The sequence below is a fragment of the Paenibacillus sp. JSM ZJ436 genome, assembly GCF_044383795.1.
GTDB classification, from domain to species: domain Bacteria; phylum Bacillota; class Bacilli; order Paenibacillales; family Paenibacillaceae; genus Paenibacillus_AQ; species Paenibacillus_AQ algicola.
The window spans coordinates 1-57,671 of the sequence record NZ_JBISEO010000004.1 but is presented as its reverse complement, the minus strand read 5'-3'; the positions used below and the strand labels follow the sequence as shown (position 1 = coordinate 57,671).

The 57,671-nt window shown below is 52.9% G+C and carries 59 protein-coding genes (1 of these 59 running past the window's edge); 11 read left to right on the top strand and 48 right to left on the bottom strand.

The window, feature by feature from the left end; genetic code table 11:
- From rnc to ACH6EH_RS06335, 10 genes are all read right to left on the bottom strand, one after another.
- Positions 1-363: the 5' portion of a ribonuclease III gene (gene rnc / locus ACH6EH_RS06380; protein ID WP_138226158.1), read on the bottom strand. 336 nt of this gene lie to the left of the window's left edge; 363 of the gene's 699 nt are visible here — the first part of the coding sequence; its start codon is at positions 361-363; its stop codon lies off the left edge, out of view.
- Between the two features lie 12 nt (positions 364-375).
- Complete coding sequence (gene fabF, locus ACH6EH_RS06375; RefSeq protein ID WP_138226159.1) at positions 376-1,614, bottom strand: beta-ketoacyl-ACP synthase II; 1,239 nt, start codon at positions 1,612-1,614, stop codon at positions 376-378.
- A 160-nt stretch (positions 1,615-1,774) separates the two neighbouring features.
- A complete protein-coding gene (acpP, locus tag ACH6EH_RS06370) occupies positions 1,775-2,008 on the bottom strand; it encodes an acyl carrier protein (RefSeq protein ID WP_046677908.1) in 234 nt (77 codons plus the stop codon).
- A gap of 114 nt (positions 2,009-2,122) precedes the next feature.
- Entirely contained in the window at positions 2,123-2,872 is a 750-nt protein-coding gene (gene fabG, locus ACH6EH_RS06365; protein WP_397331599.1) for a 3-oxoacyl-[acyl-carrier-protein] reductase, read from the bottom strand.
- A gap of 69 nt (positions 2,873-2,941) precedes the next feature.
- Positions 2,942-3,874 carry an ACP S-malonyltransferase gene (gene fabD, locus ACH6EH_RS06360; protein WP_397331597.1) on the bottom strand — a complete coding sequence of 311 codons (933 nt, stop codon included), beginning with the start codon at positions 3,872-3,874 and terminating at the stop codon, positions 2,942-2,944.
- Positions 3,875-3,924: 50 nt separating this feature from the next.
- Positions 3,925-4,917, bottom strand: coding sequence for a beta-ketoacyl-ACP synthase III (locus tag ACH6EH_RS06355; protein WP_138226162.1), 993 nt, complete (start codon positions 4,915-4,917; stop codon positions 3,925-3,927).
- Positions 4,918-4,925: 8 nt separating this feature from the next.
- Positions 4,926-5,912, bottom strand: coding sequence for a phosphate acyltransferase PlsX (gene plsX, locus ACH6EH_RS06350; protein ID WP_397331596.1), 987 nt, complete (start codon positions 5,910-5,912; stop codon positions 4,926-4,928).
- Between the two features lie 25 nt (positions 5,913-5,937).
- A complete protein-coding gene (gene fapR, locus ACH6EH_RS06345) occupies positions 5,938-6,498 on the bottom strand; it encodes a transcription factor FapR (protein ID WP_138226164.1) in 561 nt (186 codons plus the stop codon).
- Between the two features lie 190 nt (positions 6,499-6,688).
- Positions 6,689-6,862, bottom strand: coding sequence for a 50S ribosomal protein L32 (rpmF, locus tag ACH6EH_RS06340; RefSeq protein ID WP_006211382.1), 174 nt, complete (start codon positions 6,860-6,862; stop codon positions 6,689-6,691).
- 53 nt (positions 6,863-6,915) lie between these two features.
- Positions 6,916-7,425: a YceD family protein gene (locus ACH6EH_RS06335; protein ID WP_138226165.1), complete on the bottom strand. Its 510-nt coding sequence runs from the start codon at positions 7,423-7,425 to the stop codon at positions 6,916-6,918.
- Between the two features lie 187 nt (positions 7,426-7,612).
- Between ACH6EH_RS06335 and ACH6EH_RS06330 the strand changes: the two genes are divergently transcribed.
- A complete protein-coding gene (locus ACH6EH_RS06330) occupies positions 7,613-8,848 on the top strand; it encodes a nucleotidyltransferase (protein WP_397331595.1) in 1,236 nt (411 codons plus the stop codon).
- On the opposite strand, the gene ACH6EH_RS06325 is transcribed toward ACH6EH_RS06330, so the two are convergent.
- A complete protein-coding gene (locus ACH6EH_RS06325; RefSeq protein WP_397331594.1) occupies positions 8,826-9,878 on the bottom strand; it encodes a SepM family pheromone-processing serine protease in 1,053 nt (350 codons plus the stop codon). The two genes, ACH6EH_RS06330 and ACH6EH_RS06325, sit on opposite strands and share 23 nt — an antisense overlap.
- Before the next feature lie 123 nt (positions 9,879-10,001).
- Here ACH6EH_RS06325 and ACH6EH_RS06320 point away from each other — a divergent pair, with 123 nt between their 5' ends.
- Complete coding sequence (locus ACH6EH_RS06320) at positions 10,002-11,201, top strand: nucleoside recognition domain-containing protein (RefSeq protein ID WP_397331593.1); 1,200 nt, start codon at positions 10,002-10,004, stop codon at positions 11,199-11,201.
- On the opposite strand, the gene coaD is transcribed toward ACH6EH_RS06320, so the two are convergent.
- The 20 genes from coaD to ACH6EH_RS06220 all read right to left on the bottom strand — a co-directional run bounded on the left by coaD (position 11,182) and on the right by ACH6EH_RS06220 (position 31,358).
- A complete protein-coding gene (coaD, locus tag ACH6EH_RS06315; RefSeq protein WP_138226169.1) occupies positions 11,182-11,694 on the bottom strand; it encodes a pantetheine-phosphate adenylyltransferase in 513 nt (170 codons plus the stop codon). The two genes, ACH6EH_RS06320 and coaD, sit on opposite strands and share 20 nt — an antisense overlap.
- Positions 11,695-11,696: 2 nt before the next feature.
- The gene (gene rsmD, locus ACH6EH_RS06310) at positions 11,697-12,290 is read right to left on the bottom strand and encodes a 16S rRNA (guanine(966)-N(2))-methyltransferase RsmD (RefSeq protein ID WP_397331592.1); all 594 of its coding nucleotides are present in this window, start codon (positions 12,288-12,290) and stop codon (positions 11,697-11,699) included.
- Positions 12,291-12,760: 470 nt separating this feature from the next.
- Positions 12,761-12,868, bottom strand: a complete 108-nt coding sequence (locus ACH6EH_RS06305) for a sporulation protein YjcZ (RefSeq protein WP_138226218.1) — start codon at positions 12,866-12,868, stop codon at positions 12,761-12,763.
- A 139-nt stretch (positions 12,869-13,007) separates the two neighbouring features.
- Positions 13,008-13,205: a helix-turn-helix domain-containing protein gene (locus ACH6EH_RS06300; protein WP_233280999.1), complete on the bottom strand. Its 198-nt coding sequence runs from the start codon at positions 13,203-13,205 to the stop codon at positions 13,008-13,010.
- An 85-nt stretch (positions 13,206-13,290) separates the two neighbouring features.
- Positions 13,291-13,911 (bottom strand): GDSL-type esterase/lipase family protein, encoded by a 621-nt coding sequence (locus ACH6EH_RS06295; RefSeq protein WP_397331591.1) that lies wholly within the window; start codon positions 13,909-13,911, stop codon positions 13,291-13,293.
- A gap of 86 nt (positions 13,912-13,997) precedes the next feature.
- On the bottom strand, positions 13,998-17,159 hold the full coding sequence (locus ACH6EH_RS06290) for an MMPL family transporter (RefSeq protein WP_397331590.1): 3,162 nt from the start codon (positions 17,157-17,159) through the stop codon (positions 13,998-14,000).
- Positions 17,160-17,175: 16 nt separating this feature from the next.
- A complete protein-coding gene (locus ACH6EH_RS06285; protein ID WP_397331589.1) occupies positions 17,176-17,664 on the bottom strand; it encodes a MarR family winged helix-turn-helix transcriptional regulator in 489 nt (162 codons plus the stop codon).
- A 125-nt stretch (positions 17,665-17,789) separates the two neighbouring features.
- Entirely contained in the window at positions 17,790-18,194 is a 405-nt protein-coding gene (locus tag ACH6EH_RS06280) for a GNAT family N-acetyltransferase (protein ID WP_397331588.1), read from the bottom strand.
- Between the two features lie 103 nt (positions 18,195-18,297).
- Positions 18,298-18,753: a MarR family winged helix-turn-helix transcriptional regulator gene (locus ACH6EH_RS06275; RefSeq protein WP_397331587.1), complete on the bottom strand. Its 456-nt coding sequence runs from the start codon at positions 18,751-18,753 to the stop codon at positions 18,298-18,300.
- A gap of 32 nt (positions 18,754-18,785) precedes the next feature.
- Complete coding sequence (locus tag ACH6EH_RS06270) at positions 18,786-19,340, bottom strand: macro domain-containing protein (RefSeq protein ID WP_208202537.1); 555 nt, start codon at positions 19,338-19,340, stop codon at positions 18,786-18,788.
- An 80-nt stretch (positions 19,341-19,420) separates the two neighbouring features.
- Positions 19,421-19,840 (bottom strand): hypothetical protein, encoded by a 420-nt coding sequence (locus ACH6EH_RS06265; protein WP_397331586.1) that lies wholly within the window; start codon positions 19,838-19,840, stop codon positions 19,421-19,423.
- 72 nt (positions 19,841-19,912) lie between these two features.
- Positions 19,913-20,536 carry a TraX family protein gene (locus tag ACH6EH_RS06260; RefSeq protein ID WP_397331585.1) on the bottom strand — a complete coding sequence of 208 codons (624 nt, stop codon included), beginning with the start codon at positions 20,534-20,536 and terminating at the stop codon, positions 19,913-19,915.
- 243 nt (positions 20,537-20,779) lie between these two features.
- On the bottom strand, positions 20,780-21,757 hold the full coding sequence (locus tag ACH6EH_RS06255) for a diaminopimelate dehydrogenase (protein ID WP_397331584.1): 978 nt from the start codon (positions 21,755-21,757) through the stop codon (positions 20,780-20,782).
- A 124-nt stretch (positions 21,758-21,881) separates the two neighbouring features.
- Positions 21,882-23,093, bottom strand: coding sequence for an SLC45 family MFS transporter (locus tag ACH6EH_RS06250; protein WP_397331583.1), 1,212 nt, complete (start codon positions 23,091-23,093; stop codon positions 21,882-21,884).
- A 4-nt stretch (positions 23,094-23,097) separates the two neighbouring features.
- The gene (locus tag ACH6EH_RS06245; protein ID WP_397331582.1) at positions 23,098-23,835 is read right to left on the bottom strand and encodes a glycerophosphodiester phosphodiesterase; all 738 of its coding nucleotides are present in this window, start codon (positions 23,833-23,835) and stop codon (positions 23,098-23,100) included.
- Between the two features lie 95 nt (positions 23,836-23,930).
- On the bottom strand, positions 23,931-25,202 hold the full coding sequence (gene bcbE, locus ACH6EH_RS06240) for a bacillibactin exporter BcbE (protein ID WP_397331581.1): 1,272 nt from the start codon (positions 25,200-25,202) through the stop codon (positions 23,931-23,933).
- 111 nt (positions 25,203-25,313) lie between these two features.
- Complete coding sequence (locus ACH6EH_RS06235) at positions 25,314-27,017, bottom strand: methyl-accepting chemotaxis protein (protein ID WP_397331580.1); 1,704 nt, start codon at positions 27,015-27,017, stop codon at positions 25,314-25,316.
- Between the two features lie 162 nt (positions 27,018-27,179).
- A complete protein-coding gene (gene helD / locus ACH6EH_RS06230; protein ID WP_397331579.1) occupies positions 27,180-29,504 on the bottom strand; it encodes an RNA polymerase recycling motor HelD in 2,325 nt (774 codons plus the stop codon).
- Positions 29,505-29,531: 27 nt separating this feature from the next.
- The gene (locus tag ACH6EH_RS06225) at positions 29,532-30,590 is read right to left on the bottom strand and encodes an FUSC family protein (protein WP_397331900.1); all 1,059 of its coding nucleotides are present in this window, start codon (positions 30,588-30,590) and stop codon (positions 29,532-29,534) included.
- Between the two features lie 114 nt (positions 30,591-30,704).
- Positions 30,705-31,358, bottom strand: a complete 654-nt coding sequence (locus ACH6EH_RS06220) for a phosphatase PAP2 family protein (protein ID WP_397331578.1) — start codon at positions 31,356-31,358, stop codon at positions 30,705-30,707.
- Positions 31,359-31,461: 103 nt separating this feature from the next.
- On the opposite strand from ACH6EH_RS06220, the gene ACH6EH_RS06215 reads away from it, so the two are divergent.
- The gene (locus ACH6EH_RS06215; protein ID WP_397331577.1) at positions 31,462-33,750 is read left to right on the top strand and encodes a glycosyl hydrolase; all 2,289 of its coding nucleotides are present in this window, start codon (positions 31,462-31,464) and stop codon (positions 33,748-33,750) included.
- A 64-nt stretch (positions 33,751-33,814) separates the two neighbouring features.
- Here ACH6EH_RS06215 and mnmH read toward each other — a convergent pair whose 3' ends face one another.
- Together mnmH and selD are read right to left on the bottom strand one after the other, a co-directional pair.
- Entirely contained in the window at positions 33,815-34,864 is a 1,050-nt protein-coding gene (gene mnmH, locus ACH6EH_RS06210; RefSeq protein WP_397331576.1) for a tRNA 2-selenouridine(34) synthase MnmH, read from the bottom strand.
- Between the two features lie 39 nt (positions 34,865-34,903).
- Positions 34,904-35,953, bottom strand: coding sequence for a selenide, water dikinase SelD (gene selD, locus ACH6EH_RS06205; RefSeq protein WP_397331575.1), 1,050 nt, complete (start codon positions 35,951-35,953; stop codon positions 34,904-34,906).
- Between the two features lie 206 nt (positions 35,954-36,159).
- Between selD and ACH6EH_RS06200 the strand changes: the two genes are divergently transcribed.
- The 3 genes from ACH6EH_RS06200 to ACH6EH_RS06190 all read left to right on the top strand — a co-directional run bounded on the left by ACH6EH_RS06200 (position 36,160) and on the right by ACH6EH_RS06190 (position 38,994).
- Positions 36,160-37,230 (top strand): permease, encoded by a 1,071-nt coding sequence (locus tag ACH6EH_RS06200; protein ID WP_397331574.1) that lies wholly within the window; start codon positions 36,160-36,162, stop codon positions 37,228-37,230.
- 101 nt (positions 37,231-37,331) lie between these two features.
- Positions 37,332-38,468 (top strand): peptidylprolyl isomerase, encoded by a 1,137-nt coding sequence (locus ACH6EH_RS06195; RefSeq protein ID WP_397331573.1) that lies wholly within the window; start codon positions 37,332-37,334, stop codon positions 38,466-38,468.
- 178 nt (positions 38,469-38,646) lie between these two features.
- A complete protein-coding gene (locus tag ACH6EH_RS06190) occupies positions 38,647-38,994 on the top strand; it encodes a LytTR family transcriptional regulator DNA-binding domain-containing protein (protein WP_397331572.1) in 348 nt (115 codons plus the stop codon).
- A gap of 67 nt (positions 38,995-39,061) precedes the next feature.
- Here the strand turns inward: ACH6EH_RS06190 and ACH6EH_RS06185 are convergent, their stop codons facing one another.
- The 6 genes from ACH6EH_RS06185 to ACH6EH_RS06160 form a co-directional block, all read right to left on the bottom strand.
- Positions 39,062-40,051 (bottom strand): aldose 1-epimerase, encoded by a 990-nt coding sequence (locus tag ACH6EH_RS06185; protein WP_397331571.1) that lies wholly within the window; start codon positions 40,049-40,051, stop codon positions 39,062-39,064.
- 59 nt (positions 40,052-40,110) lie between these two features.
- Entirely contained in the window at positions 40,111-41,775 is a 1,665-nt protein-coding gene (locus ACH6EH_RS06180) for a glycerol-3-phosphate dehydrogenase/oxidase (RefSeq protein WP_397331570.1), read from the bottom strand.
- Positions 41,776-41,954: 179 nt separating this feature from the next.
- Entirely contained in the window at positions 41,955-43,445 is a 1,491-nt protein-coding gene (gene glpK, locus ACH6EH_RS06175; protein ID WP_397331569.1) for a glycerol kinase GlpK, read from the bottom strand.
- Positions 43,446-43,496: 51 nt separating this feature from the next.
- Positions 43,497-44,057, bottom strand: coding sequence for a glycerol-3-phosphate responsive antiterminator (locus ACH6EH_RS06170; RefSeq protein WP_208202521.1), 561 nt, complete (start codon positions 44,055-44,057; stop codon positions 43,497-43,499).
- 39 nt (positions 44,058-44,096) lie between these two features.
- The gene (locus tag ACH6EH_RS06165; protein ID WP_397331568.1) at positions 44,097-45,518 is read right to left on the bottom strand and encodes an NAD-dependent succinate-semialdehyde dehydrogenase; all 1,422 of its coding nucleotides are present in this window, start codon (positions 45,516-45,518) and stop codon (positions 44,097-44,099) included.
- Positions 45,519-45,574: 56 nt separating this feature from the next.
- Positions 45,575-46,228, bottom strand: coding sequence for an ATP-binding cassette domain-containing protein (locus tag ACH6EH_RS06160; RefSeq protein WP_397331567.1), 654 nt, complete (start codon positions 46,226-46,228; stop codon positions 45,575-45,577).
- A 298-nt stretch (positions 46,229-46,526) separates the two neighbouring features.
- Between ACH6EH_RS06160 and ACH6EH_RS06155 the strand changes: the two genes are divergently transcribed.
- Positions 46,527-47,132 (top strand): nitroreductase family protein, encoded by a 606-nt coding sequence (locus ACH6EH_RS06155; protein WP_397331566.1) that lies wholly within the window; start codon positions 46,527-46,529, stop codon positions 47,130-47,132.
- 69 nt (positions 47,133-47,201) lie between these two features.
- Here ACH6EH_RS06155 and ACH6EH_RS06150 read toward each other — a convergent pair whose 3' ends face one another.
- Positions 47,202-47,303 (bottom strand): sporulation protein YjcZ, encoded by a 102-nt coding sequence (locus ACH6EH_RS06150; protein WP_138226247.1) that lies wholly within the window; start codon positions 47,301-47,303, stop codon positions 47,202-47,204.
- A gap of 111 nt (positions 47,304-47,414) precedes the next feature.
- Positions 47,415-48,119, bottom strand: coding sequence for a nucleotidyltransferase domain-containing protein (locus ACH6EH_RS06145; RefSeq protein WP_397331564.1), 705 nt, complete (start codon positions 48,117-48,119; stop codon positions 47,415-47,417).
- A gap of 143 nt (positions 48,120-48,262) precedes the next feature.
- Here ACH6EH_RS06145 and ACH6EH_RS06140 point away from each other — a divergent pair, with 143 nt between their 5' ends.
- Positions 48,263-48,985 carry a class I SAM-dependent methyltransferase gene (locus tag ACH6EH_RS06140; RefSeq protein WP_397331563.1) on the top strand — a complete coding sequence of 241 codons (723 nt, stop codon included), beginning with the start codon at positions 48,263-48,265 and terminating at the stop codon, positions 48,983-48,985.
- 171 nt (positions 48,986-49,156) lie between these two features.
- Entirely contained in the window at positions 49,157-50,407 is a 1,251-nt protein-coding gene (locus ACH6EH_RS06135) for a methyl-accepting chemotaxis protein (protein WP_138226250.1), read from the top strand.
- Between the two features lie 83 nt (positions 50,408-50,490).
- Here ACH6EH_RS06135 and ACH6EH_RS06130 read toward each other — a convergent pair whose 3' ends face one another.
- The 4 genes from ACH6EH_RS06130 to ACH6EH_RS06115 form a co-directional block, all read right to left on the bottom strand.
- Positions 50,491-51,297, bottom strand: coding sequence for a PhzF family phenazine biosynthesis protein (locus tag ACH6EH_RS06130; RefSeq protein ID WP_397331899.1), 807 nt, complete (start codon positions 51,295-51,297; stop codon positions 50,491-50,493).
- A 69-nt stretch (positions 51,298-51,366) separates the two neighbouring features.
- On the bottom strand, positions 51,367-51,687 hold the full coding sequence (locus tag ACH6EH_RS06125) for a hypothetical protein (protein ID WP_397331562.1): 321 nt from the start codon (positions 51,685-51,687) through the stop codon (positions 51,367-51,369).
- A gap of 102 nt (positions 51,688-51,789) precedes the next feature.
- Positions 51,790-52,602, bottom strand: a complete 813-nt coding sequence (locus tag ACH6EH_RS06120; protein WP_397331561.1) for an ABC transporter permease subunit — start codon at positions 52,600-52,602, stop codon at positions 51,790-51,792.
- The gene (locus ACH6EH_RS06115) at positions 52,592-53,494 is read right to left on the bottom strand and encodes an ABC transporter ATP-binding protein (protein ID WP_397331560.1); all 903 of its coding nucleotides are present in this window, start codon (positions 53,492-53,494) and stop codon (positions 52,592-52,594) included. The genes ACH6EH_RS06120 and ACH6EH_RS06115 overlap by 11 nt, the downstream gene beginning before the upstream one ends.
- Before the next feature lie 215 nt (positions 53,495-53,709).
- On the opposite strand from ACH6EH_RS06115, the gene ACH6EH_RS06110 reads away from it, so the two are divergent.
- Complete coding sequence (locus ACH6EH_RS06110; RefSeq protein WP_138226254.1) at positions 53,710-54,777, top strand: Gfo/Idh/MocA family protein; 1,068 nt, start codon at positions 53,710-53,712, stop codon at positions 54,775-54,777.
- Positions 54,778-54,916: 139 nt separating this feature from the next.
- Entirely contained in the window at positions 54,917-55,042 is a 126-nt protein-coding gene (locus ACH6EH_RS06105; protein WP_397331559.1) for a hypothetical protein, read from the top strand.
- A 176-nt stretch (positions 55,043-55,218) separates the two neighbouring features.
- On the opposite strand, the gene ACH6EH_RS06100 is transcribed toward ACH6EH_RS06105, so the two are convergent.
- The 3 genes from ACH6EH_RS06100 to ACH6EH_RS06090 form a co-directional block, all read right to left on the bottom strand.
- Complete coding sequence (locus ACH6EH_RS06100) at positions 55,219-55,785, bottom strand: STM3941 family protein (protein ID WP_397331558.1); 567 nt, start codon at positions 55,783-55,785, stop codon at positions 55,219-55,221.
- Between the two features lie 51 nt (positions 55,786-55,836).
- Positions 55,837-56,742, bottom strand: a complete 906-nt coding sequence (locus ACH6EH_RS06095; protein ID WP_397331557.1) for a TIGR01777 family oxidoreductase — start codon at positions 56,740-56,742, stop codon at positions 55,837-55,839.
- 67 nt (positions 56,743-56,809) lie between these two features.
- Positions 56,810-57,430, bottom strand: a complete 621-nt coding sequence (locus ACH6EH_RS06090; protein ID WP_397331556.1) for an FMN-binding negative transcriptional regulator — start codon at positions 57,428-57,430, stop codon at positions 56,810-56,812.
- Positions 57,431-57,671 lie beyond the last annotated feature (241 nt).

Here is a 57,671-nt window from a genome sequence, read left to right as displayed (position 1 = left end):
CACATCCGCGAGCAGAGCCGGGCGGGTTCTGCCGCCCGTCATTTCCTCGCCTTTGCCCAGCAGTACGTACCGGCCGAAATCCAGCTTCTCGGCAAATTTGACCAGCGAAGGCTCACATACAATAGCTGCCCTCAGCTTGGTTAATTCGCCCTCCGGCCGATCCGGATACTGATTGTACAAAAATTCACTGACCGTGAGCTCAAGCACGGCATCACCCAGAAATTCAAGCCGTTCATTGTCCTGATTCTGGGTGAACCGGTGTTCATTGACATACGAGGCGTGGGTAAAGGCTTGCTTCAGCAGCGTGCCGTTACGAAACCGGATCTGGAGTTTATGCTGTAACTGCTTCAGATCTCCACTCAACGCACTGTCCCCTTACTTACTGAATTTTTTAAGAATAATAGTGGCGTTATGGCCCCCGAATCCAAAGGAGTTGGACATGACTACGTCCAGGTCGCTTGGTCTTGGATGGTTTGGAACATAATCCAGATCACATTCCGGATCCTGATCCTCCAGATTGATCGTCGGCGCAATGGTCTGATGAGTCAGGCTCAGTGCACAAATGACCGCTTCCACACCGCCGGCTGCGCCCAGCAGATGCCCGGTCATGGACTTTGTAGAGCTGACCGCCAGCTTGTACGCATGATCACCAAACGCCTTCTTAACCGCCAGCGTTTCCGAGCGGTCACCGACCGGCGTAGACGTTCCATGTGCATTGATGTAATCCACCTGCTCTGGCGCAATGCCTGCGTCACGGATCGCCATGTTCATACAGCGTGCCGCACCTTCCGGATTCGGCTCCGTGATATGGTGAGCATCAGCGCTCAAGCCATAGCCAATCACTTCTGCATAAATCTTGGCGCCGCGCTTCTCCGCATGCTCCAGCGATTCCAGAATCAGCACACCGGCTCCTTCGCCCATAACAAAGCCGTCACGGCCCGTATCAAACGGTCGGCTGGCTTTCTCCGGCTCCTCATTGCGTGTCGACATCGCTCTCATGGAGCAGAAGCCTGCCATGCCGGTAGGACGGATCGTCGCTTCAGCACCGCCGCACACCATGACATCTGCGTCTCCCCGCTGGATCATACGCATAGAGTCCCCGATAGAGTGCGTGCCTGTAGCGCAGGCCGTAACCTGCGTCGTATTCGGCCCCTTGGCACCCAGGTTGATTGACATCTGGCCGGACGCCATATTAGCGATCATCATCGGGATAAAGAACGGGCTAACCCGCTTCGGACCCTTCTCCAGCAGGACATTATGCTGATCCTCCCAGGTGCCCAGGCCGCCAATGCCGGAGCCGATCGATACGCCTACGCGCTCCGCTTCTGCATTCTCGCCGATCACAATGCCGCTGTCCTCCAGCGCCTTGGAGCCGGCAGCTACCGCAAACTGCACGAACCGGTCCATCTTCCGCGCTTCCTTCCGGTCCATATAATCCTCAGGGTTGAAATCCTTCACCGACGCCGCAATCTGCGTTGGATAGTCGCTGACATCAAAAGCCTCTACCACCGAAATACCGGATTTCCCTTCCATCAGGCTGTTCCAGAAGGTATCCAGGTCCTGACCCAATGAGGTCATAACGCCCATACCTGTAATTACTACTCTCTGTTTCAAAACAGATCACCTCTATATAGACTGCACTTCCGCAATCGGAAGGGCTGCAGTAATAATCTTTCATGTGCTGCATGCATCAAGCATGAGTGGAGTTTTAAAAAGTCTGAGAATGAGGAGAAGTCCCGCCTTTCATCCAAAAGAACGGGACCCAATTGATTCCTTAGGTATGAGATTGTATGTACTTCACAACTTCACCTACGGTTGTAATTTTCTCCGCATCTTCATCAGAGATCTCCATATCAAACTCATCTTCCAATTCCATAACCAATTCTACTACGTCGAGAGAATCAGCTCCAAGGTCATCTTTGAAAGATGCTTCTAGTGTAACGTCGGCTTCGTCAGCACCCAGGCGGTCGACAACGATGCGTTTCACGCGTTCTAATACATCGGACATCCGGCTCACCTCCTCTTTGGACATTATACGAGATATGACTTCAAATTACCATAGAAGCCCTGTGAATTCATGGGCTGTCCAAGCCCCCGCTATTCATCATAGCTGACAGGGTCGTTACATATACATTCCGCCGTCCACATGAAGGGTCTGTCCCGTCATGTAGGAAGCACCGGCAGAAGCCAGGAACACTACGATCGAAGCGATCTCTTCCGGCTGTCCCAAGCGAGCCAGCGGAATATCGTTCAACAGCTTCTGGCGCATCTCCTCCGGCAGCTCCCGCGTCATATCGGTATCGATAAAGCCGGGGGCTACCGCATTGACCGTAATACCGCGGGATGCCAATTCCCTAGCCGCAGACTTGGTCAGACCGATCACACCGGCCTTGGCTGCAACATAGTTCGACTGCCCCGGATTTCCTAAGGCACCTACTATAGAGGAGATGTTGATAATTCTTCCGGAGCGCTGTTTCATCATAGGACGAGTGACAGCCTTCAGACAATTGAATACCCCCTTCAGGTTCGTTTCAATGACCTGATCAAACTCCTCTTCCTTCATACGCATGATGAGGTTGTCTCTCGTGATGCCTGCATTGTTGACGAGGATATCTATCCTCCCCCAGGCAGACAGCACCTGCTTCACAAGCTCTTCCGCTTCGCCGCTGACGCCGACATTGCCCTTCAGCACGAGCGCCTCCACGCCTTTGGCGCGAATTTCCTCGGCGACCTGCTCCGCTGCAGCCTGGTTACCGGAATAGTTTACCGCTACATTCACGCCCTGTTCGGCAAGCGCAAGTGCAATACTGCGGCCGATTCCACGGGAACCGCCGGTGACCAGTGACGTTTGCCCTTCTAACATTCGTTCCATCCTAACACCTCCTTTTCTCAAATACAGAGCCACTAGAGCCTGTCTAAAGCTACAAGCCAACCGACATCCCTAAACCTTCGCTTCAAGCTCCTGCAGGCTAGCCAAGCTGTTAATATTTATCAGCTTGACATTCTTGTCAATCTTCTTAATCAGACCGCTCAGCACATTGCCCGGACCGATCTCGATAAATGTATCCACACCCTGCGAGATCATCCACTCCACGCTGTCATGCCAGAGCACAGGAGAGTATACCTGCTCAACCAGCAGACTGCGGATTTGAGAGGCGCTGTCCGCCGGCCGTGCTGTAACATTGGCCACGACAGGGATTTCCGGCTCCGCTAGCGTGATGTCTGCCAGCTTGCCAGCCAGACGCTCTGACGCCTCCTTCATCATAGAGGAGTGAAACGGTCCGCTGACCTCCAGCGGGATGGCGCGCTTGGCTCCAGCTTCCTTGATTCGGGCAGATGCAGCGGCTACGCCCTCGGCAGTACCGGAGATGACGATCTGTCCCGGGCAGTTCACGTTGGCCAGCTCTACAGAAAAGCCTTCCGCCGTAATGCTGCTGCACAGAGAGGAGAGACCTTCTCGCTCTGCACCCAGCACGGCAGCCATAGCTCCCTGTCCCCCAGGTACAGCCGCTTCCATATATTCTCCCCGGGCTCTTACCACCTTGACGGCATCCTGCAGGGTCATAACCCCGGCCGCAACGAGGGCACTGTATTCGCCCAAGCTGTGCCCAGCCACATAATGAGGCACAATGCCATGCTCGCGCAGTCCCTCCAGATAAGCAATGCTTGCTGTAAGAAGTGCCGGCTGTGTGTTCGCGGTTTGCTTCAGCTGTTCCTCCGGACCGTTAAACATGAGTGAGCTGAGGCTCCATCCGAGCTCCTGGTCCGCACTGTCCACAATCGCTTTTGAAGCCGGAATGGCATCATAAACATCCTTCGCCATTCCGACGGATTGGGCTCCCTGCCCGGGAAATACAAATGCAATCTTATTCAAGTGTTAAGCTCCTCTCCTTGATATGTGGTGTAACTGCCCGCGACAGGGGATCACCATTTCAGGACAGCTGCTCCCCAGGTCAGGCCGCCACCGAAGCCGACCATAAGCACAGTATCGCCTTCCTGGATCCGTCCCTCCTCCAGCGCTTCAACAAGCGCGAGCGGAACAGAAGCGGCAGAGGTATTCGCATATTTGTCCACGTTGATCACTACTTTTTCCGGTGGTAATGACAAACGCTCCATCGCTGACTGAATAATCCGGATGTTTGCCTGATGCGGGATAAAGAGATCCACATCCTCTTTGGACGCACCGGCTTTCTCCAGCACCTTCTCCGTTGCTGTGCCCATCACACGGACAGCAAACTTGAACACTTCCCGGCCATTCATGAAGATGGAATGCTTCTTGGCCTCAATGCTTTCCAATGAAGCCGGCACGCGTGAGCCGCCGCCTTCAAGGTACAGGTGAGATCCCCCGGCACCTTCCGCTCCAAGATCAAAGGCCTTGAAGCCTCGTCCCTCCGGTACCTCGCCCAGGACAACTGCACCCGCGCCGTCGCCGAACAGGACGCAGGTGTTCCGGTCGGTATAATCTGTGATCCGCGACAGGCAGTCTGCGCCAATAACGAGGGCGTTCTTGTACATGCCGGTCTGCAAAAAGTTTACTGCTGTCGCCAGGCCATAGACAAAGCCCGAACAGGCTGCCGACAGATCAAAGGCCGCAGCTTTCTTCGCGCCAAGACGCTCCTGCAGCAGACAAGCTGTAGAAGGGAAGAACATATCCGGCGTTATGGTCGCCACAATGATCAGGTCCAGCTCCTCACCGGACATGCCTGCAGCCTCCAGCGCTTTGACCGCAGCATGGTAAGACAGATCTGACGTAGCCTCCTCCGGAGCAGCGATATGGCGTTCGCGGATTCCGGTACGGGACACAATCCACTCATCCGACGTATCGACCATCTTCTCCAGATCCTGATTGGTCAGGACTTTCTCCGGTACGTATTTACCGGCCCCGATAATGCCAACCGGACGTAATTGGTTATTCATACTCTCACTCACTTCCTGCTGATTTCACTTGAGATACTCTGAACGAGATGATTCTGAACGGCAAACCTGGCCTGCCGGACAGCATTCTTGATAGCATTGGCATCAGAAGATCCATGGGCCTTCACGACAAGCCCCTTCAAACCGAGCAGCGGTGCGCCTCCATGCTCCTTGTAATCCATCATAGATTTCAGATTCCGCAATTGCGGCATCATCAGAGCAGCGGCCAGCTTAGTCTTCAGCGACTGCCCAAACTGCTCCTTCAGCAGCGAGAACAGCGTGCCTGCTGTGCCTTCGATGGATTTCAGCATAATATTACCGGCGAAGCCATCGCACACAATGACATCACAGACGCCATTCATAATATCCCGTGATTCCACATTGCCTACAAAATGAATCGAAAGCGACTCCAGCAGCGGATACGCATGCTTGGTCAGCTCATTGCCTTTTCCCGCCTCGGTGCCGATGTTCAGCAGTCCGACCCGGGGACGGGACAATCCGTGTACCTTTTCCCGATACAGGCTTCCCATCAAGGCATATTGCTGCAAATGCTCCGGCTTGGCATCCATATTGGCTCCCAGATCCAGAGCAAGCACTCCCTTGCCGTCCACGGTCGGGATCATCGGTGCGAGCGCAGGGCGCTCGATGCCCTCCATCCGGCCGACAACCAGCAGGCCGGTTGTCATCAGGGCTCCTGTATTGCCGGCAGAAATCATCGCATCCGCTTGTCCCTCATGGACCATCCGCCCTGCAACGACCATCGAGGCATCCTTCTTGCGGCGGACGGCGCGAACCGGCTCATCCTCCGCCTCGATCACCTCGCTGGCAGGCTGGAGAAGCAAATTTGAAGGGCGGTCTTTCAGCAGCGGCGTCAAGGCCGCCTCATTACCGACCAGAACAATTTCAGTATCCTTCCATTCCCGGGCAGCAGCCAGCGCTCCTTCTACATTACTGTGCGGGGCGTGGTCTCCTCCCATGGCATCAATTGCAATTCTCACTTGCGGTTTCCTCCTTCGAAAAGTGTCACTCGGCTGCCGAACGGTAGACGACAAAATTCCCTTGAAAGACCATTTCGTCACCGACGTAGGTGAACACCTCAACCTTCGCCTTTTGGGCAGCATGGGTTCGTACGTATGCCTTGGCAATACATTTCTCCCCCAGACGCACCTGTCTCAGAAATCGGATATCCGCAGAGGACGTCAGGGCAATCTCATCATTAATCACAGCCACCGCCAGCGAGTTCGCCTGAGCGAATACATTGTGTCCCCGGGCAATCTTCGTTCTGCTGAATACGTGCTCCTCCCGAATCTCAAAAATCGAAATCCCGCTCTTGTCCAGCTGCAAATCGACAATGTCTCCGATGACCTCCTCCAGCGACAGGGACTTGACCTGGTCGTAGGAGTGCTCGGCCATCTGCTTCATCCGTTCACGCAGCTCCGGAATCCCCAGCTCCATCCGATCAAGCCGTATCGTCTGAATGCTCACCTTCAGCTGCCGTGTCAGCTCCCGATCGGTGACAAAAGGGTTCTCCTCGATCATTCTCATCAGCGACTGGTGGCGTTCCTTCTTCGGAAGACGTTCCATGGTGCTTCGGCCTCCTTCTGCCGCAATAGCGCCGTCCATATAGTATATTTCAGCGGATGCTGCATGCATTCCGCTATATTTAGAACCTGGTACTAAGATTAAGTATAAAGGATGTCCCCCTAAAAAGAAAGAGAACACCGGACAAAAAAAATAGCACCTCACCATAGATGAAGTACTACTTGTAATAAAACTATTGTTTGATAATCTCTCTAGCTTTGTACGTTCCGCACACTTTGCATACGCGGTGAGCCAATTTCAATTCTCCGCACTGCTCGCATTTCACCATGCCTGGCACAGCCAGCTTAAAGTGAGTACGACGCTTGTCACGACGTGTTTTGGACGTTCTACGTTGAGGTACTGCCATGTTCCCACCTCCTTATCCGTTCAGCCCGCCAAGACGGGATGTTAAATCCATCATCATTTAAAAAAGTCCTTCAGCCCGGCCAGCCTCGGGTCGATCACTTCCGTGTCGCAGCCGCAGGAGCCTTCATTCAAATCTCTGCCGCATTTCGGGCAAAGACCGCTGCAGTCCTTCCTGCACACCGGGGCCAGCGGTAAATAGAGCAGCAATGCTTCCTTCACATAGTCGGCAAGATCCACACTCTCACCTTCTACATACGTGATATCATCATTTTCATCCTGGAGGTTGTCCAGGCTGTCTACCGGCTGGAATACTTCATGAAAAGGGATGTCTACATGTTCGTTCACCGGATCCAGGCATCTGGAGCAGTGCATAACCAAATCGCCTTGCAGGCGCCCGGTTACAACTATCGAGCCGTCAACGGAGGATCTTGCAGCCAAATCCGCTTGAAGCGGCTTCACCTCAATAATATCCTTCCGGCCCTTCACCGTCTGACTGACATCCACGGTTTGATGGAATTGTAACGGTTGATCGCTGGTTGTCAATTTACGAAATTGAATAAGCATATCCATCACTCCAAACAAACAAAATTTATTATACCGATTCTTTGCGCCTTTTGTCAACAGGGTATGCATGAAGATCAGGGCAATTTCCGTTTGAAAATGAGTATAGCACGGCGCTTCAGGTCATTTCTATGATTATCGAGAAAAGCGGAATGTGTTTATGATATATTTTGTTCAAGGAGCTGATCTCGTGAAAACCGTTGGAATCATCGTGGAATACAACCCGCTTCATAATGGACATGTCCTGCACTATAAGAAATCCAAGGCCATCGCCCAGGCAGAGCGTACAGTCGCTGTCATGAGCGGGAATTTCCTGCAGCGCGGAGAGCCTGCTCTGGCCGGCAAACGGGCGCGGACCGAAATGGCGCTGTCCATGGGAGCTGACCTTGTCATCGAGCTTCCTGCTGCCTATGCGATACAGCCTGCCGAATGGTTCGCTTACGGCGCTGTTTCGCTGCTGCACGCTACCGGTGTTGTAGACAGCCTCTGCTTCGGCTCAGAGAGCGGCACACTGGGGGAGCTGACCCCTCTCGCGGCGCTGCTGTCTGCCGAGGACAGCCCGTTCAAGGAAGAGCTGCACCGCCAGATGAGCCTCGGGCACAGCTATCCTGCAGCCTATGCGGCCGCTGCCGGAGCGGCTCAAGGCTCATCTCCGGCTGAAGCCGCCGAGATTACCTCGCTGCTGGGCAAGCCGAACAACACATTAGGACTGCACTATTTGATGGCATTGCGGAGACTAAACAGTCCCATTCAGGCATATACAATTCCCCGGGAAGCGGCACAGTACCATGATCCGCTGCCAGCCGGGCCGACGATCGCCAGCGCCACCTCGATCCGGCGCATCATTCGGGAGCAGGGCCTGGAAGCGGCAGCACCGTATATGCCCCGCTATACCCTGGATATTTTGAGAAGAGAGACCGCACTAGGGCGGGGTCCTGTGGATTGGGAGGCTTTCAAACAACCGCTCTTTCTGCTGCTCCAAACCTTAAGCACTCGTGGACTTAGCCGTATGCTGGAGGTCAGCGAAGGCCTGGAGCACCGGATCAAGAGACTGCTGCCGCTCCTCCCCCAGCCATCCGTTGAAGAGCTGATTAGCGCCCTGAAAACGAAACGCTATACGCGAACCAAGCTGCAGCGGATGCTGCTGCATATTTTGCTTCAGCACAGCAAGGAGGAGCTGAGCCGGGAGCGTCTTGCCCATGGACCCGGCTATATCAGGGTGCTCGGCTTCAGCTCTCGCGGTCAGGAGCTGCTGAAGGCCATGAAAAAAAGTGCTGCCCTTCCGGTCATTATGCAGGCCTCGGACCTGGAGCATCCTCAGCTGGAGCTCGATGTACAAGCTTCCGCAGCTTATGCCGGAGCCTACCCTGATCCGCACACGTCCTGGATGTACGAGGACTACCTTATGCCCCCGCTGCGGCTTTAAGCGGGAGGCTTTCCATATAATCCAGCGCATCCTGCAATTTCTCTACCGGCACCAGCTTCATGCCCGTGCCGATCTGGTCTGCACGGGACTTGGCGTCCTCGAAATTTTGGCGCGGCACGAAGAATATCTCTGCCCCTTCACGATCGGCAGCCACAATCTTGTGCACAATTCCGCCAATGGGGCCCACCGTCCCCTCCTTCGTTATCGTCCCCGTACCGGCTGCAACATATCCTTTGGTCAAATCTCCGGGAGTCAGCTGATTGTAAATTTCCATCGTAAACATTAATCCCGCGGAGGGCCCTCCAATATTCGTAGCCGAGAAGGCTACCTTATGGTCCGGATGATCCGGCTGGATCGTCTGCATGGTTGCAATGAGTACGCCGAGGCCCGGCCTTTTTTCCCCAGTTGCGCTGTCTGTAATTTCGACCAGCGGGAGAGTCACTTCAAGCGGCTTGCCACTGCGCTCCAGCTGTACCTGAATGCGGTCACCGGCCTGCAGTGTACGAATGATTTTGGTCAAAGCCTCATGATCGTACACAGCCGTTCCGTTCACCTTCATCAGCTTGTCACCTGGACGGAAATAAGCCTCGCTGCCATACGTGTCCGGGACGGAACGGATAAACATATAATCCGGCACAATGTTGTACGGAATCCCTGCAGCGGTATATGCCGCCTCCACGGCGAGTGACTGTGAGGTATTCATGTAATAGATCTGGGTCGCGCTGTATTCCTCTTTACTCTGGTCACCCAGCTTCTGCTCCTTCTGTACGACCTCGCTGTTAGGATTGACAGCCGACCAGGCGAGAAGCGCAATGTTGGCATAGCTCGCCGACACCGTTGTCAGCATAAATGCCCCCTGCTCCTCGGAATCTCCGCCATTCACCGAAATCATCGGCTTGATTTCCTCCGCGCTGCCCGGCTGATAGATCATGTAGGGAGTCGGCATGTAGACGATAACGTACACCATGACAGCGACCAGCAGCAGATAAGCGGCGACTCTCATTCCACTTGAATTTCTTGTTCTGTTCATTTGATGTCTCCTTCCCCCGGATGCAGCTGTAGTCCAGCTGAAGTCCTTGTACACAAGGTCTAAAGGGCTGTCATCCCTGCATAAAATGGTACTAGCCATGTTTACGCAGGAAGGAGACCCCTTATGAATAAAGACCCTGCCGACGGTCTGAAGGCCGGCCTTTGGATCACGGTCTTGCTGGGAACGGCGGCATTCTTGCTCGTTGCAGCCATTGTCAGCGGACCGGAAACTGCTTTTGAGGCTTCGCTTCATGCGTTACAGCTGTGGTGGCATATCGTCTTCCCGGCGCTGCTGCCCTTCCTCGTACTGACCGAAATCATGCTGGCAAGCGGCGCTTCCCACGGCGCAGGCGTACTGCTGGAGCCGTTGATGCGCCGCGTGCTGAAGCTGCCGGGACAAGCAGGCTGGGTGCTCGTTACCGGCATGACTGCCGGCTTTCCGGCCGGAGCGCAGGCGGCGCAGACGCTGGCCCAGCAGGACCGATTGAGTCCTCAGCTGACCGGCAGACTTGCGTCGTTATCACATTTTTGCAGCCCGATGGCCATTCTGATCGTCGTCGGAGCCGGCATGCTGCAGGACCCTGCCGCTGGCTACGTGCTGCTAATAGCGCATTGGTCAGGAGGACTGCTGGCGGCGTGGACACGCTCACGCAAGCATCAGAGCAGCGATGACATCCCGTCCGTGCCACACCACCAGCATACAAGTCCTCTGCTGCTAAGGGCTGCGCAGGCAGCCGGGCAGGCCAGGGCCCGAGACGGACGCAGCCTGGGCAGGCTGCTCGGCGATTCGGTCAGCCGCTCCGTTCAGACGCTGATGATAACCGGCGGGTACATTATTATTTTTGCTGTGCTGATCTCTCTGCTGCAGCATTACTTCCCTATTGTACCCGGAAGCTTGACCTCCGGGACTCTGGAGCTGTACACCGGCGCGCAGGCATTAAGCCATGCGTTCACCGGGACGACCCCCACTCAGTTAGCACTGCTCTCTTCCCTGTTAGCCTGGGGAGGTCTCAGCGGCCAGCTCCAGAGCTTGTCTATCATTAAGGAGCGCGCGATTTCCTGGCGGGCCTACGCGGGGCATCGACTGCTGCATGCGCTCTACGCCGCCGGAATCACGCTGTTGATATGGAAGCCGCTTCAAGGACTGCTGCCCCCGGCAGCACCGGCGTTCGGCAGCATTCCTGCGGAGTATGCCCATAACGGGCTCAGCTTCAGCGGCTGGGATTCTTTTGTGGACCTTTTTCTTTGGCAGGTCGTACTTGGGCTTGTCCTGGTCCTTGCCTTCAGCCTCACGTCCCGTTTCTTTATTCAGCGGAAGGATTGAGCTTACGGCGGAGGGCAGCATCCACCTCAGGAGACACCAGATCTGTAGTATCTCCATGAAAGTGGGCAATTTCCTTCACCAGACTGGAGCTGAGATAAGAATACTTCGGATTCGTCATCATAAAGATCGTTTCTGCATCCGGGTTAAGCTTGTGGTTCGTGGAAGCCAGCTGCAGCTCGTATTCAAAATCCGTCACCGACCGGATTCCGCGCACAATAACATTGGCGTTCTTTTGCCGGACATAGTTGGCTAACAGATCTCTGAAGCTGTCAATCTGCACATTGGGCAGATGAGCCGTGACCTGGGCGAGCAGATCCTTGCGTTCATCCACCGTAAACAGCGGATTCTTGCTCATGTTGTTCAGGACAGCCACGATGAGCAGGTCAAATTGCCGGGACGCTCTCGTAATAATATCCATATGTCCCATCGTAACGGGATCAAACGTGCCGGGGTAAACGGCAATGCGGTATGATTTCTGCGGTTCTGTGGTCATAGTCAAGCTTCCTCCTCGCCGGATGGCTCCGGCTTGCTGCTGGATCCCGTAAATCTGTAGATGGAAACCGCGGTCTCACCGTATCGTGCACTGCGGAGATGCCGGAAGCCCTCCAGCGTCTCTGGATACGTGTAGGACGATTCATACTCAAGCACGATCAGAGCGTCATCATGGAGCAGTCCCTTATCGCTCAGCTCGGTCATCAGCGCATCGCCGTTCTTCATCCGGTAGGGCGGATCCAGAAACACGAGGTCAAATTTGTAGCCTCTGCGCTCCAGTACCTTCAATGCACGCGCGGCATCATTGCGGAACACCTCCGCCTGGGACGTAAAGCCGGTTGCGGCAAGATTGGCTTTGATCGTGTCCAGGCTCTTGCTGTCTGCGTCAATAAATACAGCCTTGTCCATTCCGCGGCTAATGCTTTCAATGCCCAGTCCGCCAGTGCCCGCAAACAGGTCCAGCGCGGCACCTCCGTCAAAATAAGGCCCGATCATACTAAATAATGCTTCCTTTACTTTATCCGTCGTGGGACGGGTGCCCGTACCCGGAACGCTTTTCAGCGGCCGGCCTTTGGCACGACCCGATATTACTCTCACTAGTATTTCACCCGTTTCCTGTCCTAATGTCGTTTCTTGTATGAAAATGATGGCATTGAATGAGAATATCGTAACATAATCTATGGTCGATGAAAAAGAGATCCCCCTGAAAATGAAATTTGCCAATGGGGTATATTCCTGGCAAGATCCGGGCATTCTAACATTATCGACATCAAAAGTGTCGTAGACAACCGCGAAAGAAGACTTACGTTTCCCCATAAGCTCTTCGTCCGGTTTCTCCTCTCCCATGAGGGCGCTCTGCAAAGGGCGCCCGATTTTTTTTGTCGTTATCTACGGAATCGAGAATCCGAGACCATAAAACAGGCCGCCCGCCAAGATCCAGGATCTTGACGGGCGGCTCAAGTAAAACGAGGACACTTCAGCGGATCACCGAGGTGACCACCTTTCTCTCTGCATGCTGCCGGGATTGCTGCAGGAAAGTAAGGAGTTTGCGGCTAAGAATGCTCCAATTAGATGAACGCGCTAGTGATGATTACCAGCAAAATGAAAAGCACCAGAATTGCGCCGACAGAGTTACCTGCTCCATATGCTCCATATGCTCCAGCTGTTCCGCTCACAAGAATCCCTCCCTTTTGTGAAACATACCACAGTATATGAGGGAGGACTGCAAACGACAGGGCATTCGCCCGGCTGCTGCAAAATAGGTGCATTTGCCTCATGACTCATTTCCGTTCTGGACTGTCGGTACCGGGCAGTCTACTGTGCTTGAAGGGAATCGTCCTCCTCGGATGGAGTGCTTCTCAGGGTCCTGCGGTCAATCAATCCCTCTTCCCCCAGCTCCCTGTATTTACGCATCCAGATTTTCAGCCGTCCAATATCGGATATTTGCAGCTCTTGAGCGACCTCTTTCTTGGTCATGCCGTCCAAGCGCATGGCGATTGCTCTTTTCTTCATATCTAGACTGTAGGATTGGAATGTTTGGCCTTTTTTCGCCATCAATATCACCTCTACCTACTATATCGGAATGAAGCGGCTTTTTTTATAATGGCCTGTACCCCAGACGGTTTAGCTGCTCTGCAATCAGGCGGTACCCCTTGGCATTGGGATGAAGGCCATCGGAAGACAGCAGCTCCTGCTCTCTGCCCGCAAACAAGGAGTAAACCTGCGCCGTCGGAAGCAATCCGGATAGAAATCCATTCAGCCGGTGCACATACGCTGCCGCCTCAATCCGCGAAGGGTAGGGGTTATATAGACCCACCGCCCGGATCAGGTAGGGTGAGGCGGGTCCTCCCTTTTTCAATTTGCAGATTTCGTTCACTATACCCTGCCAGCAGGCCTTGCAGCGGGACAGCGCCTGCTCCAGCAGCTCCGGTCTGAAGTCAGTCTCAGAGTCTTGCGCCGCCCGGATCAGATCATTTCCGCCAGCCGAAATCGTAATAATCGCGGCACCCTTCAGGCTGCTGCGAAACTGCGGATCGCGGCGAATCCGTTCGTACAGCTCACAAGAGGTCAGTCCCGGTATGCCCAGCTGATCATAAGCTACAAATTCCTTAACATATTCCTCCGCCATCCGCCGGTATAGAGGAACAAATCCGCTTCCCGGCAGCGCCCCCAAGCCATACGTCAGGGAATCGCCGACGGCGGTGTAACAATATACCATGAACTCCACCCCCACCAGACTCACTGCGATATGATATGCCGCAGCCGGAGGGGGTGGAAACGGTAATTTGCCTTCAAGCTTTGAAATCAGGCAGCCATCTGGCTGGAGTCTCGCTCCTTATCGCTTCCGGCTTTAAAAGGCCACCAATTGCCCCGGCCGAACAGCTTCACCATCACGGGAACGAAAAATGGAAGAAATACTAGAGCGTATAGCACCAGGCCGGTTAGTACCACGGTGGCAATCTGCATCATAGACAGCACGCCGGACGGGTACATCGCAGCAAAGGTGCCGCCAAGAATGAGAACCGCAGACAAAATGACCGTGCCCATATTTTTCATCGCGTACAAGATGCCGCTCTGAACGTCCAGCTCCTTGTTCTCGTTGAAGCGATCCATGAGGAAGATGCTGTAGTCCACCCCTAGCGCAGTAAGCATCACAAATCCAAAGAATGGCGTTGCCCAGCTGATGCCGGTATAACCTAGCAGGTCCACGAACACAAACTCGGTTACGCCCATGGAGACGTAATAGGTGACGACCAGGGCCACCATCAAGTAAATAGGCATGACCACCGATCTCAAGAGCAGCACCAGCACGAGGAAAATCCCGCCCAGCATCAGAGTAACTGTACGATTGTAATCCTCATCAGAAATTTGCTTCAAATCCGCATAGGTGCTCGTCACGCCGCTCACCGCGGTTTCCGCCTGCTCCAGCTTGGTCCCTTTGACCGCCGTCGCCACTGCATTCTCAATGTCGCCGATACGGGTTAATGTCTCAGCTGCATAAGGATTGCCTGCAAAAACAACGTCCAGCGTCATGAGCTTACGGTCGGGAGACATGTAAGTATCATAGACCCGCGTCATCTCGGGATCAGACAAGGCCTCCTCTGGAACGAGGAACCCGCTGGTTTCCGGATCACCTGCATTCTCGATTTGCGCCAGATAGGTCTGGGCTGTTGTCAATCCATCCTGAATCTGAGAAATCCCTTTGACACTCTCATCTAATCCTCCGGTGAGCGCGCCCAGCTGCCCAGACAGCTCCTTAAAACCATTCTCAATTTGCTGCTGGCCTTCCTCAATCTGGGTCAGACCTGACTGAATATCCGGCAGCTGCTGAATCACTGCACCCTGTCCCTCTGCCGCCTGCTCCAGACCGTCTTCCAACGCTTGAATGCCTTGAAGAATCTGGCTGAGCCCTGAAGTCAGCGCCTCTTGTCCGGATACAGCCGCGGCATAGCCTTGATTCGCCTGCTTCAAGCCCTCCGCCGCCTGCAGAGTGTTCTTTTCCATGTCACGAACGCCTGAAGACAGCTGAGACAGACCTGCTGAGGTCTGGGTTACTGTTTCCCGGATATTCATATAATCCGAATTCTGCTGCAGCTGCGGCTCCGCGGCCTCCAGTGCAGTAAAGGAGGGCTGCAGCCCTGCCAGCATTTGCTCAACGCCCTGCAGGCTGCCGAGCACCTCTCCCATAGATTTGCCTAGAACGGAAATCCCATCCCCGGCCGCCTGGTAACCCGCAAGCAGCTCCTGGTGCGCATTGGCCAGCTGCTGTGCGCTAGCCTTTGCCTGCTGCAATCCTGTACCCAGCTCCCCGGCGCCGGCAGCGCCGCTTGTCATGCCGCCTTGAATTTGCGCCAATGCTGCGCTCAGCTCACCGATGCCCTGATTCAGCTCCGCTGTGCCTTCCGTCAGCTTGCTGCTGCTGACAGCGGCTTCAGCAAGCTGAGGCTCATTTTGACTCAGCAGGCGGCTCGCCTCCGACAGGCCGGAGCCGATCTGGGACAGCCCGTCTGTCGATTGGCCGATCCCTTCTGCCAGCGCAGCCGCCTGGGCTGTAATCCGGAAATCCTCAATTTCGTCACCCGCCGGACGGGAGGCGCTGCGAACCTCTTCTACCCCCTCGACCTTCAAGATGCTGCGGGTTATGGCTTCAGTCAAAGCAAGATATTCTCCCGTATCCAGACGGTCGTCGTTCTTGATCACGACGGTAGCCGGCATGGACTGTCCAGCGCCAAAGGCCGACTCAATCAGGTTAAATCCTTTCACAGACTCATAATCCTCGCTGATTTCCTCCATATTATTGAAGGACAGCTGGCCGCTGTACGTTACCAGAAACGGAACGCAGATGACAGCAACCACGATCAGCGCCGCCAGCGGGCGCTTTAGCGAAAAGGCACCTGCCATCCCCCATAGCCGGCTCTCTTTATGCTCCAGCGAGCCTTTGGACGGCCAGAACAGCTTGCTGCCCAGAACGGCCATGAAGAACGGCACGATCGTGAACAAGGCTGCAAGCATGACCGCGATACCAACAGCTACCGCTACTGCCGAGCGGTACAGAATAAACTGCGACATTCCGATGGATACAAATCCGATCAAGACCGCAAGCCCGGAGAAAAAAACGGTTCGGCCTGCCGTCCTGTAGGTTTCCACAATCGCAGAAGAAATGTCCTCCTGCCGGCTCATTTCCTCCTTAAAGCGGCTGATCAGCAGGATGCAGTAATCTGTTCCGATCCCGAACATAACGGCCACCATGAAAATCTGTGTAAAGGTTGACAGTGGAAAGTTAACACTGTCCACCAGAAAAGCTACAATCGACTGCGACACCAGATAGCTCAGACCCACAGTCAGCAGCGGCACAAAGGGGGCAACCAATGAACGGAACACGGCAAATAAAATGACCAGAATGAAAATGATCGTTATGTATTCCGTTTTCTTCAGTCCGTCCTGTGACCCCTGAATGGTATCTTCATTGACGAGCTCGCTGCCGGTCATGTAGTAATCGACTCCGATGTCTCCCAGCGCTTCATGAATCAGGCTGCGTGTTTCTCCGGGCTCCATCACTTTAGCATCTGAGGAAATCGCAATCATTACCGCCTTGCCGTCCTCGGACACCATCTTGTCCTCCAGCTGCGGCTCATCAAAGGGATTCATCACCGACGTGACGCCCAGAGCTTCCCCTTGAGTCTTTAGGCTCTCTACCGCTGCTTGGGCACGCTCTTTGTCATCCTGACCCAGCCCTTGCTCTTTATAAAAAATCATCGCCGACTGAATCTGCTGCTCCTGCTCCCCTCCGGCATTCATTTCACGCAGCAGTTCCGCCGCCTTGGACGAGGTATAGCCATCTGGTACAGACAGCTGACCTTTCTCGCGAACGAGCTCGCTCATTGGCGGCGCGGCCATCATCAAGGCAACAGCCATAACGAGCCAGATGACCAGCAACGCCCACTTGGACTTCAATATCAATCTCATGCTTCTACTCCCCTTCTTACTCTTGCATTAGCTTCGCCAGCTTCTCAAACAGCGTAATAAATTGCTCGACTTCCTGCGGCTCAAAATGAGTCATATACGATGCGACAACAGACTGCAGCAGCTGCTCCGAGCTTTGCAGAACGTTCTCCCCCTCTGCTGTCAACGACAAATAAACGACTCGGCGGTCCTCATCGTCACGATGCCGCTCAATCCAGCCGCGCTCTTCCATGCGGTTCACATTGGAGCTGATTGAGCTCTTCCCTACGCACAGAAGCTCTGACAAGAGCTTGGAGGTGCATTGCTCGTGGCTGCGGATCATCCGCAGCGTCTGAAACTGCTCCCGGGTCAGATCAATGCCCATCTTGTCTCTGGTATCGGCAATAATCCTGCGACTGACTGCGAGATCCGCTTCAATATAGCGTTCGATGCAATTCTTGGTGTCGTTAATGACGGTTCCTCCTTTACTTCGTAAACTAGTTTTATATTCAAACCGTTTTACCGTCAAACTATATCTCAGGACGAGATTGGATGTCAATGCCTCCCTGGTACCTTTTACATCCCACAAAAAAAAAGACTGCTCAACCACGTCTTGAATGGTTAAGCAGTCCTTGCTTATATTCATACCTGCTGCTATTCTTCGTCTTCCTCTACCTCATAAATACAGCGAAAGCGTTCCGCTCCGGGGTAGCCTTCGCCCAGGCTGTAAATTTGAAAGCCGATGGAGCGGTAAAAGCCCACCGTATCCTCGTCCGCTTCCGCAATCACGCGCTCGGGAGATTTTTGAAGCATGAGCTCCATCAGCATTCCCCGTCCGTAATCCTTGCCCCGATTTTCTGGAAGAACAGCGATATGCTTGATCACCATTTCACTTCCGTTCATTTCTACACCCAGAATTCCCAGAAGCACCCCTTCCTCCTCATACCCGTAAAGCTCCATTCCATGTCCCCTCCGGTATGAATCCACGACCTCATCCAGAAGCTCCGGGTCCGGAAACACAGAGTAGGCCAGCAGCTCTTTAACCTCCAGGTCCTCCAAGCGTGAAATTATATCATGTATCAATTCATCCTCGTCCTTTCTTCAACGGCTGCGACCTGCACTTGCATAGAACCGACGTAACTTTCTTTCCTTCCAACTGGAATTACCGGCGGAAGCTCTCCTCGGCGGTCGTACCCAGCTTGCGCAGCAGCGCCACAGCCTGCAGCTTCTCTTCTTCCGTCAGACCAGAGACGGCGTGCTCGATTTTTTGCTTATGTCCCGGAAACATATCCTCGAAAAGAGCCTTCCCTTCCACCGTAAGCTCAGCAAAAATGACACGCCTGTCTTCCTGGGATGCGCGGCGAATCAGAAGCTTCTTCTTCTGAAGCTTGTCCACGACGTATGTAATATTGCCGCTGGAGATCAGCACCTTTTCTCCGATTTTTTGCAGCGGCTGGGGGCCCTTATGGTATAGCACATCCAGAACGCCAAATTCTGTTGAATTAAGGCCGTGGGCTTGAATGCTTCGAGTCGAATGGGCGAAGACTGAATTGTACGCCCTTGCGAGCACCACCAGCAGGTGCAGAGACAGCTCTTCATGTTCCGATAAATCCGCCATTGACAACCAACCTCCGCGTTCCACGCCTGAGTTTATGCAAATTGCTCCAGACGCTGTACATAGAGCTCCTCGTTTTCCGGATCAAAACAGATCAGATCGATCTCCTCCAGCCGGTTCTCCGGACGCTCTTCTTTTAAATAGTTCGTAATGCTCTTTAAAGCCACATCGCACGCAAATGGCTTCGGATATTCGTAAATGCCCGTGCTAATATTTGGAAAAGCAATCGTTCGGGCTCCGACTTCATTAGCCAGCTGAAGGGAGCTTCTATAGCATTCTGCGAGCGTATGATCCTCTCCTCTACCGCCTCCCTCCCAGATCGGGCCGACGGTATGGATCACATGCTTCGCCTTCAAGAGACCGGCACAGGTCAGCACAGCATGCCCGGGAGGACATCCGCCCTGAAGCTGACGGATCTTCTTGCATTCCTCCATAATCTCGGGGCCTCCAACCGCGTGAATGACTCCATCCACACCCTTGCCTCCCAGTAGTCCGGAATTTGCCGCATTCACTATAATATCACCCGACCAGGCTGTAATATCACCTGTCCGCACAGAAACTGCCGTCCTGCCGATCTGTATCGTCTTCATGCGAAAAACTCCTTTTCAGCCTTTTTTCTTTACATTACCCTGCTGATAGGGAGTTTGACCCGAACCCACAGGATGAATATTCAGACCCTGGCTGCCGCCTGGCTTAAGCGCTTCGCCATGTTCCGCTCTTGTTCATCTTGCAGCCGGTCCTCGAATGTGCGGTGACTTATGTATGTGCCCCCTGTCCTTGCAGTCTTCACATGCGCTGACAGCATTTGCTCTGCCTGCTCCAGCTTTAAATCTCCCGCAGTATCCCCGGGTACCCGGCACAGACCGGCCTTATAGACACCATCTGCAGTCTCATATTCCATCGCCCATAGCGGAATAGCATCCTCTTCTGCTTCCGGCAGCTCACTCCCCATGCATACCGTGTACCATGCAGGGAGAGCATATTTTTGTCCCGACTCCTGCTGCATGGATATCAGCCTAGAGTTTCGATAAGCCAAATAGCCGGCGGCAGCAAACAACAGTACGCCTACGGCGATGGCAAAGTTCATCATTCCAGGTTCCTCCCCTTATTCATGTCCAGCTGTGATTCCCTCATACCTGCAGCAGGCCATCCTGCCCTGCCGTTATAACCTCTGCACAATGGCAAGAATAATCATATGTACGGGATAAAAGGACCGCCATACCCAGGAAGGAACCCGAACCTTCTCGATTTCTTTCCAGACGGCAGGACCATAGACAATGAGGAACGTCGGCAGAACACTCCACATCTGAATTTCCCAGCCGTACAAATACCAGAACACCACGTTCAGTAGTAGATGCCACGCTGCAAGCATCTGACCCTCAGCATAGCGGAAGATCAAGATCAGCAGCAGACCGTAGGACCCATAATCGAAATTCAGCGCCTCCATCAGCACCGCAGCGATCACGGCAATGAGGATGGATGCCGCCGGATCCACCTTCTCCATCACATACAGCACAAGCCCTCCTGCAAGCAGTGTCACAACCACATTCAGCCCTTCGGGATTGAGAGAGAGCTGATAAGGAATTTGGGACACCAACGCAATCACGCCTAATCTTATAAAATAACGCCGTTTCGATGAGGTCCGGCCATATCCCAGCACCAGGGCGTATACGTACAGCGGAAACGCAATTCTGCCGATAATCCTCCATAGTTCTTCACCGGGATAAAAAACAAGCCCGACATGGTCCACCAGCATCGTCAGCATGGCTAGCCATTGCATCATCATCCCCCCCCCGTCCCGCGCAGCTTCCAGGCATTATTCCTGATCTCTACATTATGAAGGGGAAACCGTCCTGCCGCAAGACAGGTCAAGAGCGGGTTGCTGCCCAAGTCTTTTAAACGCCAAAAAAAGCACCCGTTCCCGGAAGAACGGATGCCTGGATTGCCTCAGTCACAGAAGGTCTTGTGCAGCCCTGTGCTTCAATACGCCGTACAATTCAAGCCCGATTCTTGAGGCATGCTGCTGAAATTATAGCAGCTCTTTCCGAAGCTGCGCGGCAGATTTAGGCGACAGCAGGCCGTATGGAATATCGAACACTGTCTTTGCGCCCTGGTCACCGGCTTGAGCCAGACGATATGCAGCACGTGCATAAGCGACCAGCACGCTCGCTGTAAATTCAGGATTGCTGTCCAGCGTCAGACCAAATTCAATGATCTGCTTGCTGTTCTCTCCGGTCAGGCCGCTGCGAAGCACGGTGCCGCCATGAGGCATAGCGGAGTGGTTCGCCTTCAGCTCTTCCTCGGAAATAAAATTCACAACCGTATCATAGTCGGCAAAATAGTTCGGCATTTCCTTGATTTCCTTCTCGATGGCCGCTTGATCTGCACCCTCCTGCGCAACAATGTAGCATTCACGCAGATGCTTCTCCCGGGTGCTGAGCTCTGGATTTTCTCCACTGCGGACACGGTTCAGCGCCTCTTCCTTCGGAATGGTGTACTGAACACCATTCTTGACGCCCTCTACACGGCGAATGGCATCGGAGTGGCCCTGGCTGACGCCCTTGCCCCAGAACGTGTATTCATTGCCTTCTGGCAGAATCGATTCAGCGATCAGACGGCTTAAGGAGAACAGCCCTGGATCCCAGCCCGTGGAAATGACGCTGACCTTGCCGCCCTCGCGCGCAGCCGCATCCACACTGTCGAAATATTCAGGAATCTTAGCGTGCGTGTCAAAGCTGTCTACGGTATGAAATCTTCCGGCCAGCTCAGGTCCCTGCTCCGGCAGATCTGTCGCTGAGCCGCCGCAAAGGATCAAGACATCAATCTCATCTTTATATTGATCCACCTCGGAAATATGTACTGCCTTCACTTCGGAAGCTACTCCGTTCGGATCTCTTCTGGAGAACACGGCAGTTAACTCCATGTCCGGATTCTGCTTGATGGCTTTCTCTACACCTCGGCCCAGATTACCGTAGCCGACGATGCCAATTTTAATGGCTTGTGTCATCGTATCCCTCCTGCGTTATCTTTAAAATGAATCTAACAAAATAACAAAAAAACCAGGCCTTGTCCAAAATGCCTGGTTTTAATATTACATATTGTGTTAGATTTATGCAATGGTTTTTCTAATTCTATTTCACAGAGGGAGCAGCAGGGTTGCCTAAGCCGGCAGAAGGCTTCTCTCCCCTCTCCTGTATTGCCGCCATGCACAGCAATGCAGCCAGCATGCTGATCGATGCCGCAATAAACAGAACCGGGTAGCCCAGCCAATCGATCATCTGACCGAGCAGCGGAGGCGATGCAATGGCAGCCATCGAAGAGACAAGGTAATATAATCCGGTTCGGGTTCCAATGCTCTCTTCGCTCCCGGTAGAAATGATAAAGGGATAGGAATTGATGTTAATGCAGGCCCAGAATATACCTCCTGCAGCGAGAAGCAAGCGCAGCAGAAGCAATGAATGGATGAAGGGCATGACCGCAAACACAGCCATCAAGCCAAGGACGCCAGTCAGGATCATCCTCTTCTTCCCGAAACGCTTGCCCAGCCAGCCGCTGGGAATCGCAAACAATACGAAGAACAGCGAGAAGAACAGAAGGGAGAAGGAAGCCTCCCCCTCGGTCAGGCCTACATGATTTTTGCCATATAGGGTAAAGAGCGTTTCAACCCCCTGATACGCCACGAACCAGAAAAAGATCGCGCATAACAGCAGCACCGTGGTCCGATCAAGCTGCCCTTTGAACGACACCCGTCTTAGGGACTTGTCCGGTGTTGAAATACTTGGCACGTCTCGGTTCTCTTGAATTCGGGTAGACAGAATCAGCAAGGAAATTAGCGTGATGGCGGCAGCCGCGATAAAGGGATAGATCTCGTTCGCCTCATACAGCACGGAGCCGGCACCGAACGCCAGGATCGCCCCCACACCGCCCATGAAGTTAATGACGCCATTGGCCTTGGTCCGCTCCCGCTCCGGCATTACATCCGGCATCAGCGCCACCGTCGGTGAACGGTACAGGCTCATGGCCAGATTCATCAGCATCATGAACAGAATTAGAGTCAGGAGCCCGGTATGAAACGGGATCAGAGCCGTGAATACTGCCGCAAGCGGCATGCCGAGAAGCAGAAAGGGCATTCTCCGCCCGAACCGGGTACGGGTTGCATCGCTCAGGTTACCGACCCAGGGCTGGAGGAACAGCGCGAAGTAATTATCCAGCGTCATAAAAAAAGCAATAAGTGCAACAGAGGAAAGATAGTCCTCCAAAAAATAGGGAACAAAGGCGTTATACAGCGCCCAGGTCATGCTGATACTGAAAAATCCAAAGCCGAGCAGCCATGATTTTTTCAAGCAGCTACACCTCTTCCTGCTGCAGCAACGCGTGGAGAACATCCGGATAATCGGTAATGATGCCGCTCACCCCAGCCTTTAACAGCCCCTTCATTTCGTCGGGAGCATTCACGGTGAAGGGATGATACGCAAGTCCTCTGTCCCGAGCCTCTGCCACAAGCTCCGGAAGGACAGCATACTTGAAGGCATGCAGGGCGTCAGCCCCGACAGTCTGCGCATAGTCACATACCTGGTACAGACCCTCCATATACAGAATGGCCGTCACAATATCCGGCGCAAGTTTCTTACAATGCACAAGAGAATAGTGATTGAAGCTGGAGATGATGACGCGCTCCTCCATACCATACTCCCGGACGGCAGCAATCACTTCCTCTTCCAGCCCGGGATAAGGGATGATTCCATTTTTCAGCTCAATGTTGATGAACGTCCCGCGGGCTTTGCCCAGAGCGAGCAATTGCTTCAGCTCAGGCACCTGCTCTCCCTTGAACGCTTCGCTGAACCATGATCCGGCGTCCAGCTGCTGCAGCTCAGAGAGCGTGTAATCCTTTATGTATCCTTGTCCGTTGGTCGTCCGGTTCACCGCTTCATCATGCATCAGAACGAGCTTGTGGTCCGAGGTCATCTGTACGTCGGTTTCAATACCGTTCGCGCCTTGCTCCAACGCTTTGTGAAAGGCTGCCATTGTATTCTCCGGCGCTGCTCCTGAAGCTCCCCGGTGAGCAAAATTAATAAATGCTGCCATGAATCATACCTCCTTTAAGAACCGATTGATACGCTTATTATAAAGGAATATGATCAGAGCGGTGTTAAATATATCCGCAGCCAAAAAACCTTGCCCTATTTGCGGACAAGGTTTTTCGCAGCACCGGCAGGCGGCTTGAACTGGACACGCTTGACTTCTCCGGTCCCGCCTTCGCCCTCCTCCGGCTTCACCGCGAGCAGCGTCAACAGGGCCCCGGCAGCAGCAACCACAGCCAAGGTCAGGAACAGCACCCAATGATTGGCGCCAAGCAGCAAGGACACAACGGGTGGACCCAGCGATACTCCGATAAAGCGCATGCTGCTATACAAGGAGGTGATCGTTCCTCGCTGTTCCTCCTCTACACCCTCGGTGAGAAGCGTATCCATGCTGGGCAGCACCAGACCGATTCCGATGCTGCCCGCGGTCATAAATCCAATGACAAAATAAATCTGCTCGCTAAAGCCGATGATGACCAGAGAGCCTGTGAGCAGCGCCATGCCGGCGAAGCCCGTCCACTTCATTAGCCCCTTCTTATGCCCTGTGAATTTCCCGGTCAGATACGAAGCCAGACACAAGGCTGCCAGTGGAATCGCCAGCACCAGTCCCTTGACAATGCCGGTCAAGCCATAAGCACTCTCTAGAGTTTCCGATAGATAAAATTGCACGCCAAAAATGCCGAACATGGCAATACCGCCAATTGCAAAAATCGCATACAGCCAGCGACCCTTTTCTTGAAGCACATCCTTGGTCGTACCGAGGAACTCCCGGATCGACTGCTGGGTCTTCTCATGCTCTGGCGATTTCACCAGGAATATGATGAGCAGCAGGGATACCGCGCAGAGAACCGGGATGGCCAGAAAGGGCAGAAACCAGATGAAGCTACCCAGAAACGCTCCCAGAATCGGGCTCAGCACCTTGCCAAAGGTGTTCGACGTTTCAATGACGCCCAGACTTTTACTTACCTTCTCATCCTCGCTAAACATATCTCCAACGAGCGGGATGACGATGGGAAATGCACCGGCTGCGCCAATTCCCTGCAGCAGCCTCCCGGCAAGAATCACGATGTACGCGGCGCTGCCTCCCAGCAGCCACGCTGCACCGGCCGAGATGCCGCTGCCGAGCACCGTAATGATCAGGCTCGGGATAATGACCTTCTTGCGGCCGAACCGGTCAGATAAATATCCGGCGATTGGAATCATCAGAATAGCTGTTACGGCATACACCGTAATCAGCATACTGCCCATCAAGGAGCTGATGCCGAGCGCTTTAGCAATTTGCGGCAGTATGGGAATGAGCATCGAGTTTCCCAAGGTCATGATGAGGGGAACCGAGGCCAGTGCGGCGAGATCCCATTTCTTATTGTCCATGAGAAGACCACCTTTAACATCAGTTGACCCTTCTATAATGTGGGTTTTGCGCCCGCAATATACATGATAAAAATGGCTGCCGCTGCGTCGCTGTGGACGCTGTGGCAGGCCTCACACCTTAAACCCGGACATCTCCCGCTCCAGTCGTGCGGACATTTCATTCAAAGACTCCACCGATTGTGTCATTTCCTCAATGGAAGCCAGCTGCTGAGCGGCAGCGGCACTGACGCTCTGCGTCCCTGCAGCCGCATTTCGATTGCTCTCCAGCATGCTTTCGATGCCATGCATCATTGCGTCCGCCTGCCGTGAAAGCTGGGCACAGGACTGCTGAATATCCTGGATCTGTGTATTAAGTGAAAGGATGGACTGATCAATGTGCTGAAACGCCTCGGCCGCCCCTCGGGCAGCCTGGATGCCCCTGGTTACCGTGAGAACCTCCTCCTCCATGGCATGCTCCAGCGTGTGTATGTCCTTCGTGATTTCTTCAACGAAACGGTTGATCTCTGCGGAGCTGGCATTGGACTGCTCTGACAGCTTTCTGACCTGAGAAGCTACCACAGCAAATCCTGCTCCCTGCTCTCCTGCCCGGGCTGCTTCAATGGACGCGTTCAAAGCCAGCAGTCCGGTTTGCGATGAGAGCGAATTAATCGTCTCTCCCATCAAGCCGATGAGCTCCGCTTTGCTTCCCAACTCCTTGACCGCTTCCGCAGAGCGGTTTGTGCGGCCCCGAATTTCCTCCATTTGCTGCAAAGTCCGCTTGACCGCTTCTTCGCCTTCTGAGGAGAGCACCTGCGCTTCGCCCGACACCTCGGAGGTGTGTGCTGCTGCATGATGAATAACGCCGATTCCGGCAGCCATATCGGTCAGCGAGCCCATCGACGCTTCACTGACTTCAAGCTGATGGTTCGTGCCGTCTGCAAGCCGTTCCATGATCGAGGAAGTATGGCGGGACGCGTCCCGGATCTCAGAAGAGCCGGTGAACAGCTGATCGCTGGTAGCGGCGATTTGGGTGGCGGAGTCTTTAATGTTCACCACCATTGAGCGGAAGGAATCCAGCAGCGCGTTGTACGCACGAGCTACCTCGCCAATCTCATCGCGGCTGCGCACTTGAAGCCTTGAGGCCAGATCTCCGCCCCCGCGGCTTATGTCCTCCAGCTCGCTCTTCATGCGGATTAAGGGCTTGATCGAAGCTATAAGCATCCGGCTTTGAAGCATGTAATAGATGACGGCAATGATCCCGGCGGCAAGCATCGCCTCGTTCCGCAGCAGATTGGCTGAGGAAATATCCGCCATGCGCTGCTCCATTTCTGCCTCTTTTCTTTCTTTGAACTGATCCACCAGCGGAGTGAAGGCTTTACGAATGTCCCGTTCGGCCTCGAATGCCGATTCATACTGGGCAAATGCCGGCGGAGCCGCGCCAGGGCTCGATAGTCCGCCCTTCTCCAGCACCTCCTGAATGGCGGCCTCATAGGCTTTGAAGCCCTGGTCAATTTCGTGGATCACACGAAGATCCTCTGGCGCTTGACTCCGCTGCCTGGTATCGGCTGACAATTCAAGAAAATGCTTCTGCTTCTGCTCCATGGACTGCACATAGCTCTCTAGACCGGTTATCAAAAATCCGCGTTCATCATTCGCGATCCCGGCTAGCAGCCACTGCATTTGCGATAAATTGTAAATCATCGTATGACCTTCTTGAATAAGGTTCTTATACCGTTCCTCTGTCGATTTTGCATTCCAGAATGCAAACAGGATCATGACCACCGTTACAGCACCCACAATGGAGGACGACAGCAGCAATTTCGTCTTGATTTTCATAGACCGACTTCCTTTTCATTCGTTTTTCACAGATTCCCTGTAATGAGACATATTTCGACTTTTTTCTACAAAAAATGAAGGGCTAGTCCCATGTATTTTCTGGAAGACAAAAAAAGCCTGTCTCCAAGGATTCCAGGTCCTTGAATACAGGCCAAGCCGTTTCTATGAAGGAAGGAAGCGACTCCTCGCTCCGAGATGATAAATGTGCAGCTCATGCATAGCACGGGTACAAGCGGTATAAAAGAGCTTGCGCTCCCTCTCGCGGGAGTAGAGCTCATCCGAGCCGTTATAGATCAGCACGGCATCAAATTCAACGCCCTTCGCTAAATAAGCAGGCACAACGAGAATGCCCTGCTCAAATGCCGGTGTTGATTTGGTAATCAATCGAATCGGCATTCGTGGTGATAGGCGGCGGTGCACCCCGCGGCTCTCCTCCTCTGTCTTGCAGATCATCGCCACATAGTGATAGCCCTGGGCTTGCAGCTCCTGCAAATCCTGTGCCACCAGCTCCTCCAGCTGCTTCTCCGACTCCACCGGGATGACCTTTGGCGGGAGACCTGGGCGATGAAAGGGAGTAATATGCTCTCCTCCTGGAATCATTTGGCGAGTAAATTCTACAATTTCGCGAGTAGAGCGATAGCTCTTCGTTAACGAAATGACCTCGGTTTCCGCCTCGCCGTACAGGCTGACCAGGCTCTGGAGCTCTCCCAGTGCTTCTCCATGGGCATAAATGGCCTGGTTCAAGTCGCCCAGCACGGTCATCTTGGCCCGGGGGAACAGCCGCTTTAGAAATTCAAGCTGAAACACGGAATAATCCTGAACCTCGTCCACAATCACGTGACGGATCGAGGTGTTCGTCCGAAATCCCTGAAGCAGCTCTCTTAAATACAAATAGGGCGTGACATCCTCGTAATAAAGCTCCTTGCTGTTCATTTTGGCCAAAGTCTGGCGGCTGATCTCGTCCCACTCCCGGGGCAGCGAGGTTTCTGAATCCAGCAGCTCGGCAGTCATGGAAGCATCCTGGAACAATCGCCGGTACAGCCCCACCACATCAACAAAACGGTAGTTCTTGATCCACTGCCGAAGCGGCTTCAGCCGGGTACTGACCACCATCCGGGCCAGTGCTTCCTTCTCGGCATCAAAATCATCGAAGCTCAGCTCTCCCTTGCGCTGCTTCCTGCGCATGATCTGAAACGCACGCTGATAATCATCCTGGTCCAGCAGCTGGATCTGATCCTCCACCCAATCCGCCTTCCGCTCCTCGGCCGCAAAGGATGATAACGCCTTTAGCAGCCTGTCACGCATGAGATCCAGCCGGTTCGCAAGCTTGATGGCGGGATCAAAGCTGTAAAATTGCCGCACCATCTCTTCTCTGGACACAATAATCCGACCCTGGAATACAATGGGACGAAAGAGCATGTCCCGGGCTTCGAGATGCTCCTTGTAAGTCTGAATCAAGCGCAGATAGCCCATCCCAGATTTGAAGGCAATGCCTTCTCTTCTCGCCTCAAGCCCTGGATCATCATGCTCAGCCAGCAGCTGTTCTGTCTGGGTGAATACATCCTCCAGCTCAAATTCCCGGCCCAAACGATGTTCCAGATAGGCTTGGAATGTGGTCTGCTGCATATTGTCCTCGCCAAGCTCCGGGAGCACCGTCGAAATATAGCTGTTAAACAGCGGGTTCGGCGAGAACAGAATCATCTGGTCGGCCTGCAGCGTATCCCGGTACTTATAGAGCAGATACGCCACCCGCTGCAGCGCTGCCGAGGTCTTGCCGCTCCCCGCGGCGCCCTGGACGATGAGCATTCGCGTTTTGTCGTTACGGATAACCGCATTCTGCTCCTTCTGGATGGTGGCGACGATATTTTTCATCTTGTCGTCAGCACTGTGACTGAGCACCTGCTGCAGCAGCTCATCACCGATCGTTACGCCGGTATCGAACAGCACCTGGATTTGACGGTCCCGGATGACGAATTGGCGCTTGAGGCTCATCTCGCCCTTCACCATGCCGGAAGGCGTCTCATATTGAGCTTCACCCGGTGCTCCGTCATAATAAAGACTTGAAATGGGCGCCCGCCAGTCGTAGACCAGGAAGTTCTCCAGCTTTTCATCCATGACCGACCCGATCCCTAAATAAATGGGCTCCGCTGCGCTCTCTCCCGATTCTCTGAAGTCGATGCGGCCAAAATACGGCGAGTCCACAAGCTTCCGATATTTTTTCAGAGCCTTGCTCGCCTGTAAATGGGTCCGTTCCCGCTCTGAGAGTACCTGGGATTGCTGGCGGAGATTGGTGGATGTTTCTCCAACATCATCGGCTTCGCTGAAATTGATGGTGACCTCGTCCCAGAAGTCCTTTCTCATCTCGATGACGTCACCGCGAACGCCGCCGACCTGCTTCATTAACCGTTGAATATAGTGATCAATGATATCGGTAATCTCGGTAACCCGCTGCTGTTCTTCCTGCCAATCCTGATCCTGGATGGTCAATTGACTCCCCCCTCATTGTTTAGCTCTTTATTTTTTCAGCCACGCCAAAATACTGCGGCCATCCTTCTTCCGGTCAACAAAGCGGGAGATATGATCCGCTACCTGATTCAGCCTTTCCAGCATATGACCGTAATCATACATCGCCGCCGCAACCACCGCGATTCGGAAGCTGGAAGAGGACGCCGGTACAATTCGGGACATATCATCCATAAACCGCTGATTCTCAAAAGCCATATGCTCTGCCTCCTCCGCGTTCGGCTTCAGCTTATCTTCGAATTTCCATAAAATATGCTCGTGGAATTTAATCAGCCGCTCCAGATTCTCGTCCAGCCGCTGATCCAGCTCCAGCGATCGCTGGGCCTGAAAATAATGATTATGCACAGCAGTCAGAATATCATAGCCCTTCTGGAGGGATTCCAGCAAATGCTTGTATACGACCAGCTGACGCGACTGACTGTATTTGGGGCGCTTCAGCTTCTTCTGTTCTTCCTCGAACAGAGCATACTTGTCGCTCAAAGATTTAATGGCTCCGCCCAGCTGCTTCAGCTCTTCCCGGTATACAGAGTCCTTCATTTCATGCGAAATGGCGGAACGAAGCAGCAGCGACATTTTGACAAATACGTGCTGGATTTGCTTGAAATACTGCTCCTTCGGCTTGGGTGGAAAGACGAAGACATTTACGAAAAAGGCAGAAAAAATACCGACCAGCGTCATGATGAACCGGTTGAGCGCAAAATCCCACTGCCCGGAGGCCTCCATCACGGAAATGACGGTGACCAGCGTCAGGCCGATCGTTTCGCCCATATTCAGCCGGATACAAATCATAATAACCAGTGTACATACCAGCCCGACGGAGATCGGCTGATTAGATAAGAACGTTCCCCAGAGCACCGCGATGACCGCACCCAGCGTGCTGGTTTGAAGCTGATCGAGAAAATATCTCCAGGACCGATAAATCGACGGCTGCATGGCAAAAATCGCAGCAATTGCGGCAACAACCGGCGATTGAAGCCCCAGGAGCATCGTTATGTACAGAGCCAGCGTGACCGCCAGGCCTGTTTTCGCCATTCTTGCGCCAAAGGCCATCATTAGCCCCCCCTTTTACGGTATGCATGCTTCATTGTATACCAGGTTACATGCAAATTGCGATGCACCTCTGATCCGGCTGGACAGAATGAAGCCTTCTCTTCAGCAGGAGGATCAGGATGCTTTTGCCGGCGTTCGCTCCAGCCATTTATATTCATAGAACCCGATACAGAAGAGCAGCCAGGACAAGCTTGCAGCATAAGCTCCTGCGACATCACTAGGATAGTGTACGCCCAGGTAGACGCGGCTCATTCCGATTCCCAAAATCATCAGGCTGCTGGCAGCAAGCAGAACCAGCCGCCCCTTCCACCCGCTCCAGCGGCTCCACAGCAAATAACACAGTACTCCATATAAAGAAAAGGCCGCCATGGAATGCCCGCTGGGATAGCTGTAGCCGGTAATTTCGATGAGGCGGTTCACATCGGGCCGGACCCGGTGAAACAGAAGCTTCAGCACCACATTCCAAACCTCTGATCCCAGCAGCACCAGAAGAAACAGCTTGATCTCGCCGTTTCTGCCTGCGGCGGCGTAAAGATACCAGACCACCCACAATGCAATCACAATGATGGGACCCTTGGAGCCGATGAAGGTAAGCAGCCGGGCCCCTAATGTCCACATCGGGGCCTGAAATTCCTGTAACCACCGGTTAATCTGCATCTCCCCCCCAGCAATGACCCAGGACGACAGCAGAACAAAAAGAAGTGCGCTGCACAAAGAGGTGGTCCAAAGAGCTGCAATTCGGGTAGATATATATGGGCTTGGTTGCATGATGTAAGTCTCCCTCCTCTGCAGCCGTTTCATAAAGCCGTGCCGGTCTGACGTTCAGTATTTCTTAAACGAATATGATTTGATTGATTCAGGAGGTTTATGAATGAGAAACAAGTTCTGGTACAAGACCGCCCTTTCAAGTGTGCTGGCTATGGCCGCCGCTGCCTTTTCGGCTGCTCCTTCCAGTGTGCATGCCGCCGACATCATGTCCGGGTCCGGCTCTTATTCCGCAGGCTCGCCTGCCGAAGCCATACCGCTGCAAGCCGAGCAATACATAACCGAGGATCTGCTGAACAAGCCGGTCCCTACGAATCAATGGTGGAGCAGCCTTCTCTGGGATTCCTTCTCCGAAGCACAGTATCCGCATCCGCTGGCTGTCCGGCATGAACAGCAAGGGCTGCGAATCTATCATCCCGGACCCCATCTTCTTCAAGAGCCCACGGTCATTGACGGCACAATGGCGGTTGACGGAGATTTTATTGCCGGACATACCGGCGAGAGCCAGTTTCCCGAGGCCCGGGTGGCCGGCTACAGTGACTGGTTCGTGGACGCCCAATATGAGTCAGGCCAGCATGAGATGAAAGTCAGCTACGGGCACGGATCTCCGTTCACGTATTTCACGTATGCCGGAGGAAATCCCAAGCTGATCTTTCAAGAGACACCCGAGCTTTGGTACGGCGGCCGCAGCAGCTCCGTGCTCGGCATCACGGTCAACGGGTCCCACTATGGCCTGTTCGGACCAACAGGCAGCACCTGGGCCGGTCTAGACCGCCAGGAATGGGTCAACCAATTGAATGGCAAGGATTACTTCTCGATTGCCGTGCTGCCGGACAACCGGCCCGCTACACTGGAGAAGTTCCGGCAATATGCCTACTCCCATATCACAGATACCAAGGTGTCCTGGACATACGATGAAGAGCAGAGTGAGGTTACCTCAACCTACCGCTTCACAACCGTGCCGAAAGAAGGCCTTCGGTCCGGCACCTTGTTCACGATGTATCCTCATCAGTGGAAGTACACAAATACAGATCCCCTTCCCTACCGTTATGCTTCTGTGCGCGGGGATCTGGCCACCGGGGAGGGAGACCGCTTCACGACAGTTATGAAGTATCATGGTATTTTGCCCGCCCTTCCGGCGGTCGGTGAGGATCAGCTCTCCTTGATGAAAGCTTTGCTGGAGGAAGCCCTGAATGAGCCGGAGACCGGCGCCGCCGACTCATACTCGGCAGCCAAGGAGCTTGGCCGACTGACAGCCCTTCTCCCGCTGGCCAAGGACTCCGGGGAGAGTGAAGCCGCCGTTTTTTTTGAGCAGAAGCTTCAGGGTATGCTGGAGGACTGGCTCACATATACCGATGAAGACCGGGATCAGCTGTTCTATCCCTCCAGCTATTTCTATTACGATTTCGCATGGAGCACACTCATCGGCTATCCGGCGAGTCTGGGAAGCGACAGCGAGCTGAATGATCATCACATTGTGAATGGATACTTCATCAAAGCAGCCGCAGAGCTGGCCCGCCATAATCCCGAATGGGCGTCAGACAGCAGCTACGGCGGCATGATAGACCTGCTCATCCGCGATATGGCAAGCCCTGACCGGCAGGATGCACTGTTTCCTTTTCTCCGGGTATTTGATCCCTATGCCGGCCATTCTTGGTCATCCGGAGCTGCTCGTTACGGCAGCGGGAACTACAATGCAGCCTCCGGTGAAGTCATGAATGCCTGGTCTTCGCTGATCCTTTGGGGTGAGGCTACCCGGGATCCAGCGATTCGGAATCTCGGTATTTATTTGTACACGACCGAAATGCAAGCTATTCTTCAATACTGGCTTGATGCCGATCAGACGCATTTTCACGATGACTTTACGCCGGCGGGAGCCGCAGCGATCTGGGGCGGCAAAACCGAAGGTGACTCCACGTTGTGGTCCACCCGCCCGGCAGAGGTCCAGGCTGCGAACTGGCTGCCCTTTAGCGGCTCTTCCTTGTATTTGACCGCTTCCCCTTCGCTCGCGGAGCGCCATTTCACAAAACTGCGTCAAGATGAGCAGGACACGGGGGACGAAGAAGGCTTGCGAGACCTTGTATATATGTATCAGGCGATTTCTCAACCCGAGGAAGCCCTAGAGGCTTTTGAAAATACGGCTCCGTTATTTACAGCCCAGGCCGGCAGCTCCAAAGCTCATGCCTATGCCTGGATTTCCATGCTGAACGAGCGGGGCACGCAGGATAAGGACATCACAGCCGACACCCCTTTATACGCCGTATACAAGCATCCGGAGCATGGCAGCACCTACATTATATATAACATGTCCTCTTCTCCAGTGAATGTAACCTTTTCGGATGGAACGATAATGACTGCTTCACCGTCAGGCTTCACGGAGAAAACCTTACCTTAATATTAGATAATAAAAGCCCGGGGCGCCTTGAGGTTCATTTGAACCATGAGGCGCCCCCGGGCCTTTATGAGGTATGCTGCTGAAATCGTGCATCCAGAATTTCTTTAAGCCGGGTAGCCGCGTCTTCTGCACTGTCTGCTTGTAGCTCCAGCTTACTCCCTTCCCCATACATCTGGGAGGTATGATCATAGCGGGGGTCATAGTAATGAAGCAGCAGCAGACGGACAGCGTCTGCAAATCGGTCTTCTTCCAGAGACTTATGAATTTCCGCTGCAATCGGGGTGTGAATCCGGTCCTTAATCCGCACAAAAGCCTGAATACACTGCTCCTTATATTCCACCGGCCGGTAATCCTTCATGATCTGTGCCACGCGCTGCTCCAACGGCAGCTGCAGCACAATCGCTGTGCCTGCGGCCTTTTTATTCATAAGGAAATCCGGCAGGATGACTTTGCCGATTCGCTTGCTCTCTGCTTCCATAATTATATATGGGCTTGCAGACAGCTGCTGTAAACGCTCAAACAGCTGGGCGTCAAACATCTTCTGATTGTATGACGGGAGCCCGATATGGCCAAAGATCGAGCCCCGGTGCCCCGAGAGCCCTTCAAGATCCAGCACGGGATAGCCTTCGGCTTGCAGCTGCTGCAGCACCTCTGTCTTGCCAGTGCCGGTAAAGCCGTGCAGTACGATGGCCTCTGTATCTAACGAGATGCTTCCCAGTGTGTCTACAACCAGCTTCCGATAGGCCTTGATCCCGCCCTGAATTCGCTTGACGTGAACATCCATTAACGACAGCACCGTAGCTGCCGTACGGCTGCGCATGCCGCCTCTCCAGCAGAATACGGCCTTATCGCCCTCCAGCTCTCTAAATTGACGGATAAAGGAAGGCAGCTTGGCGGACATAATCTCAAGTCCCCGGTCTTTGGCTGCCTCCACACTGACCTGCTTGTACAGGGTGCCGATCTCTGCCCGCTCTTCATCGTTAAACACCGGGATGTTCACACTGCCGGGAATGGTGTATTCTCGGAATTCGGACGGCGACCGCACATCGATCAAGGTCATGCTCTTATGATGCTTCTGCTGGAGCCACTCTTCAACGGTTATGTCTTGAAACATGTCTATGCTCCTTTTCCTGATCCAAGAAAATAAGTAGTCTTATTCAACGGTGATTCTTCCTGGGTGCTCCTCCCCGACACGGCCAATGACAGCGGCCTCCAGGCCTCTCTCTTTCAACTGCTGCAGCAATTGGTCCGCTTCATCGCCCTGTACAGAGATTAGCAATCCGCCAGAGGTTACGGCATCACACAGGATCCAGCGGTCAATCTGATCCATCTCTTCCGGGAAATCGACATCGCCCTTCACATGCTCATGGTTATTCTTTGTTCCTCCCGGAATGACGCCGGCCTCAGCCAGCTCCCTTACTCTTGGCAGGAGGGGCACGTCTGACTTGGTTAACGTAATGCCGGTGCCGCTGCCCTTCGCCATCTCCAGCGCATGACCCATCAAGCCGAAGCCTGTCACGTCAGTGCAGGCATGTACGGTGAAATGAGCCATCACCTCGGCAGCTGTTTTGTTCAGCTGTGACATGACTGCGGTCAGGCGTTCCACCTCTTCCTTGCTCAGCAGATCCTTCTTGATGGAGCTGGATAAAATACCGACCCCAATCGGCTTCGTGAGTACCAGCTTGTCTCCAGGCTTGGCTCCGGCATTGGTGCGGACCTTGCCGGGATGAATGGTTCCGGTAACGGCCAGACCGAATTTCGGCTCTTTATCATCAATGGAATGCCCTCCGACGAGCGTGATTCCTGCCTCCTTCAGCTTGTCCCCGGCCCCTCTTAGGATGTCAGACAGGATGCTCTTGTCCAGCGTTGAAATCGGAAACGCCACAATATTCAGAGCCGTTAACGGCGTGCCTCCCATGGCATAAATGTCACTGATTGCGTTGGCGGCCGCAATCTGGCCGAAGGAATATGGATCATCGACAATCGGGGTGAAGAAATCAACGGTCTGCACGATCGCCAGCTCGTCACTCAGGCGGTATACGCCGGCATCGTCGCTCGTATCAAGTCCGACCAGCAGGTCCGGATTCGGCTCGGCGGGCGGCAATGTGCGAATGACCTCTGCCAGATCGGCAGGGCCAATCTTACAGCCGCAGCCTCCTTTAGACGAAAGCGAGGTTAGCTTAATGTTGTTGGATGGATTCATATGGGATACTTCCTTTCATCAACGAAAATCAGACTTCTATTATTATATGTAAATCCTTATGTGAAGTCCATGTTACTCCCGGGATGGCCCTTGAAGCTGCTGCTTTCATACCATGATAACCGTTTACCGCGACTGTGATGTGATATAATGAGTCATTCCTGTTTTATTTTTATTGAAGCATCTCAGATTTGGAGGATTGATAGGAAGTGTCAGGTTCAAAAGCCTTGATCCCAATCGGTCAACAGCACCGTCGTAAGACGGTCTGGCTGGCCGTTTTATTTGTTTTGATTACCATTGCCGGGCTGACCTACGTCAAATGGTGGCCCTACTATGGAAAAGCCTTGTCTGCCGCAGCAGAACGCAGCATCGGCACATCGATCCTGGATGCCGGGCGGAGCGCGGGCACGCCTTCCTTGCAGGCGGCCTGGGAGTATGCCCTTCTGTATTTCAAAGCGGTCTGGAAAGCGGCGGTGCTCGGAATTCTTCTCGGGACACTGCTCCAAAGCATGCTGCCTTCCCAATGGCTGCTCAAGGTGCTCGGGAAGACCACCTTTGGAAGCACCGCGGCGGGCGGCCTCGCTGCTTTGCCCGGCATGATGTGCTCCTGCTGCGCGGCACCCGTTGCGATCGGAATGCGCAAACAGAAGGTGTCCACGGGCGCTGCGCTCGCCTTTTGGATCGGCAACCCCACGCTGAATCCGGCCGTGCTTGTTTTTATGACATTTGTGCTATCATGGAAGTTTACGCTGCTGCGGCTGTTCTTCGGAATTCTGCTTACCTTCGGTGTGAGCTATCTGGCTAACCGTTTCGCGGACCCCAAGGCGGTCGCGGACCTTCACAGCGTTGAAGCCAAAGAAAGAGATCAGGCAGCGGAGCCTTGGTGGAAGCGCTGGGTGTCCAACATGGCGAGTATGCTTCTCAAGGTGATTCCCGCTTACGTGCTGGCTGTATTGATCCTAGGTGCCCTGCAGGTCTGGATGTTCCCGCATCTTGGAGAGACGGCAGGCAATGACCTCATCATGATCTTCTTCTTTGCTGTTATGGGAATGCTGTTTGTAATTCCAACAGCCGCTGAGATCCCGATCATTCAATCCTTTATGGCGTTCGGTTTAGGAACCGGGCCTGCTGCTGCCCTGCTTCTTACACTCCCGGCGATCAGCCTTCCCTCTCTCCTGATGCTGCAGAAATCTTTTCCAGCAAAAGTCTTAGGGTTTGTCATTCTCTCCGTAGTGGCCCTCGGGATTTTGTGCGGGATCGCCGGAATGCTGGTGCTGTAATTTTTATGAATTCTTAAGGTAAGTTCTCTTTAAATCTGGTAAAGTGATACAAAAGATCAATAAAACCTATCATTTTAAGTCTCGAAGGGAGTCCATGGTACATGAAAGAGAACGAATCACAGTCCAGCTTAGGCGGACAGAATGAGGAAAGCCTGGAGCAGGAGCAGAAGCCTGTTTCCTCTGTAGAGGAGCAGGAGGTTCATGAGGTCCGCAGAGCTGAAGCAGACGGGAGTCAGGAAGCCATTTCGGGTCAGCCTGTTCAGGAAGAATCACGCGCCGGGGGGAACGGCGGAGGCGGCAAAGGCTGGATGGTGGCATCCATTGTGCTTGCTGCAGCGCTCATCGTGGTATTAATTGTCCGCCCGTTTGAGAAAGATACCAGCAGCGAGCCGGTGGCATCCGTGAATAACGTCGCCATCACGAAGCAGGATCTGTACGATTCTCTCGTTGAAGCCGGCGGAGAGATGACCCTGGATAGCCTCATTACAGAAGAGATTATCAACCAAGAGGTAGCCAAGCAGTCCATTGAGGTTACCGATGCCGAGGTAACCGCAGAGATTGAATCCTTGAAGAGTATGTTCAAGTCCGAGGAAGAGTTTAATAATGTGCTGATGCAGAATGGCCTGACTCTGGACATTTTGAAAGAACAGAGCTTGGAGCAGTTGAAGATGAAGAAGCTCCTTGGAGACAAAATCAACGTCACCGAAGATGAAGTCAAGCAAATGTTTGAGCAGGTGAAAGACAACTTCTCCTCGCCGGAGCAGGTTCGTGCCTCCCACATTCTGGTGGAAACCGAGGAAGAAGCCAAGGCGGTGATCAAGCAGCTGGATGAGGGAGCCGATTTCGCGGCCATCGCTGCCGAGAAGAATGAGGACGCGACAAAAGATAAAGGCGGGGATCTCGGCTTCTTCCAGGAAGTCGGACAGATGGATCCGGCCTTCTCTGAAGCAGCCTTCAAGCTGGAAAAAGGAACGTACAGCAAAGAGCCGGTGGAATCCTCATTCGGATTTCATATCATTCTCGTGACCGACCGCAGTGAAGCTGTGAATCCTACGCTGGAGGACAAGCAGGAGGCTTTACGCACTCAGCTCGAAACCTCCCAGGCCATGCAGCAGTCCGAAACCTATATTCAAGAGCTGAAAGGTAAGGCGAAGATTACGAACACCCTGGAGAAGGCGGAGGAGCCAGCAGCCGAAGAAAGCCCAGCGGCAGAACAGCCAGCCGACTCCACCAAGTAAATAAGGATTCAGAGCCATTGGCGAAGAAGGTCCCGTGTTCGTAACGGGACCTTCTTTAATGCTGAGAAAAGGAGAACTGACGATATTCATTTTGGAAAAAACTCTTTCCCCTTCCTGCAAAACATGTTACCATGTAAGCGTTACCAAATAAGGATACTGTCCTAAAGGGGGAATCAGAATGATAATGTACGCGCCGGGTTCCAGAAATATTTATGAGGACTTCGTGGTGGAGACGGACATTCTGTTCTTTAAGACCGGATCTCATAGCTTGGTCAGCTTCCACGGCAAGAACTATAATATAAAGAAAAAAATGTCTGCCGACCGAATGACCACCCTTCTCTCTGGCAAGCAATTTTACAATGTCGGAGGAAGCTGCTACGTGAATGTCGATAAGATCACAGAGGTAGAGCAGGGTATTATTTATTTCGGGGAGAAATCTCCGACCGCCAAGGTGCTTCGAATTCCACGCTGGAGACAAGAGCCGCTGAAACGGTTCCTGGCTTCGAGCAAGCAGCCTGTCAGCTAAGCTAAACCGCAAAGGGCTGCTGCTGCAGAATCTTCATACATTCTGCAGCAGCGGCCCTTTGACCTGTCTATTTTAGATAAAGGCGGGACGTTTCCTCCCAGATGTCACCCGGGTTCAGCGCATACAGCCCGATTTGTTCAGGCGGCAGCTCCACGTTAGGCGCATTCACAAGATTGATTTGCGGCTCCGGACAGAAGAACTCCTTGCAGGCGCCATTGTTCCAGATCATCCATTGCTTGTAGGACGTACCGGCATCGTAGACGAGCGTCTTGCCGATTCGCCGGTCTGTCAGCTCCATCGTGTTTCGCCCCTGCTGCGGCGCGGCGGTATAGTGGTTGTCCAATCCGGAAAAATACGGATTTACCCCATCCCCCTTCAGCTGTTCTTCTTCGGGCGTCAAGCTCTGGAACTGCCCGGTAGGCAGCATCCGCTCACTCATTTCCCACCGTTCCCCGATACTTAGCCTGATCACACAATCCTCAGGGCTGCTGTCAGCATGAAACGGTGCATTCACCGCCGTATGGAAGGCAAGCAGACACGGCATCGGCTGATCTCCTTCATTCCGGATAAACACGCGTTGAGAAAGTCCGTCCATGCTTAGGGTATACGTCAGCTTGAAGGTAAACTCGTGTGGAAGCATGGAATACACCGGATGCTGCGAATTCACCGTCACACGGACGGTCACGTAGCTCTCCCGCCCAGTGACACCGTAATCCTCAACCTCCCAAGGAATAGTATGCAAAAAACCGTGCAAATGGTTGTTCGTCGCTTCCTCATTAATAGGGAACTGATACATCTGCCCATTCCAAGGGAATTTCCCATCCTCATACCGATTGGGCGGAAACAACACTGGAATCCCATGTACACCGGGATTTTGCTTGAACTCCTCCATGTTCCCCTCTTGCGGTTCTCTCAAGAAGCGGTATCCCTGCTCCACGTCCCGGAAGGCAATCAGATTGCCTCCCACTCCTGGAAGGATCGCCGCTTCATAAGATTCACACTTGAGCCATACCGCAGGCTCGCCCTGATATTGACCTTCATAAGCCTTCAGATTCATGATCGGCTTTCCCTCCTCTTCTCATCATTTGACTAGTATAGATTACCATAAGGAAGGGCTTACTTACTATCGACGACATGGACCGCTCTTTCGATCTCGCGCTCCAGCTCTTGCGCGTAGCTTTCCTGCTGTCGCTCACTCCAGCCGAGGAATGAAGCCATGCACTGAATGACCGGCTGCTTCCACTCAAGTGTCCAGCGGATATTGAATAACAGCGAGCCGGTGCGCCGAATCAGGAAATCGACAGGCTTCACCGCCATTTCGTGGATCATCGCATAGAGCAGTGGAATATACACAGCGACAGGGAGCCCGTATCGCGCGCCTTCAGAGCCATGCTGGTGGGACAGCTGATACAGCACTCCCGCATTGGAGCCGTACATCTGCGCCCAGCTCCGAGCAAGTTCAGCCTCTACGCCAAGCTGTATCCCGGCTTGAGTCTGCTCCTGGATGAAAGCTTGAAATCCTGAGGACCCTCCAACGTGCCCTCCGGAAATGGGAAGGTGCTTCGTGCGACAAGGCTCAAAGGCAGGCCCGCCCTCTTCTGCAATTCTTCGGGTGACGAGCTGCAGCACCATATCCGCCATCTTCCGGTAGCCTGTAAGCTTTCCGCCAGCGATCGTAATCAGACCGGAATGGGATTCCCACACTTCATCCTTTCGGGAGATTTCAGAAGGGCTCTTCCCTTCCTCTCCAATTAAGGGCCGTACCCCTGCCCAGCTAGACTCTACATCTGCCGCCGTCAGTTGAATTTGCGGGAACATAAACTGAATGGCATTTAAAATATAACTCTGGTCCTCCTCCGTCATATGAGGCTGAACCGGATCCTCCTGATAGAGAGTATCGGTCGTACCCACATAGGTCTTGCCATCTCGCGGGATTGCAAACATCATTCTGCCATCCGGCGTATCAAAATACACCGCCTGCTGCAGCGGAAACCGGCTCTGATCAATCACGAGATGAACGCCTTTGGTCAACTGCAGCATTTTTCCCTTTCTGGACTGATCCAGCTCGCGAATCTGATCCACCCAAGGCCCGGTCGCATTGACAATTTTGCGGCCATGCACGTTCTGAAGCTCCCCATCCGTCATATCCTTCACGGTCACCCCGGTCAGATGTCCGTGCGCATCATACCTCAGTGATTCCGCTTTGACGTAATTAAGCACGACGGCACCCCGCTCTTCTGCTTCCTTCAGCACCTCGAGCGTAAGACGGGCGTCATCCGTCCGGTATTCCACGTAGTAGCCGGCACCCTTCAGCCCTTCCTGCTTCAGAAGCGGCTCCCGCTGCAGCGTCTGTGCTGCTGTCAGCATGGAACGACGCTCCTCTTTTTTTACGCCTGCAAGAAAATCATATACCTTTAAGCCGATCGAAGTGCTGAGCTTGCCGAAGGTCCCTCCCTTGTGAATAGGCAGCAGCATCCACTCCGGTGTGGTAACATGAGGGCCGTTCTCATACACAATCGCTCGTTCCTTCCCGACCTCTGCCACCATACTCACCTCCAGCTGTTTCAAATACCGGAGGCCTCCGTGCACCAGCTTGGTAGAGCGGCTGCTCGTGCCGGCAGCAAAATCCTGCATCTCCAGCAGCAGCACCTTCATCCCGCGGGTTACCGCATCCAGAGCAATGCCTGAGCCGGTAATCCCTCCGCCAATAATAATCAAATCATACGCAGAGTCAGCCATAGTAGAAAAAATGTGTTTCCTCTTCAAGCTTGAAAAATTCATGGGATCTCCTCCTGGTCTGAAGCATCAGTCAACATAACGCAAAAAAAGAGACCACAAGCACTGCGGTACCGCTTGTAATCAAGTACGGTCCGCGTCATGTGGTCTCTCCAGGTCTCCTGACGAATATTAACTTGTGACTCATTATATCACGCCGACTCCCGTATTGACTACAGCATTGCTTAATGAAAAGCCATGGCAGCAGCTACAGCTTTCTTCCAGCCTGTATATAACTGCTCCCGTCGTGCCGGCTCCATGGTGGGCTGAAAGAGCCGGTCGCTGCTCCATTTGCGGCTGATCTCTTCCTGATCCTTCCAGAACCCGATCGCCAGGCCGGCAAGATAAGCGGCTCCCAGAGCTGTTGTCTCACTGATCACAGGCCGTTCAACCGGCACGTTCAGTATATCGCTTTGAAACTCCATCAGAAATGAATTCAAAGCCGCGCCTCCGTCTACCCGGAGCGTTTCTATAGGGCAGCCGCTATCCTGCTCCATGACAGACAGCACATCACAGGTCTGATATGCCAGGGCTTCCAGGGTTGCCCGGATAAAATGCTCCTTCGTAGTGCCCCGGGTCAATCCAAACACCGCGCCCCGAACCTCACTGTTCCAGTATGGACTTCCCAGCCCGACAAAGGCCGGCACAACATATACACCTTCACTCGAGTCTACTCTTCTCGCGTAAGCCTCGCTGTCCTTAGCCTCGCGGAACATGCGCAGCCCGTCACGGAGCCATTGAATAGCGGAGCCGGAAACAAAGACACTGCCTTCCAGCGCATATTGGACGGAGCCATCTATTCCCCATGCAATCGTCGTAATCAGACCGTGCTTGGACTGCACGGGCTGCTCTCCAGTGTTCATAAGCATGAAGCTGCCGGTACCATATGTCGTCTTCGCCATCCCCTTGTGAAAGCAGGCCTGCCCGAACAAGGCTGCCTGCTGATCGCCAGCCGCCCCGGCAATCGGCACCTCCCGCCCAAAAAAGTGATGACTAACCGTATTGGCATACACCTCGGAGGATGGGGAAGCCTTTGGCAGCATTTCTTTCGGAATGTTTAAAAGCTTTAGCAGCTCATCGTCCCAGACAAGCTCATGGATATTAAACAGCATCGTACGTGAAGCATTAGAGTAGTCTGTCACATGAGCTTTACCGCCGGACAGCTTCCAGATCAGCCAGCTGTCGATCGTTCCGAACAGCAATTCCCCCCGTTCCGCCCGCTCCTGTGCTCCTTCTACGTGATCCAGAATCCACCGGATCTTGGTCGCCGAGAAATAAGGGTCAATCAGTAGACCCGTTTTACGATTGATGGTCTCCTGATGGCCTTCCCGGGCGAGCCGGTCACAAATATCCTGGGTCTGTCTGGACTGCCAGACGATCGCATTATAAATGGGAATTTCGGTTTCCTTATCCCACACAACGGTCGTTTCCCGTTGATTCGTAATGCCAATCCCTTCGATCTGCTCTGTCTGAATGCCATGCTCTGACAAGCAGGTCGCAATGACCGCCAGAATGGAGCCCCAGATTTCATTCGCATTTTGCTCCACCCAGCCCGGCTGAGGAAAATACTGCGGAAATTCCTTTTGAGCGGAATATACACTTACGCCCTCCTGATTGAACAAGATGGCACGGGAGCTGGTGGTGCCTTGATCCAAGGCAAGTATGTATTTCTCCATCCTCAATCTCCTTTCACTTAGCTTATTGCATTCAAAACAATGTAAACGTTATCAAGATGGAAGATAATGCTGAAACAGCTCTCTGCTTGAGGTGGTGACGGCCAGTGCTCCAGCCCGGATTGCCTCCTCCACCTGCTGGGGCGAACGAATCAAGCCCCCGGCGATGACGGGAATGCCTGTACGCAAGCGCACCTCTTCAATCATGTGCGGCATGGCCCCTGGCAGCACCTCGATGTAATCCGGCTGTGTCTTTTCAAGCAATGCGTAGCTCTTCTCCAGCGCCAATGTATCGAGCATGAACACCCGCTGAATGGCGGTGATGCCCTTCTGCTTTGCCTTCATAATAACACTGGACCGTGTTGAAATTAAACCGTCCGGCCGAATTTCCTGACATAAATAATCAGCAGCGTACTCATCATTTTTCAGCCCCTGAATCAAATCGGCATGCAGGAGCATGGATTTTTGTGTCTGCCGGATGAGCCGGTACAGCTGGCCGAGCCGTGACATTTGCGTATCCAGCAGCACACCGCAGGCATAGGGACTCTCCAGTATACGCTCCAGCTCTTTGATCTGCTTCGCTGCCGGCAATATTTTTTGCTCATGAAAGCTCAATGCCCTTCCCCTCCCTCTTCACAAACAAAGCCGGGGCCCTTACAGCCCCAGCGAAATATATTTCACTTCCACATATTCTTCAATCCCGTAATGACCGCCTTCACGGCCTAGACCGCTTTGCTTGAATCCGCCAAAGGGCGCCTGGGCTGTGGATGGCAGCGGATCGTTAATTCCAACAATACCATACTCCAGCGCTTCGGAGATTCGTACCGCCTCTCCCAGATGTTCTGTAAACACATATGCCGCGAGTCCGTAAGGACTGTTATTGGCCCGATCAATAACCTCTTCCTCTGTGTGATACACCGTAATAGGCGCGAGCGGTCCGAACGTTTCCTCCTGCATGCACAGCATATCATCTGTGGCATCCATTATGATGGTGGGAGAAATATACGTACTAGTATTGCTGCCAGGCTGCTCACCCGTGAGAAGCCTGCCTCCCTTTCTTAAAGCGTCCTGAATGTGATCCCGCACCTTGCGCGCTGCCTGATCGTGAATTAACGGCCCGATGTCGGTCCCATCCTCCATTCCGTTGCCAACCTTCAGCCTGGAAGCCAAAGCTGTCACTTTGCGGGAGAACTCCTCTGCAACTTCGGCTTGAACATAGATTCTGTTGGCACAAATACAGGTTTGACCGCCATTGCGGAATTTCGACAAGAGGACACCCTGCGCAGCCTTATCCAGATCCGCCTGATTCGTCACAATGAAGGGAGCGTGACCGCCAAGCTCCAAAGAAATTTTCTTCAAGGTTTCGGCTGCCCCCTGCATCAGCTGCTTGCCCACGGCTGTAGAGCCGGTAAAAGAGAGCTTTCGTACCCGGCTGTCCTTCTGCCAGGCTTCTCCAATCTCCGCTGCGCTTCCCGTCACGACATTGATCACGCCCGCCGGAATGCCGGCTTCATGGGCCAGCTCCGCCAGCTTTAGCGCAGTGTATGGGGTTTCTTCGGAAGGCTTGATCACGACCGTACAGCCCGCCGCCAAGGCGGGTGCGGCCTTCCGCGTAATCATCGAAGCCGGGAAATTCCAAGGCGTGATAGCTGCCGCAACGCCAACCGGCTGCTTCGTGACAAAGATTCTTTTGCCTGCAGCTGAGGCCGGGATGGTTTCACCATAGATACGCTTTCCTTCCTCCGCATACCAGTCAATGAAGCTGTTAGCATATGCAATCTCTCCCGCTGCTTCCTTCAATGGCTTTCCCTGCTCCAGAGTCATCATTTCAGCCAGCTCCTCCGTATGCTGCTCAATCAGATCATGCCAGCGGCGCATGAGACTTCCGCGCTCCCCTGCCGTTAATGACGACCAGCTTTTGAACGCTGCCGCAGCAGCATCCACAGCCCGAACGGCTTCATCTTGACCTCCCCGAGGAACATGCCCCAGAACAGAGCCGTCAGCCGGGTTGATCACCTCCATGGTGTCAGAAGCAGTAATCCACTCTCCATGAATGAACATGGCCTGTTTTAACATGATGTCAGCCTCCTTCTCACTATGTATTATCCACAGGCAGGACAAGCGAAGCAATATCAGGAGGCCTCGATCCGGCCGTTTCGCAGTGCAAATACGCAGTCTGCATTGCAAAATGCACAATGATGCTCAGGATGAGCCAGCACAATGGTCTTCTGCCCCTCGGCTGCCAGCCTGCGCAGGATGTACATCATGTCTTCGCATTGCTGGACATTCAGCTGTTGAAAGGGCTCATCCAGCAGCACGTAGTCTGAATTCTGGGCTATGATCATCGCGATATATGCCCGCTGGGTGTCATCCTCGTTCAGCTGATGCATATAGGTATGCTGCAGCTTTCTAAGGTCCATACTATCTAAAGCTTCATCCATGTATTGATGGTCTTCCTCATTGAGCTGCCCCCGGCTGTGCGGAAAACGTCCGAACGCGACCAGCTCCCGAACTGTGAGCCGAAGACCAATCGAGCGCGTCTGCTTCAAAATGGATGTCTTCCGTGACAGGTCAGTGCTTTTCCAATGATTAATTTCTTTGCCATCCAGCCAGATTTCACCGCTGTCTTTAGAAATGACTCTGCTGATCATAGACAGCAGGCTGCTTTTGCCCGAGCCTTGAGGTCCCGTGATCGAAGTAATCTGTCCTTGCGGAATGGTTGCTGAAATCTGATCCAGTGCCTGCACACCATTGTACGATTTGCTCACATTCAGAAGCTGTATCAAGAGGCATCCTCCTTCACCATGTCGTTGTTGTTATCTATAAGAAATAAGGGATCTATCACACTTAAATGATATTGATTATCATTCGCATACACTCAAAGTATAGCACCCCTTTTTGGATCCAACAAGCCAAGTGTGGAGGTAAGCCCATTTATTTGCTCTGAAATGTTTAAAAGGTTTGGAATACGATTAAATATGCTTGACAAGATAATCATCTTAATATTAAGATACTTACGTAATTAGTGTTTCTAACTAATTGTAATTACTTGATCTCACTATATTCTAGGAGGGTATTTCAATCATGTCTATGGATTTTCAAGCTGCACTGGAGCATCGCCGTTCGTACTATGGAATTAGCAAGGAATCTCCAATCTCCGATGATCGCATTCACGAAATCGTGAACGAAGCGGTGAAATATACACCAACCTCTTTCAATTCACAAAGTGCACGTGCTGTGGTACTGCTCGGCGAGCAGCATGACAAGCTGTGGAATCATACGGAAAGCATCCTGCGTGAGGTTGTTGGAGGCAGTGACGAGCAATTCAAATCCACCGCTGACAAAATGGCTTCCTTCCGCGCCGGCTACGGTACCGTTCTGTTCTTTGAAGACAGCACGGTGATTGCCAATCTGCAAGCCCAATTTGCACTGTATGCCGATAACTTCCCGGTCTGGGCTCAGCAATCCAACGGCATGCTGCAATTTGTAGTGTGGACGATGCTGGAAACTGAAGGCCTGGGCGCATCCCTGCAGCACTACAATCCGCTGATTGACGAGAATGTAAGAAACGAGTGGAATTTGCCAGAGAGCTGGAAGCTGATTGCACAAATGCCATTTGGCAAGCCAACCTCCGAGCCGGGTAAGAAGGAATTCCAGCCGCTGGACGAGCGTGTGAAGGTGTTTAAATAATTGGAATGGCCATAAGGTACAAAATAAAGCCGGCTGCTTGCAGCCGGCTTTACAATGCTTCAGGTTACGTTAGATGAAGAAAGTCGAAGTGATGATAACCAGAAGAATGAACAGTACCAGAATTACACCTGTTGTTGTTCCCCAAACGCCTCCACCGTGGCATGCGCTCATGAAGATCCCTCCTGAGAAAAAGTTGTGTGTGATCTAGTCACAATGACAATATATTCTCCGGGACGTCAGGTGCAACGGCAAACGCCCAGAGGTGAGGAATATCCTAAGATCCTATCCTTCCTGTCCTGCAAGCATTCTTCCCCCGTATGGTGCCAGCATCTCGTCGGCAGCTGCAAGCAAAGGCCTGGTCTCCCCCGATTTATACAGCGTCATCAACGCCTGCTCTAATCCCCCCGCAATGGCCGGGTTGAAGGATTCCAGGCGCCGAAACAGCGTTTTACCCTCGCCAACCCATTGCAGATGAACCCGCAAATAAAACTCACTGAGCAGTGTGCTTAGCTTTTGTGCTGTAAAATACAGCTCCCCTGGTCTAGCTGCACCCACTAAATCCATCATATACTCCGTTATGGTATACCGGCTCTCGGCAATATCATAGGAGGTGAGCGGCATGGGACCATAATCCAGATCACGCTGGGCCGCCTTTCGCACCTCTTCCCCTTCAGGTGTTGTGACAATCACCTTTCCTTCCGTTAGCATGATTTGCAATGTCGGGTTGGCCGCCTCTACCCCGGCATCAAACATCTCCTCGAAGCCGGAGCTATGCAGCAAAAAGATCTCCACCACCCAGCCTCCAGACTGCACAGTCCTTCTGTCAAAATCGTCTGTCGCCCCGTCATCCACAATGACAATGTCCAGATCCGAGTGCTCATTAGCCTCTCCCCGGGCAGCACTACCTCCAAGCACAGCCAGCAGGCAATTACGATAGTGCTCCTGCACGACCTGCCTCGCTGCCTCCAGAGGCTCTTGTCGCTTCATTGGATGTTCCTCCCCTGACTGAATTTTGCACTAAAAAAAGCTTTATTTATTACATTCAGCGAAAACCCCGGAGGTACCATCTTCATATGGTAAATAAACCAGGGATTTGGGTAGCCCTAAACCCCGATGAAGGAGGAGTATCGTTGAACTATATTCATATGCTTTCCAGGCTGGGTATGGGCAGCGCCCATCCGGGCGGCTTCGAGGCCACACTCCGGCTGTTCCGCAAAGAGCCGCTTCAGCCTGGCAGCCGTATTCTGGAGGTAGGCTGCGGAACCGGACGTACAGCCTGCTATCTTGCGGAGCAGGGTTATCAGGTGACGGCCATTGACCTCCATGAACAGATGCTGGCGAAGGCTCAAGCCCGTGCTGATGCCATGGAGGTCCAGGTACGCTTTCTGCAGGCCGATGTGTGCCGTCTTCCCTTTGAAGATGAAGAGTTCGATATTGTCCTTGGTGAATCGGTAACTGTATTTACGGATGCTGCCGCTTCCCTGTCGGAGTACTGCCGGGTGCTGAAAAAAGGCGGAATCCTGTATGACCGCGAGCTGCTGCTCGATCAGGCCATGCCGGAGGAGGCACTGCAGGAGCTGCAGCAATTTTTCGGCATACCACGCCTCATGCTGCGGGAGGAGTGGCATCGCCAGCTTCTATCCAGCGGCTTCACTTCCGAAACGGCCCTGGAATATAACTATTTCACCGACCAAATGAAGCAGGAGCAGACCCAGCATGCAGACAGCATGGAAATCAGAGATGAGGGCATCCTGCTCGACCTCAGTCTGTGGGAAACGGTATTCCAGCATGACCGCATGATTCTGGACAATACAGAGTATCTGGCCTCCGCTTTATTCAAAGCGGTCAAGTAACCATTCGTTATCATCTTAAGCCGTCGATCCGGGCGGCTTTCTCTTTATTTCATTTGAAACTAGACGGTTAGACCTATTTTTACAAGATATCCTAATTTTTCGTATCCAATATTGTCGATTAATGCTACAATCATGGTAAAAACATCCTATGCTTTAAGGAGGACATGCTTTATGTCATGGTTAAACAAGCTTTCCATCTCCGGTAAGGTGAAGACGGCATGCTATGCAATTGCTGCATTATTCGGGATCCCGATGCTCATTTCATTCTTATTGATGGACAAGACGGTGATCGGAATCATTTTGGTAGCGGTTCTGTTCGCGGCTGCATACCCTTTGTCATTGCTTTTTGAGAGAGCGCTTACAGACTCTTTTTCTGACATTACGAGCGTTTCCTCCAAGATTGCCAAAGGAGATTTTACGTACAAGGTAGAGGAAGTCGGCGGAATGATGGACCTTAGCCGTACCTTTAACAGCATGGTGGACCGCCTGCGGAAGATTCTACAAGAAACCTCGGAAATTACGAAAAAGGTGACCCGCTCCAGTCAGGCCATTTCGGCCAAGAATGAACAGCTTACCACGATGATGAGCCAGGTATCTCAATCCTCCAACGAGCTTGCCATCGGGGCGAATGAAATTTCGGAGGATGTATCGGATATGACGGAATCCATCCGGGAGATTGAGGAGAAGGTTAGCAATTATACGGACTCCACCCGCGAGATGAATCAGCGCTCCCAGCACACGCTCGGTTTGGTGGATCAGGGCCGCCTTTCTGTTGCGAGACAGTCCGAGGGCATGCAGCGCAACATTGAAGCGACGGAGAAGGTGGCTGAGTCCATCAAGGCCTTGTCATTAAATGCCAAAGGCATTACCAAAATAACAGAGACGATCTCGGAAATCGCAAACCAGACGAATCTGCTTTCACTGAACGCCTCGATCGAGGCGGCACGAGCGGGAGAGCATGGCAGCGGCTTTGCCGTCGTCGCTCAGGAGGTTCGCAAGCTGGCTGAAGAGTCCACCCTGTCGACACGGGAGGTATTCAATCTTGTTCGCAGCATTGAGCAGGATGTACACCTGGCAGGACAGAATATCAAAATTAACGAAGAGGTCGTTCGGCATCAAACCGAAATGATTCAGGAAGCCGAATTGATCTTCGCCCGCATGGTAGACAGCGTTCAATACATAACCGATCAAATTGCAGAATTTTCCAAGGAAAGCGAAAGTATGCTGGAAAGCGCTCAGAGCATTTCCTCTGCCATCCAGAATATTTCAGCCATTACCCAGCAGTCTGCCGCAGGCACTCAGCAGGTGTCGGCTTCCATGAATGAAGGTATTGCATCTATGCAGACGATGGCCGAGGAAGCTCAAGCGATGAGTGATGCTGTATTCCAGCTTCAGAAGACCATTAACATTTTCAAATTCTAGGGCCTGCATTGATAAAAGCTCTGCCTCCGCAGCTATGGAGACAGAGCTTTTATATGTTCAGGTATGATTCAATAGGCGTGGGCTTAGGCTTTACGGAAGTGCTTCTCCGCCTCCAGCACTGCCTTTAAGGTCGTTACAGCCTGTCCGATAATCTCTACGCGCCCAGGGTGAATGCGCAGCCGCAGCACTCCCGTCCGCTTCGATATTTGCTCGGCAGCCAGCTCGTTTTTCCCCAATCGCTGGGACCAATACGGCGCCAAAGCGCAATGCGCGGAGCCCGTGACGGGGTCCTCATTCACACCCACTGCCGGGTAAAAGCAGCGGGACACGAAGTCCATCCCTTCCCGTTGACATGAACTCGTCACGATGATTCCCCTGGCATCCAGACTCTTCCACTTCCCGAAATCCGGTGCCAGCTGCTGCAGGATGTCCTCACTTGCCACCTCAACGAGATAGTCCATCCGATTCCGTCCCACGTAGACATACTCAGCACCCAGCCCTTCCGCAAGCGCCTGGGGCGCCGGACATGAGCTCTCGACTTCTTGCGGGAAATCCATTGCAATCCAGCCATCCTTCTGCCTGGCTGCCGTAAGGATACCGCTTTTTGTATGAAAGCGGAGTACTTCAGCCTGACTATAGCCCTGCTCCCACAAAATATGAGCACTTGCGAGCGTCGCATGACCGCACAAATCCACCTCGCTTGCCGGAGTGAACCACCGCAGCTCGTAATCCTTCTCTATCGGCACAAGAAAAGCCGTTTCGGACAAATTCATTTCTGACGCGATCGACTGCATCCAGGTCTCTGGCATGGGCTGGTCCAGAACCATGACGCCAGCCGGGTTTCCGGTGTAAGGCTGACTCGTAAAGGCATCAGCCACATAAATGTTCATCATCAAACCCTCCATCCATACTTCGATTGCCGCAGATCATGGCTTCTAATTATAAGGTGTCAATCCATGCTATCTTGAGGGGTTAAATCTTCTAAAGCTCATACGAATCAGTAGATAAAGCAGGGCAAGAGCGATCCCTCTGCCCAGTAAACCTACCCAGGGATCCATGTGCATGATTCCAAAAGAACTCTCATTCGGTAAACCCATTCCGATTTCGGAATCAGTACGGCTAGGCATCATGGATTCTGGCATGTCTTCCATACTTTGAGGAATACTCATTACGCCCATTACCTCTTGAGTCAGCAGATACCCTTCCGCGACATTCCATAGCAACAGCAGACCTGCAGCAGCTGTTCCGTAAATGACAGCCTCCAGGAGCATTTTTTTCACAACGATAGACCTCCTCTTCACATCCCATGAAAGTGAATCAACAGTATTCAAATTTTACAGCATTCTCCTATTCTATCACTTCTTGTACATGAAGGTAAGCTGCTATTGTACCTGCCGCTCAAACAAGGCGTCACGCTGATTCATTTTTGAAATGATACTTAGCAGTCCAATACTTACGCCCCATAATATGAATCCCAGTATGAGCAGCAGCGTCGGTCCCAGCACGAGCAGACCTGTGGATTGACCCACGATCAGCCCGACAATGGGCAGCACAATGACCCCTCCGATTTGCTGAGCCTCCTGAAAGGTCTTGGATCTGGCCGACACCCACACGCTGAACAGTATGGTGCAGAATGTAAACGCCGGGGCCACCCATAGCAGCATGATCAGCCAATTCGCGTTCGGAAAAATAATCTCCTGAAACAGCGGATAAGCAAGTACATTGATGAGCAGGCCGGAAAGCACAAAGCTGGCCAGTGCCGCGGTATACGAAGGAATAAACGAAGCCAGCAGCTTGCCCAGAAATAAATCCTTGATCTCCAGCGGGGAGAACAGCAGGCTTTCCAGCGTGTTCTGCTCCTTCTCGCCTACAAAGCTGTTGACGGCAATCATTAATGCATTAATGACAGGAATCAGCATAAACAGCGGTGCTAACAAAAAATTCACGCCCACATAGATCAACCGGTGACGTTCTGTGGGCAAAGACTGCAGCAGCTCGGGAGGCAAAACCTTCAGCAGCTGCGCCATTTCAGCATTTTGACTCATATCTACCGTTCTCACGAGGAGGATCAAGCCCGCCGGAAAGAGCACACCGAACAGCAGCGGCAGCAATATCAGGCCAATCCATACCTTGCTCGTCCTCCAGATTGAGGACATATCCTTTCGGGCTACTGCCCAAATCATGCTAGTGTTCATGCTGCCTCCTCCTGACTTCAAAATACAGGGATTCCAGATCCCGATTTACGATTTCCGCGCTGTAAAGCTCCCCACAGGACAGGACCTTGCGGAGGAGGTCTGGAACCTCATCTCTCGCGGGCACGGTGAACATAAATTTCCCTTGCCCCAGCTCCTCGCAAGCAAACCCGGTAGACAGGGCGTCCTTCAGGGTCAGCGTAGATTCCACAACCAGCTTCACAGCACCTGCATACCTTGCCTCCAGCTCTGGCAATGTCCCGGACTCGATTAACCTGCCTTGATCAAGAAACAGATACGTATTGCAGATGTCTTCCAGCTGATACAACACATGCGAGCAGATCATAATACTTGTGCCTTCCTCCTGGTTGAGCTGTCGCAAGAATCCTATCATATCCCGGATTCCGTCTGGATCCAGACCGTTGGTCGGCTCATCCAGAAACAGAAGCTCCGGCTCATGAAGCATCGCCTTGGCGATCGCGAGCCTTTTTTTCATACCGGTGCTGTAGGCACCCACCTTCTTCTCGCCGTGCTGGGCCAGCTGAAAGCGCTCCAGCAGGCTCTCTATCCGTGCTGCACTCCGGCAGCTGTAGAGACGCGAGAAAAAGTCCAGATTTTCTCTGGCGCTCATATCCTGATACAGGCCTGCACTTTCCGTAACTACCCCGCATCGGCTGCGGATTTCATTGCCCTGCTGCGCGGGATTGAGGCCGAACACAGACAGCGTTCCCCCATCCGGAGAAATTACGCCATTCATCAAACGGATTAACGTGGTCTTCCCCGCGCCGTTCGGTCCCAGGAGCCCGACGATGTCTCCCTGCTGCACGTAGTAGGATACATCCTCCAGGATGACCCGCTCCCCGAACTTTTTATGAATTTGATTGAGCTGAATCAATGCAATCCCCTCTTTTTTTCTCTGACTTCGTTCTTGGAGTGTTTCCATTCCGGATACTTATATTACGAATAGCCCGGATCAACCGTTCAATTCCGGGTCGGTTTTGTCGTCCGCCCCGGGAACAATTTTGACTTTTTCAGCGAATCATTTGTAATTCCGTGCCGGGCGTGTTTAATATAGGGTAGAAAAACTAACCAGTCTGCAGGAGGGATCTCATGAAGGAAACGTTAAAGATTGCCATCGTCGGCTGCGGCGGCATCGCGCGAGCGGCTCATATTCCAGCGTATTTGAAAAGTCCCGGTGCTGAAATCAAATATTTCTGTGATTTTAACCTGTCTCTCGCCGAAGAGCTCGTTCGCGAGCACGGCTGCGGCACCGCGGTTCAAAATTACAAGGACATTCTGGATGATCCGGATCTGGATGCCGTCTCTGTCTGTACTCCGAATCACGTCCATGCATCCGTGTCTATTGAATTCTTAAGAGCGGGCAAGCATGTATTGTGCGAGAAGCCAGCTGCCCGAACGTACGAGGAAGCACTTGAGATGCAGAAGGCGGCTCAGGAAACCGGCAAAATCCTGCTCATTGGCGTCGTCAACCGCTTCAACACCGCAGTAAATATCATCAAGGATATGATTGAGGACGGCGAGCTGGGAGATTTATATCATATTTATGCCAGCTTCCGTGCACATCGCTCCATTCCCGGACTTGGCGGCGCCTTTACGACGCGCGCGGTTGCAGGCGGGGGTGTTATGATTGACTGGGGAATTCATTACCTCGATATTGTGATGTATTGCTCAGGCGATCCCAAGCCCAAGACCGTCAGTGCGCAAGCTTATTCGAAGCTCGGCCGTAATTTGAAGGATTATGCCTACCTAAACATGTGGGCCGGACCGCCAAAATATGACGGTACATATGACGTGGATGATTTTGTGACCGCGTTAATTCGGACAGAGGGCCCTACCATCTCCATGAACGGAGCCTGGGCTCAAAATATCGGCGAAGAAGAAATGTATATTGATTTCCTGGGAGATCAAGCCGGCATTCGCCTCACCTATGGCGGTGATTTCAAGCTGTATAGTGCCAAAAGCGGTGCATTGATTGAATCTACTCCGAAGTTCAACAAGAAGGATCAATTTCAGGCAGAGATTGATTCTTTCTTAGGCAGCATCCGGACCGGTACGAAGCTGCCCTCTCACATCGATACCGTTATTATTTCGGCCAAAATGATTCAGGCGATCTACGATTCCTCCGAGCTGGGCAAAGAAATCTCGTTTGATTCGTAAACGGCTTAACAGCATCCGTAAAAATTAAAGGGGCCATCCCACAAGATCTAGGGTCTTGCGGGATGGCCTCGTTTGTTGTTGCGAGCTGCTCACCGTACGAAACGTTCCTCCCCTCGCTGTTGCTCTCAAATTTCTTTGAATGATTCTAGCAAGGGAGAAATTCGGGGGCAAAGGCGACCGCTACCGCGGGTCCGGAATCGTTTCGTCCTCTCCGCTGCGGATTCCGGCGCTGTCTGCTTCGAGGCCTGCCAAAAGTAACCCTTGAGGTCGGATGGCTTTCGCTCAATCATCATTTGCTCAAGAAGGTGGCAATAGACCAAAAGTCAGAAATGGCGATGTAGGGATAACCTCCCCAGCATCGCCATTTCTTCATTTCTGGCTTAATTTTTCATAAAAAAACTACTTTGGGACAGCCCCTTTTTGCACCTGTCTGAGAAGGTTTCACGAGCCTTCCTTCACAGCGTTACCTTGCGACTGCTTCCAATGCTTCAACAGGATTAAATAGACCTTTTCCAGGTTCTCTGAGACGCTCTGCTTCATAATACTTACATCTGCAGATGCCATGTTTTTATTCATGCGGATCAGCAGCCGCTTCAGACCCTTATGACTCGATACATAGCCTTCCGCATCTTTAAGCTGAATGCCAATCATATGCTGGTTCATATAGCTGTACAGAACAATATCCTCAATTTCTTCCCAGCGGATCCGTCCACCATTGACATAGGATGAATGATCGGTCAGGCCCTCGAGGTCAATGACCAGCGCAGGTCTAGGCTTTATCAGACGCATTAAGAAATACAGCATGCATAAGCCGAAGACGAGAGTCGACACAATGCCTACGGCAATGAGTATGAAGGCGTCTGCTTCTTCAGATTGCCCGATCACCATCATCAGGATGCCGATCAGCACGAACCCCAGGGAAATAATAAACAGCTTCCCCGGCTTTCCATAAATAACGATATCTTCTGTGCTAGATGTAGATGAAGAAGAATGAAACGATGATTCCACGATGGTATGCCTCCAGGTTGTCATTGTTACGATTCGCCATTCCTTAAGTCATTAACGCTTCATGGCCTGATCTGTGTTAATAATGTGCTGCAATGCCTGCTCCAGCCCTTCATACTTGAACGTATACCCTTCCTTCAAGAGCCGCTCCGGAAGAACCCAGCGGCTCTTGAGTACAAGCTCAGTCTCTGTCTTGATAAAGACGGCTCCCATCTCCAGCATCCAGCGCGGCGAGGGCAGACCCCAGGAGGTCCCCATGACCTTGCGCAGCGACGACATGAGCTCTCGATTCGTAACCGGCTGAGGGGAAGAGCAATTAAAGACTCCGCTCAAATCACTGCGATCCCGCAGAAACAGCACGATGCCCAGAAGGTCCTCAAGATGGATCCAGCTGAACATCTGATTTCCCGGTCCCTGCCGGCCGCCCAGCCGATAACGGACAAGGTTCTGAAAGGGAGTCATTACCCCGCCGCCTGGTCCCAGCACGATGGCAATCCGCAGGGCAGCCTGCCGGGTGGTGGGCAGCTGAAAGCCAAAAAAGGTCTCCTCCCATCGCTGGGCCACCTCGACACTAAAGCCGGACCCGATCTCCCCGTGCTCCTCTGTCATCGGCCGATCCTCAGCATGACGGTAAATGGTTGCCGTGCTGGAATTGATCCACAGCTCTGGCGGCTGTTCACACGAGAGTACGGCCTCCCCCAGAATTCTCGTCGTTTCCGTACGGGAGTCAAATATTTCTTGCTTGTTTCGTTCATTGTACCGGCAATTTACGGATTTGCCTGCCAGATTGATGAGCAGCTCTGCTCCATCCAGAGCAGCTTGGATCCCGGAAGCATCCTCCCAGGAAATATGCTCCTTTTGCCTTGAAATCAGGTGCAATTCATAGCCAAGTGTCTTCAGCTGCTGTGCAAGATAGGTGCCGATAAAGCCTGTTCCTCCGGCCAACACTGCCTTTTTCATATCGCAAACCACCTTCAGCTTTAATTGATTGCGGTGCGGTGCACGCTGAACTTGAAGCCTGATGATGCTACTTCAGGTTCCCCTGCATGAGCGCTGCCAGTGACGCTGCCTGCTCATTCGGGGCACCTCTCAGCCCTTGAATGACGCGCTCCTGTCTTTCCCGGGAATGATTCTGGCTGAGCTTCCACTGACCCTCTATACGGCTGATCCTGATATTAAACCCGACAATGCCTTGAAGGAGACCCGTTACCAGCTCTTCATTACTCTCATCCAGCCGGTAAACACTGGAAGGCTCCTCATATGTATTCACCAGCTCCTGAAGCATGGGAAACATTGCACCGTCATCCAGCATCTCTACCCGGCCATACACATGCACTGCGGTATAATTCCAGGTCGGAACTGCTGCATTGGTTCCGTACCAGGAAGGAGAGATGTAATGATGCGGGCCCTGGAAAATCACGAGCACCTCCTGCCCCTCCAGCTCCCGCCATTGATCATTGCCCCTGGCAAGGTGACTGGTCAGGCAGTGCTTCTCTGGCTGAAGCAGAAACGGAAGATGACTGGCCTGCAGTACTGAGGGAGATGCAGATGAAGATGGTGCAGAGATCAGAATGCCAAAGCTGTTTTGCTCAATAAAGGCGTACAGCGTCTCTTGTTCTTCCATTCGAAAGGGTTTGGGGATATACATCAACGGCGCTCCTTTATATTCAAGCAATACTCTTACAAACTCCAGAATCTAGCAACCATTATATTACATATTATAGAATCAGAACAGAGCAAAAAGAAGAGGCTGTCCCACAAGTGATATGCTCCCTTTACGGTAGACAGGTGAAATAATAAAACCTGTTTTCGTGAGGGGAGCATTTTTTGTGTCCAGAAAAATAGAGCGGAATGCCTCAGAGAAATTTGCCATTATTCAAGAAATCAGG

Coding starts and splice junctions, on each gene's coding strand:
- acpP (WP_046677908.1), bottom strand. CDS start 2,008: ATGTCCGATGTATTAGAACGCGTGAAACGCATCGTTGTCGACCGCCTG.
- fabG (WP_397331599.1), bottom strand. CDS start 2,872: ATGGAACGAATGTTAGAAGGGCAAACGTCACTGGTCACCGGCGGTTCC.
- ACH6EH_RS06355 (WP_138226162.1), bottom strand. CDS start 4,917: ATGAATAACCAATTACGTCCGGTTGGCATTATCGGGGCCGGTAAATAC.
- fapR (WP_138226164.1), bottom strand. CDS start 6,498: ATGGAACGTCTTCCGAAGAAGGAACGCCACCAGTCGCTGATGAGAATG.
- rpmF (WP_006211382.1), bottom strand. CDS start 6,862: ATGGCAGTACCTCAACGTAGAACGTCCAAAACACGTCGTGACAAGCGT.
- ACH6EH_RS06335 (WP_138226165.1), bottom strand. CDS start 7,425: ATGCTTATTCAATTTCGTAAATTGACAACCAGCGATCAACCGTTACAA.
- ACH6EH_RS06325 (WP_397331594.1), bottom strand. CDS start 9,878: ATGAACAGAACAAGAAATTCAAGTGGAATGAGAGTCGCCGCTTATCTG.
- ACH6EH_RS06320 (WP_397331593.1), top strand. CDS start 10,002: ATGAATAAAGACCCTGCCGACGGTCTGAAGGCCGGCCTTTGGATCACG.
- coaD (WP_138226169.1), bottom strand. CDS start 11,694: ATGACCACAGAACCGCAGAAATCATACCGCATTGCCGTTTACCCCGGC.
- ACH6EH_RS06300 (WP_233280999.1), bottom strand. CDS start 13,205: ATGAAGAAAAGAGCAATCGCCATGCGCTTGGACGGCATGACCAAGAAA.
- ACH6EH_RS06295 (WP_397331591.1), bottom strand. CDS start 13,911: ATGGTATATTGTTACACCGCCGTCGGCGATTCCCTGACGTATGGCTTG.
- ACH6EH_RS06290 (WP_397331590.1), bottom strand. CDS start 17,159: ATGAGATTGATATTGAAGTCCAAGTGGGCGTTGCTGGTCATCTGGCTC.
- ACH6EH_RS06275 (WP_397331587.1), bottom strand. CDS start 18,753: ATGGCGGATTTATCGGAACATGAAGAGCTGTCTCTGCACCTGCTGGTG.
- ACH6EH_RS06270 (WP_208202537.1), bottom strand. CDS start 19,340: ATGAAGACGATACAGATCGGCAGGACGGCAGTTTCTGTGCGGACAGGT.
- ACH6EH_RS06265 (WP_397331586.1), bottom strand. CDS start 19,840: ATGATGAACTTTGCCATCGCCGTAGGCGTACTGTTGTTTGCTGCCGCC.
- ACH6EH_RS06260 (WP_397331585.1), bottom strand. CDS start 20,536: ATGATGATGCAATGGCTAGCCATGCTGACGATGCTGGTGGACCATGTC.
- ACH6EH_RS06255 (WP_397331584.1), bottom strand. CDS start 21,757: ATGACACAAGCCATTAAAATTGGCATCGTCGGCTACGGTAATCTGGGC.
- ACH6EH_RS06245 (WP_397331582.1), bottom strand. CDS start 23,835: ATGGCAGCATTTATTAATTTTGCTCACCGGGGAGCTTCAGGAGCAGCG.
- bcbE (WP_397331581.1), bottom strand. CDS start 25,202: ATGGACAATAAGAAATGGGATCTCGCCGCACTGGCCTCGGTTCCCCTC.
- ACH6EH_RS06235 (WP_397331580.1), bottom strand. CDS start 27,017: ATGAAAATCAAGACGAAATTGCTGCTGTCGTCCTCCATTGTGGGTGCT.
- ACH6EH_RS06225 (WP_397331900.1), bottom strand. CDS start 30,590: ATGGCCTTTGGCGCAAGAATGGCGAAAACAGGCCTGGCGGTCACGCTG.
- ACH6EH_RS06220 (WP_397331578.1), bottom strand. CDS start 31,358: ATGCAACCAAGCCCATATATATCTACCCGAATTGCAGCTCTTTGGACC.
- ACH6EH_RS06215 (WP_397331577.1), top strand. CDS start 31,462: ATGAGAAACAAGTTCTGGTACAAGACCGCCCTTTCAAGTGTGCTGGCT.
- mnmH (WP_397331576.1), bottom strand. CDS start 34,864: ATGTTTCAAGACATAACCGTTGAAGAGTGGCTCCAGCAGAAGCATCAT.
- selD (WP_397331575.1), bottom strand. CDS start 35,953: ATGAATCCATCCAACAACATTAAGCTAACCTCGCTTTCGTCTAAAGGA.
- ACH6EH_RS06195 (WP_397331573.1), top strand. CDS start 37,332: ATGAAAGAGAACGAATCACAGTCCAGCTTAGGCGGACAGAATGAGGAA.
- ACH6EH_RS06190 (WP_397331572.1), top strand. CDS start 38,647: ATGATAATGTACGCGCCGGGTTCCAGAAATATTTATGAGGACTTCGTG.
- ACH6EH_RS06185 (WP_397331571.1), bottom strand. CDS start 40,051: ATGAATCTGAAGGCTTATGAAGGTCAATATCAGGGCGAGCCTGCGGTA.
- ACH6EH_RS06180 (WP_397331570.1), bottom strand. CDS start 41,775: ATGAATTTTTCAAGCTTGAAGAGGAAACACATTTTTTCTACTATGGCT.
- glpK (WP_397331569.1), bottom strand. CDS start 43,445: ATGGAGAAATACATACTTGCCTTGGATCAAGGCACCACCAGCTCCCGT.
- ACH6EH_RS06165 (WP_397331568.1), bottom strand. CDS start 45,518: ATGTTAAAACAGGCCATGTTCATTCATGGAGAGTGGATTACTGCTTCT.
- ACH6EH_RS06155 (WP_397331566.1), top strand. CDS start 46,527: ATGTCTATGGATTTTCAAGCTGCACTGGAGCATCGCCGTTCGTACTAT.
- ACH6EH_RS06150 (WP_138226247.1), bottom strand. CDS start 47,303: ATGAGCGCATGCCACGGTGGAGGCGTTTGGGGAACAACAACAGGTGTA.
- ACH6EH_RS06145 (WP_397331564.1), bottom strand. CDS start 48,119: ATGAAGCGACAAGAGCCTCTGGAGGCAGCGAGGCAGGTCGTGCAGGAG.
- ACH6EH_RS06135 (WP_138226250.1), top strand. CDS start 49,157: ATGTCATGGTTAAACAAGCTTTCCATCTCCGGTAAGGTGAAGACGGCA.
- ACH6EH_RS06130 (WP_397331899.1), bottom strand. CDS start 51,297: ATGAACATTTATGTGGCTGATGCCTTTACGAGTCAGCCTTACACCGGA.
- ACH6EH_RS06120 (WP_397331561.1), bottom strand. CDS start 52,602: ATGAACACTAGCATGATTTGGGCAGTAGCCCGAAAGGATATGTCCTCA.
- ACH6EH_RS06110 (WP_138226254.1), top strand. CDS start 53,710: ATGAAGGAAACGTTAAAGATTGCCATCGTCGGCTGCGGCGGCATCGCG.
- ACH6EH_RS06105 (WP_397331559.1), top strand. CDS start 54,917: ATGATTCTAGCAAGGGAGAAATTCGGGGGCAAAGGCGACCGCTACCGC.
- ACH6EH_RS06095 (WP_397331557.1), bottom strand. CDS start 56,742: ATGAAAAAGGCAGTGTTGGCCGGAGGAACAGGCTTTATCGGCACCTAT.
- ACH6EH_RS06090 (WP_397331556.1), bottom strand. CDS start 57,430: ATGTATATCCCCAAACCCTTTCGAATGGAAGAACAAGAGACGCTGTAC.